Origin of the sequence: Stenotrophomonas ginsengisoli (genome assembly GCF_001431485.1) — a bacterium.
GTDB lineage: Bacteria > Pseudomonadota > Gammaproteobacteria > Xanthomonadales > Xanthomonadaceae > Stenotrophomonas > Stenotrophomonas ginsengisoli.
This window is the reverse complement of the sequence record NZ_LDJM01000022.1, coordinates 1-54692: the sequence shown is the minus strand read 5'-3', so window position 1 is coordinate 54692 and position 54692 is coordinate 1. Positions and strand designations below refer to the sequence as shown.

The 54692-nt window shown below is 66.1% G+C and carries 57 protein-coding genes and 2 pseudogenes (1 of these 59 running past the window's edge); 25 read left to right on the top strand and 34 right to left on the bottom strand.

Annotation, left to right across the window (positions count from 1 at the left end; all coding sequences use genetic code 11):
- Both ABB30_RS09585 and ABB30_RS16260 read right to left on the bottom strand, forming a co-directional pair.
- A protein-coding gene (locus tag ABB30_RS09585; RefSeq protein WP_057638090.1) for an AbgT family transporter crosses the window boundary here: on the bottom strand, positions 1 to 21 show its start. 1551 nt of this gene lie to the left of the window's left edge; only the first 21 of its 1572 coding nucleotides appear in the window; its start codon is at positions 19 to 21; the stop codon falls past the left edge of the window.
- Positions 18 to 248, bottom strand: coding sequence for a hypothetical protein (locus ABB30_RS16260; protein ID WP_152980683.1), 231 nt, complete (start codon positions 246 to 248; stop codon positions 18 to 20). Before ABB30_RS16260 ends, ABB30_RS09585 begins: the two co-directional genes overlap by 4 nt.
- On the opposite strand from ABB30_RS16260, the gene ABB30_RS09580 reads away from it, so the two are divergent.
- The 5 genes from ABB30_RS09580 (at position 247) to ABB30_RS09560 (ending at position 10248) form a co-directional block, all read left to right on the top strand.
- Positions 247 to 3795 (top strand): lamin tail domain-containing protein, encoded by a 3549-nt coding sequence (locus ABB30_RS09580; RefSeq protein WP_057638089.1) that lies wholly within the window; start codon positions 247 to 249, stop codon positions 3793 to 3795. The two genes, ABB30_RS16260 and ABB30_RS09580, sit on opposite strands and share 2 nt — an antisense overlap.
- Before the next feature lie 157 nt (positions 3796 to 3952).
- Positions 3953 to 5041 (top strand): pyruvate dehydrogenase (acetyl-transferring) E1 component subunit alpha, encoded by a 1089-nt coding sequence (gene pdhA / locus ABB30_RS09575; RefSeq protein ID WP_057638088.1) that lies wholly within the window; start codon positions 3953 to 3955, stop codon positions 5039 to 5041.
- The gene (locus ABB30_RS09570) at positions 5034 to 6104 is read left to right on the top strand and encodes an alpha-ketoacid dehydrogenase subunit beta (protein ID WP_057638087.1); all 1071 of its coding nucleotides are present in this window, start codon (positions 5034 to 5036) and stop codon (positions 6102 to 6104) included. The genes pdhA and ABB30_RS09570 overlap by 8 nt, the downstream gene beginning before the upstream one ends.
- Positions 6105 to 6166: 62 nt before the next feature.
- Positions 6167 to 7522 (top strand): dihydrolipoamide acetyltransferase family protein, encoded by a 1356-nt coding sequence (locus tag ABB30_RS09565; protein WP_057638086.1) that lies wholly within the window; start codon positions 6167 to 6169, stop codon positions 7520 to 7522.
- Between the two features lie 98 nt (positions 7523 to 7620).
- Positions 7621 to 10248, top strand: a complete 2628-nt coding sequence (locus ABB30_RS09560; protein ID WP_152980682.1) for a LuxR C-terminal-related transcriptional regulator — start codon at positions 7621 to 7623, stop codon at positions 10246 to 10248.
- A 90-nt stretch (positions 10249 to 10338) separates the two neighbouring features.
- Here the strand turns inward: ABB30_RS09560 and ABB30_RS09555 are convergent, their stop codons facing one another.
- Complete coding sequence (locus tag ABB30_RS09555; RefSeq protein ID WP_057638084.1) at positions 10339 to 11523, bottom strand: TMEM43 family protein; 1185 nt, start codon at positions 11521 to 11523, stop codon at positions 10339 to 10341.
- An 84-nt stretch (positions 11524 to 11607) separates the two neighbouring features.
- Positions 11608 to 12483, bottom strand: a complete 876-nt coding sequence (locus tag ABB30_RS09550) for a hypothetical protein (protein ID WP_057638083.1) — start codon at positions 12481 to 12483, stop codon at positions 11608 to 11610.
- A gap of 202 nt (positions 12484 to 12685) precedes the next feature.
- Between ABB30_RS09550 and ABB30_RS09545 the strand changes: the two genes are divergently transcribed.
- The 3 genes from ABB30_RS09545 to ABB30_RS09535 are packed head-to-tail and all read left to right on the top strand — an operon-like array spanning position 12686 to position 14372.
- Complete coding sequence (locus ABB30_RS09545) at positions 12686 to 12925, top strand: DUF1653 domain-containing protein (protein WP_057638082.1); 240 nt, start codon at positions 12686 to 12688, stop codon at positions 12923 to 12925.
- Between the two features lie 36 nt (positions 12926 to 12961).
- Complete coding sequence (locus ABB30_RS09540) at positions 12962 to 13582, top strand: DUF998 domain-containing protein (protein WP_057638081.1); 621 nt, start codon at positions 12962 to 12964, stop codon at positions 13580 to 13582.
- Between the two features lie 31 nt (positions 13583 to 13613).
- Positions 13614 to 14372 carry an SDR family NAD(P)-dependent oxidoreductase gene (locus ABB30_RS09535; protein WP_057638080.1) on the top strand — a complete coding sequence of 253 codons (759 nt, stop codon included), beginning with the start codon at positions 13614 to 13616 and terminating at the stop codon, positions 14370 to 14372.
- 10 nt (positions 14373 to 14382) lie between these two features.
- Here the strand turns inward: ABB30_RS09535 and ABB30_RS09530 are convergent, their stop codons facing one another.
- Complete coding sequence (locus tag ABB30_RS09530) at positions 14383 to 15030, bottom strand: Rossmann-fold NAD(P)-binding domain-containing protein (protein WP_057638079.1); 648 nt, start codon at positions 15028 to 15030, stop codon at positions 14383 to 14385.
- The gene (locus tag ABB30_RS09525; protein ID WP_057638078.1) at positions 15023 to 15355 is read right to left on the bottom strand and encodes a DUF6172 family protein; all 333 of its coding nucleotides are present in this window, start codon (positions 15353 to 15355) and stop codon (positions 15023 to 15025) included. The genes ABB30_RS09530 and ABB30_RS09525 overlap by 8 nt, the downstream gene beginning before the upstream one ends.
- Before the next feature lie 140 nt (positions 15356 to 15495).
- Between ABB30_RS09525 and ABB30_RS09520 the strand changes: the two genes are divergently transcribed.
- On the top strand, positions 15496 to 17001 hold the full coding sequence (locus ABB30_RS09520; protein WP_057638077.1) for a diguanylate cyclase domain-containing protein: 1506 nt from the start codon (positions 15496 to 15498) through the stop codon (positions 16999 to 17001).
- A 13-nt stretch (positions 17002 to 17014) separates the two neighbouring features.
- Here ABB30_RS09520 and ABB30_RS09515 read toward each other — a convergent pair whose 3' ends face one another.
- Complete coding sequence (locus tag ABB30_RS09515; protein ID WP_057638076.1) at positions 17015 to 17959, bottom strand: DUF808 domain-containing protein; 945 nt, start codon at positions 17957 to 17959, stop codon at positions 17015 to 17017.
- A gap of 170 nt (positions 17960 to 18129) precedes the next feature.
- On the opposite strand from ABB30_RS09515, the gene ABB30_RS09510 reads away from it, so the two are divergent.
- The gene (locus tag ABB30_RS09510; protein WP_083489802.1) at positions 18130 to 19782 is read left to right on the top strand and encodes an ABC1 kinase family protein; all 1653 of its coding nucleotides are present in this window, start codon (positions 18130 to 18132) and stop codon (positions 19780 to 19782) included.
- 47 nt (positions 19783 to 19829) lie between these two features.
- Here ABB30_RS09510 and ABB30_RS09505 read toward each other — a convergent pair whose 3' ends face one another.
- Both ABB30_RS09505 and ABB30_RS09500 read right to left on the bottom strand, forming a co-directional pair.
- On the bottom strand, positions 19830 to 22253 hold the full coding sequence (locus ABB30_RS09505; protein WP_057638074.1) for a DUF3772 domain-containing protein: 2424 nt from the start codon (positions 22251 to 22253) through the stop codon (positions 19830 to 19832).
- 48 nt (positions 22254 to 22301) lie between these two features.
- Positions 22302 to 24182, bottom strand: a complete 1881-nt coding sequence (locus tag ABB30_RS09500) for an FUSC family protein (RefSeq protein ID WP_057638073.1) — start codon at positions 24180 to 24182, stop codon at positions 22302 to 22304.
- Between the two features lie 177 nt (positions 24183 to 24359).
- Here ABB30_RS09500 and ABB30_RS09495 point away from each other — a divergent pair, with 177 nt between their 5' ends.
- Positions 24360 to 24851, top strand: coding sequence for a lipocalin family protein (locus ABB30_RS09495; protein WP_057638072.1), 492 nt, complete (start codon positions 24360 to 24362; stop codon positions 24849 to 24851).
- 27 nt (positions 24852 to 24878) lie between these two features.
- On the opposite strand, the pseudogene ABB30_RS09490 reads toward ABB30_RS09495, so the two are convergent.
- Positions 24879 to 25682, bottom strand: a pseudogene (locus tag ABB30_RS09490) (TIGR03915 family putative DNA repair protein); the annotation flags it as partial.
- Entirely contained in the window at positions 25679 to 26935 is a 1257-nt protein-coding gene (locus tag ABB30_RS09485) for a putative DNA modification/repair radical SAM protein (protein ID WP_057638070.1), read from the bottom strand. The pseudogene ABB30_RS09490 and the gene ABB30_RS09485, both read right to left, overlap by 4 nt.
- Before the next feature lie 161 nt (positions 26936 to 27096).
- Here ABB30_RS09485 and ABB30_RS09480 point away from each other — a divergent pair, with 161 nt between their 5' ends.
- Complete coding sequence (locus tag ABB30_RS09480; RefSeq protein ID WP_057638069.1) at positions 27097 to 28311, top strand: NAD(P)/FAD-dependent oxidoreductase; 1215 nt, start codon at positions 27097 to 27099, stop codon at positions 28309 to 28311.
- Between the two features lie 4 nt (positions 28312 to 28315).
- Here ABB30_RS09480 and ABB30_RS09475 read toward each other — a convergent pair whose 3' ends face one another.
- Positions 28316 to 28630 carry a DUF6122 family protein gene (locus ABB30_RS09475; protein WP_057638068.1) on the bottom strand — a complete coding sequence of 105 codons (315 nt, stop codon included), beginning with the start codon at positions 28628 to 28630 and terminating at the stop codon, positions 28316 to 28318.
- Between the two features lie 130 nt (positions 28631 to 28760).
- Between ABB30_RS09475 and ABB30_RS09470 the strand changes: the two genes are divergently transcribed.
- Entirely contained in the window at positions 28761 to 29228 is a 468-nt protein-coding gene (locus ABB30_RS09470; protein WP_057638067.1) for a YehS family protein, read from the top strand.
- A gap of 109 nt (positions 29229 to 29337) precedes the next feature.
- Here the strand turns inward: ABB30_RS09470 and ABB30_RS09465 are convergent, their stop codons facing one another.
- Positions 29338 to 29913 (bottom strand): porin family protein, encoded by a 576-nt coding sequence (locus ABB30_RS09465; protein ID WP_057638066.1) that lies wholly within the window; start codon positions 29911 to 29913, stop codon positions 29338 to 29340.
- Between the two features lie 245 nt (positions 29914 to 30158).
- Here ABB30_RS09465 and ABB30_RS09460 point away from each other — a divergent pair, with 245 nt between their 5' ends.
- Entirely contained in the window at positions 30159 to 30548 is a 390-nt protein-coding gene (locus ABB30_RS09460; RefSeq protein WP_057638065.1) for a DUF6165 family protein, read from the top strand.
- A gap of 75 nt (positions 30549 to 30623) precedes the next feature.
- Here ABB30_RS09460 and ABB30_RS16510 read toward each other — a convergent pair whose 3' ends face one another.
- From ABB30_RS16510 to ABB30_RS09440, 6 genes are all read right to left on the bottom strand, one after another.
- Positions 30624 to 30779, bottom strand: a complete 156-nt coding sequence (locus ABB30_RS16510; protein ID WP_161808849.1) for a hypothetical protein — start codon at positions 30777 to 30779, stop codon at positions 30624 to 30626.
- Positions 30780 to 30925: 146 nt separating this feature from the next.
- Positions 30926 to 31207, bottom strand: a complete 282-nt coding sequence (locus ABB30_RS09455) for a hypothetical protein (RefSeq protein WP_057638064.1) — start codon at positions 31205 to 31207, stop codon at positions 30926 to 30928.
- 81 nt (positions 31208 to 31288) lie between these two features.
- Positions 31289 to 31561, bottom strand: coding sequence for an MBT domain-containing protein (locus ABB30_RS16255; RefSeq protein WP_152980681.1), 273 nt, complete (start codon positions 31559 to 31561; stop codon positions 31289 to 31291).
- Positions 31562 to 31583: 22 nt separating this feature from the next.
- Complete coding sequence (locus ABB30_RS09450) at positions 31584 to 31889, bottom strand: hypothetical protein (protein WP_152980680.1); 306 nt, start codon at positions 31887 to 31889, stop codon at positions 31584 to 31586.
- A 45-nt stretch (positions 31890 to 31934) separates the two neighbouring features.
- Positions 31935 to 32174 carry a hypothetical protein gene (locus ABB30_RS09445; RefSeq protein WP_057638062.1) on the bottom strand — a complete coding sequence of 80 codons (240 nt, stop codon included), beginning with the start codon at positions 32172 to 32174 and terminating at the stop codon, positions 31935 to 31937.
- 166 nt (positions 32175 to 32340) lie between these two features.
- Positions 32341 to 33009: an HAD hydrolase-like protein gene (locus ABB30_RS09440; protein WP_161808848.1), complete on the bottom strand. Its 669-nt coding sequence runs from the start codon at positions 33007 to 33009 to the stop codon at positions 32341 to 32343.
- A 174-nt stretch (positions 33010 to 33183) separates the two neighbouring features.
- Between ABB30_RS09440 and ABB30_RS09435 the strand changes: the two genes are divergently transcribed.
- The gene (locus ABB30_RS09435; RefSeq protein ID WP_057638060.1) at positions 33184 to 34098 is read left to right on the top strand and encodes an acyltransferase; all 915 of its coding nucleotides are present in this window, start codon (positions 33184 to 33186) and stop codon (positions 34096 to 34098) included.
- Between the two features lie 4 nt (positions 34099 to 34102).
- Here ABB30_RS09435 and ABB30_RS09430 read toward each other — a convergent pair whose 3' ends face one another.
- Together ABB30_RS09430 and ABB30_RS09425 are read right to left on the bottom strand one after the other, a co-directional pair.
- A complete protein-coding gene (locus ABB30_RS09430; protein WP_211263477.1) occupies positions 34103 to 35236 on the bottom strand; it encodes a TFIIB-type zinc ribbon-containing protein in 1134 nt (377 codons plus the stop codon).
- Complete coding sequence (locus tag ABB30_RS09425) at positions 35229 to 36314, bottom strand: SPFH and helix-turn-helix domain-containing protein (RefSeq protein WP_057638059.1); 1086 nt, start codon at positions 36312 to 36314, stop codon at positions 35229 to 35231. The genes ABB30_RS09430 and ABB30_RS09425 overlap by 8 nt, the downstream gene beginning before the upstream one ends.
- 103 nt (positions 36315 to 36417) lie before the next feature.
- On the opposite strand from ABB30_RS09425, the gene ABB30_RS09420 reads away from it, so the two are divergent.
- The 3 genes from ABB30_RS09420 (at position 36418) to ABB30_RS09410 (ending at position 38580) form a co-directional block, all read left to right on the top strand.
- Positions 36418 to 36912, top strand: a complete 495-nt coding sequence (locus ABB30_RS09420) for a DUF421 domain-containing protein (protein ID WP_057638058.1) — start codon at positions 36418 to 36420, stop codon at positions 36910 to 36912.
- A complete protein-coding gene (locus ABB30_RS09415) occupies positions 36909 to 37478 on the top strand; it encodes a cysteine hydrolase family protein (RefSeq protein WP_057638057.1) in 570 nt (189 codons plus the stop codon). The genes ABB30_RS09420 and ABB30_RS09415 overlap by 4 nt, the downstream gene beginning before the upstream one ends.
- 124 nt (positions 37479 to 37602) lie before the next feature.
- Positions 37603 to 38580 (top strand): alpha/beta hydrolase, encoded by a 978-nt coding sequence (locus ABB30_RS09410; protein ID WP_057638056.1) that lies wholly within the window; start codon positions 37603 to 37605, stop codon positions 38578 to 38580.
- A 10-nt stretch (positions 38581 to 38590) separates the two neighbouring features.
- On the opposite strand, the gene ABB30_RS09405 is transcribed toward ABB30_RS09410, so the two are convergent.
- Positions 38591 to 38959: a hypothetical protein gene (locus ABB30_RS09405; protein WP_152980679.1), complete on the bottom strand. Its 369-nt coding sequence runs from the start codon at positions 38957 to 38959 to the stop codon at positions 38591 to 38593.
- A gap of 262 nt (positions 38960 to 39221) precedes the next feature.
- Positions 39222 to 39647: a hypothetical protein gene (locus ABB30_RS09400; protein ID WP_152980678.1), complete on the bottom strand. Its 426-nt coding sequence runs from the start codon at positions 39645 to 39647 to the stop codon at positions 39222 to 39224.
- A 270-nt stretch (positions 39648 to 39917) separates the two neighbouring features.
- On the opposite strand from ABB30_RS09400, the gene ABB30_RS09395 reads away from it, so the two are divergent.
- Positions 39918 to 40295: a DUF1428 domain-containing protein gene (locus ABB30_RS09395; protein ID WP_057638053.1), complete on the top strand. Its 378-nt coding sequence runs from the start codon at positions 39918 to 39920 to the stop codon at positions 40293 to 40295.
- Entirely contained in the window at positions 40292 to 40774 is a 483-nt protein-coding gene (locus ABB30_RS09390) for a VOC family protein (RefSeq protein WP_057638052.1), read from the top strand. Before ABB30_RS09395 ends, ABB30_RS09390 begins: the two co-directional genes overlap by 4 nt.
- A gap of 6 nt (positions 40775 to 40780) precedes the next feature.
- Here ABB30_RS09390 and ABB30_RS09385 read toward each other — a convergent pair whose 3' ends face one another.
- From ABB30_RS09385 to ABB30_RS09365, 5 genes are all read right to left on the bottom strand, one after another.
- Complete coding sequence (locus ABB30_RS09385; protein ID WP_057638051.1) at positions 40781 to 41134, bottom strand: FKBP-type peptidyl-prolyl cis-trans isomerase; 354 nt, start codon at positions 41132 to 41134, stop codon at positions 40781 to 40783.
- Positions 41135 to 41261: 127 nt separating this feature from the next.
- Positions 41262 to 41963 carry a hypothetical protein gene (locus ABB30_RS09380; RefSeq protein ID WP_152980677.1) on the bottom strand — a complete coding sequence of 234 codons (702 nt, stop codon included), beginning with the start codon at positions 41961 to 41963 and terminating at the stop codon, positions 41262 to 41264.
- Positions 41964 to 42278: 315 nt separating this feature from the next.
- The gene (locus tag ABB30_RS09375; protein WP_057638049.1) at positions 42279 to 42758 is read right to left on the bottom strand and encodes a pyridoxamine 5'-phosphate oxidase family protein; all 480 of its coding nucleotides are present in this window, start codon (positions 42756 to 42758) and stop codon (positions 42279 to 42281) included.
- An 87-nt stretch (positions 42759 to 42845) separates the two neighbouring features.
- A complete protein-coding gene (locus ABB30_RS09370) occupies positions 42846 to 43169 on the bottom strand; it encodes an ABC transporter substrate-binding protein (protein ID WP_057638048.1) in 324 nt (107 codons plus the stop codon).
- A 70-nt stretch (positions 43170 to 43239) separates the two neighbouring features.
- Positions 43240 to 44220 (bottom strand): trypsin-like serine peptidase, encoded by a 981-nt coding sequence (locus tag ABB30_RS09365; RefSeq protein ID WP_057638047.1) that lies wholly within the window; start codon positions 44218 to 44220, stop codon positions 43240 to 43242.
- Between the two features lie 503 nt (positions 44221 to 44723).
- Here ABB30_RS09365 and ABB30_RS09360 point away from each other — a divergent pair.
- The gene (locus tag ABB30_RS09360) at positions 44724 to 45824 is read left to right on the top strand and encodes an alkene reductase (RefSeq protein WP_057638046.1); all 1101 of its coding nucleotides are present in this window, start codon (positions 44724 to 44726) and stop codon (positions 45822 to 45824) included.
- A 132-nt stretch (positions 45825 to 45956) separates the two neighbouring features.
- Here the strand turns inward: ABB30_RS09360 and ABB30_RS09355 are convergent, their stop codons facing one another.
- Positions 45957 to 46562, bottom strand: coding sequence for a hypothetical protein (locus ABB30_RS09355; protein ID WP_152980676.1), 606 nt, complete (start codon positions 46560 to 46562; stop codon positions 45957 to 45959).
- A gap of 969 nt (positions 46563 to 47531) precedes the next feature.
- Here ABB30_RS09355 and ABB30_RS15775 point away from each other — a divergent pair.
- Together ABB30_RS15775 and ABB30_RS15770 are read left to right on the top strand one after the other, a co-directional pair.
- Entirely contained in the window at positions 47532 to 47975 is a 444-nt protein-coding gene (locus ABB30_RS15775; RefSeq protein ID WP_245626473.1) for a DUF6393 family protein, read from the top strand.
- Between the two features lie 14 nt (positions 47976 to 47989).
- The gene (locus tag ABB30_RS15770; protein ID WP_083489794.1) at positions 47990 to 48916 is read left to right on the top strand and encodes an XVIPCD domain-containing protein; all 927 of its coding nucleotides are present in this window, start codon (positions 47990 to 47992) and stop codon (positions 48914 to 48916) included.
- Between the two features lie 457 nt (positions 48917 to 49373).
- Here ABB30_RS15770 and ABB30_RS16250 read toward each other — a convergent pair whose 3' ends face one another.
- The 3 genes from ABB30_RS16250 to ABB30_RS09335 all read right to left on the bottom strand — a co-directional run bounded on the left by ABB30_RS16250 (position 49374) and on the right by ABB30_RS09335 (position 51262).
- The gene (locus ABB30_RS16250) at positions 49374 to 49793 is read right to left on the bottom strand and encodes a hypothetical protein (protein WP_245626472.1); all 420 of its coding nucleotides are present in this window, start codon (positions 49791 to 49793) and stop codon (positions 49374 to 49376) included.
- A 151-nt stretch (positions 49794 to 49944) separates the two neighbouring features.
- Positions 49945 to 50508, bottom strand: a complete 564-nt coding sequence (locus ABB30_RS09340; protein ID WP_057638042.1) for a hypothetical protein — start codon at positions 50506 to 50508, stop codon at positions 49945 to 49947.
- 238 nt (positions 50509 to 50746) lie between these two features.
- Positions 50747 to 51262, bottom strand: a complete 516-nt coding sequence (locus tag ABB30_RS09335; protein WP_057638041.1) for a hypothetical protein — start codon at positions 51260 to 51262, stop codon at positions 50747 to 50749.
- A 423-nt stretch (positions 51263 to 51685) separates the two neighbouring features.
- On the opposite strand from ABB30_RS09335, the gene ABB30_RS16245 reads away from it, so the two are divergent.
- Positions 51686 to 52255 carry a hypothetical protein gene (locus tag ABB30_RS16245; RefSeq protein WP_152980675.1) on the top strand — a complete coding sequence of 190 codons (570 nt, stop codon included), beginning with the start codon at positions 51686 to 51688 and terminating at the stop codon, positions 52253 to 52255.
- A 33-nt stretch (positions 52256 to 52288) separates the two neighbouring features.
- Here the strand turns inward: ABB30_RS16245 and ABB30_RS09325 are convergent, their stop codons facing one another.
- Positions 52289 to 52795, bottom strand: a complete 507-nt coding sequence (locus ABB30_RS09325) for a hypothetical protein (RefSeq protein ID WP_152980674.1) — start codon at positions 52793 to 52795, stop codon at positions 52289 to 52291.
- A gap of 523 nt (positions 52796 to 53318) precedes the next feature.
- Positions 53319 to 53942 carry a hypothetical protein gene (locus ABB30_RS16240; protein WP_152980673.1) on the bottom strand — a complete coding sequence of 208 codons (624 nt, stop codon included), beginning with the start codon at positions 53940 to 53942 and terminating at the stop codon, positions 53319 to 53321.
- Positions 53943 to 54425: 483 nt separating this feature from the next.
- Here ABB30_RS16240 and ABB30_RS16785 point away from each other — a divergent pair.
- Positions 54426 to 54620: pseudogene (locus ABB30_RS16785) on the top strand (IS4 family transposase); the annotation flags it as partial.
- Between the last annotated feature and the right edge of the window lie 72 nt (positions 54621 to 54692).

Sequence of the window (54692 nt, the reverse complement as noted above, 5' to 3'; positions counted from 1 at the left end):
CGCGGTGATCGGAGCAGTCATCCGGTCAATTTTCCTTGCAAATCAAAGCGGTGAACTTGCCATTCATCTGCCAGCAGGGCAAGTGCCAGCCGCCCGCCGGCCATGCCAGAGGTTTTGCAGCCAAGCCCGGCTGCTGTCATATTCACGAACCATTTATGCGCCAGAATTTTGACGCAGCGCTGTTGCCGTTGTCGCAGCCCCTCGTATCCGCCCTTTCCCGTAATCCCTCTGCCAAGGAATGACTGCATGCGAATCTCCCCGCTCAGCGCCGCGTTAGCCGGCGTCCTGCTGTCCAGCAGTGCCCACGCCGATGTGGTCATCAGCCAGGTGTACGGCGGTGGCGGCAACACCGGTGCCACCCTGAAGAGCGACTTCATCGAGCTGCACAACAACGGCACCGCCGCGGTGAACCTGGCCGGCTGGAGCGTGCAGTACGCCGCGGCCACCGGCACCAGCTGGCAGACCACCCCGTTGAGCGGCAGCATCGCCGCCGGCGGCTACTACCTGATCAAGCAGGCCGACGGCACTGGCGGCACCGTGGCCCTGCCCACCGCCGATGCCACCGGCACCATTGCCATGGCCGGGGCCAATGCCAAGGTCGCCCTGGTCAACAGCACCAGTGCCCTGAGCGGCACCTGCCCCACGGCAGCGGTCGACTGGGTCGGCATCGGCACCGCCAACTGCGCCGAAGGCACCGTGGCCCCGGCGATGAGCAACACCCTGGCCATCGTGCGCGCCGACAACGGCTGCACCGACAGCAACAACAACGCCGCCGATTTCAGCACCGCCGCCCCGGCCCCGCGCAACAGCGCCAGCCCGGTGCATGTGTGCGGTGCCAATGGACAGATCGCCATCGGCGTGGCCTCGGTCAGCCAGGCCGAGGGCAACAGTGGCACCACCGCCTTTGTCTTCAACGTGACCCTCAACGCCCCGGCCGGTGCCGGCGGCGTGAGCCTGCAATATGCCACCCGTGATGGCAGCGCCAGCGCCGCCAGCGACTACATCGCCAGCTCCGGCACCCTGACCATTGCCGAAGGCCAGACCAGCGCCAGCATCACCGTGCAGGTCAATGGCGATACCGACACGGAGGCCGACGAGACCTTCTTCCTGGACATCAGCAACGTCCAGGGCGCCTTCCCGGGCAGCCTTGCCGCCACCGGCACCATCATCAATGACGATTTTGTCGCCCTGCCGATCAGTGCCATCCAGGGCAGCGGTGCGCGCTCGCCGTTCGAGGGCCAGGTGGTGACCACCCGCGGTGTGGTCACCGGTGTGCGTACCGCCGGCTACTTCATCCAGACCCCGGACAGCGAAGGCCCGCATGCGGCCGATGCCTCGCGCGGCATCTACGTCTACACCGGCGCCGCCCCGGCCGCGAACATCGTCCCGGGCACCCTGGTCGCGGTGCAGGGCACGGTGATCGAATACGTGCCCAGTGCCGACCCGCAGCAGCCGCCGCTGACCGAGCTCACCAACCCGACCACCACCGTGCTGGCCAGCGGCCAGCCGCTGCCGGCACCGATCGTGTTGACCACCGCCCTGCCGTCCGCCGAGGGCCCGATCGACCAGCTCGAGCGCTATGAAGGCATGCGCGTCACCGCTGCCAGCCTGACCGTCAACGCGCCGACCGGCGGCTCGGTCAACGAGACCCAGGCCAACGGTAGCGGCAATGGCGTGTTCCATGCCGTGGTCACCGGCGTGCAGCGCTCCTTCCGCGAGCCGGGCATCCAGCTGCCCGACGCCCTGCCGGCCAGTGCACCGGCCAACGTGCCGCGCTGGGATACCAACCCCGAACTGCTGGCCGTGAGCAGCGGCGCCATCGGTGCCGAGCGCCTGAACCTGGCCTCCAACTGCCGCGTGCTGGAAGTGACCGGCCCGCTGGACTACACCTTCCGTCGTTACACCCTCTATCCGGAGACCACGCCGGCGGTGGAATGCGACGGCTTTGACCAGCCCCGCCCGGCGGCCACCCCGCTGGCCGACGACATCAACGTGGCCACCTACAACCTGCAGCGCTTCTTCGACGATGTGAACGACCCGGCCATCGGCGAGCCGGTGCTCACCTCGGCCGCCTACGACAAGCGCTTGAACAAGGCCTCGCTGGCCGTGCGCAACTACCTGCACTTGCCCGACATCCTCGGTGCGGTGGAAGTGGAGAACCTGACCGTGCTGACCACCCTGGCCAACCGCATCAATGCCGATGCGGTGGCCAACGGCCAGCCCGACCCGCGCTATGTGGCCTACCTGATGGAAGGCAATGACGTTGGCGGCATCGATGTGGGCTTCCTGGTCAAGACCGCCGAGGTGGCCGCTGGCGTGCCGCGGGTGAGCGTGGGCGTGGTGGCCCAGCACGGCAAGGACACCAGCTGGACCGAGCCGGGCGGCACCAGCTCCCTGCTCAACGACCGCCCGCCGCTGTCGCTGGAGGCGGTGGTCAACTTCGCCGATGGCCGCCAGTTCCCGCTGACCGCGATCGTGGTCCACCAGCGCTCACTCAACGGCAACGAGACCGACGATGCCGCCGGCCAGCGCGTGCGCGCCAAGCGCCACCAGCAAGCGGTGTTCCTGGCCGAGCTGCTGCAGGCCCGGCAGAGCGCCAACCCGGCCGAGCGCGTGCTGGTGATGGGCGACTTCAACGCCTTCGAGTTCAACGACGGCTATGTCGATGCGATGGGCACCATCACCGGCCAGCCATCCGCCGATGATGAAACCATCGTCAGCGGCGACGGCGTGGATCTGGTCACCCCGGATTACCAGACCCTGACCTGGTTGCTGCCGGCCCATGACAGCTACAGCTACACATACGACGGCGTGGTGCAGTCGCTGGACCATGTGATTGCCAACAGCGCCATGCTCAACGCCGGGGATGTGGAAGACCTGCGCATCAGCCATGCCCGCATCAATGCCGATTTCCCGGAGACCGCCCGCAGCGACGGCAACACCCCGACCCGTCTGGCCGACCATGACCCGACCCTGGTCCTGATCCAGCTGGCGGTGCAGCAGTTCGCCGACCTCGGTGTGGCCGCCAATGCCGACATCTACACGGTACAAGCCGGGCAGCCGGTGAGCTTCACCGGCAGCGTCAGCAACAACGGCCCGGCCAGCGCCGAACAGGCCGCGGTGGCCCTGGTGTTCAATGCACCGGTCACCCCGGTGATGGGCAACCTGCCGGCCGGCTGGAACTGCGCCGCGCCGGTGGTCACCGCCACCACCACGGTGACCTGCACCATCAACACCCTGGCCGCCGGCGCCAGCGCCAGCTTCACCAGCACGGTGACCACCGGTGCCGACCTGGCCGGCAGCACCCTGAGCCTGGCCGTGGCCGCCAGCGCCCAGACCAGTGACCCGCAGCCGGCCAACAACAGCGCCGATGTGCATGTGCAGGTGACCCCGGCCGTGGTCCCGGCCGCGGACCTGTCGGTAAGCCTGTCCGGCCCGGCCAATGTGCCGTCCACCGGCCTGACCACCACGGTCAACGCCACGGTCAGCAACATCGGCCAGCTGGCCGCGGCCAACCCGGTGCTGCTGCTGGAAGGCAACACCCTGACCGCGACCTCCTCGGTGGTCGCCGCCCCGGGCTGGAGCTGCAGCAAGGTCACCGCCGGCAACCGCCAGGCCAGCTTCCGCTGCAGTGCCGCCAGCCTGGCCGCCGGTGCAAGCGCCAGCTTCAGCATCAAGGCCAACACCCGCCCGGTGCCGGCCAGCGGTGTGCTGCAGGTCAACGGCACGGCATCCACCAGCAGCAACGACAGTGATGCCGGCAACAACAGCGGCAGCTACAACGGCGCTTACTGAGCCGGGTTTTTCCTGTGAAAACAAAGGGTGCGGCCATCAGGCCGCACCCTTTTTGTCATCCGTACGGCGCTCAATTGCTGCACCGCAAGCGGGCTTTTAACGCCAAGTTGCCTAGGATGTCCTTTCAATTGAAACCATCTGTAGGGATGTCGCAGCAATGACGGTTTCCGCTCAATACCAGATCCACCACCTGCAATACCTGGACAACGAGGGTCAGTTGCTGCGCAACGACCTGCCCGAGAACCTGCGCGACCCGGCCGCCCTGGTGCCGTTCTTCAAGCAGATGCTGATGACCCGCCTGTTCGACAGCAAGGCCGTGGCCCTGCAGCGCACCGGCAAGCTGGGCACCTATGCTTCCTGCCTGGGCCACGAGGCTGCCCACGTCGGTATCGGCGCGGTGATGCGCAATGGCGACGTGTTTGCCCCCAGCTACCGCGAATACGGCGCCATGCTGGTGCGCGGCGTGCGCATCCGTGACGTGCTGCTGTACTGGGGCGGCGACGAGCGCGGCAGCGATTACGACCGCAACAGCGATGCGGCCAACGATTTCCCGATCTGCGTGCCGATCTCCACCCAGTGCCTGCATGCGGCCGGGTCGGCCCTGGCCTTCAAGCTGCGCAAGCAGGCGCAGATTGCCGTGGCCGTGTGCGGCGACGGCGGCAGCTCCAAGACCGACTTCTACGCCGCGGTGAACTCGGCCGGTGCCTACAAGCTCCCGCTGATCCTGTGCGTGGTCAACAACGGCTGGGCCATCAGCGTGCCGCGCAGCGCCCAGACCGGCGCCCAGACTCTGGCCCAGAAGGGCCTGGCCGGTGGCCTGTACTGCCTGCAGGTGGACGGCAATGACCTGCTGGCGGTGATGGTGGCCATGCAGCAGGCGCGCGAACGTGCCCTGGCCGGCGACGGTGGCACCGTGCTGGAACTGCTGACCTACCGCCTCTCCGACCACACCACCGCCGATGACGCCCGCCGCTACCGCGACAGCGCTGAAGTCACCGATGCCTGGACCCGCGAGCCGATGCTGCGCCTGCGTGCCTACCTGACCCGCGCCGGGGTCTGGAACGAGCAGCTGGAAGAGGACTGGAACGCCGAATGCACCAAGCGCGTGGACGAGGAGGTCAACGCCTACCTGGCCACCCCGGTGCCGCCGGTGGAGGCGATGTTCGACTACCTGTATGCCGACCCGCCGCCGGAGCTGCTGGCCCAGCGCGCGGCGGCAATGGCGCTGGAGAACCGCCATGGATGACCTGCGCCATGTTTCCACTGACCGCCAGCACGCCAGTGCCGACACCCACAGCGACAGCCAGCGCAGCGAGGCAGCCATGACCGCCCAGCCCATCACCCTGATTGAAGCCATCACCCAGGCCCTGGCCTGGGAAATGCGCAATGACCCGTCGGTGGTCGTGCTTGGCGAGGACGTCGGCGTCAACGGCGGCGTGTTCCGCGCCACCGCCGGCCTGCAGCAGCGCTTCGGCAGCGAACGCGTGCTGGACACCCCGCTGGATGAAACCACCATCGCCGGCCTCACCGTGGGCCTGGCCGTGCAGGGCATGAAGCCGGTGGCCGAGGCCCAGTTCGACGGCTTCGTCTACCCGATGCTGGACCACCTGATCTGCCACGCCGCGCGCCTGCGCAACCGTACCCGTGGCCGCCTGACCTGCCCGATGGTGCTGCGCGTGCCGTGGGGCGGTGGCATCCGCGCCCCGGAACACCACAGCGAGGCCAACGAGGCGATGTTCACCAACGTGCCGGGCATGCGCGTGGTGATGCCGTCCAGCCCGCAGCGCGCCTACGGCATGCTGCTGGCCGCGATCCGCGAGCCGGACCCGGTGATCTACTTCGAGCCCAAGCGCATCTACCGCCAGTACAAGGAACTGGTGGTCGATGACGGCGAAGCACTGCCGCTGGATGTGTGCTTCGTGCTGCGCGACGGCACCGACGTGACCCTGGTGGCCTGGGGCGCCCAGGTCAAGGAAGCGCTGGAAGCGGCCGACGCCCTGGCCGCCGAGGGCATCAGCGCCGAGGTCATCGACGTGGCCACCCTGCGCCCGCTGGACTTTGACACCATCGCCGAGTCGGTGGCCCGTACCGGGCGCTGCGTGGTGATCCAGGAAGCGCCGAAGACTGCCGGTTTCGGTGCCGAAATCGCCGCCCGCCTGGCCGAGCATTCGCTGTATGACCTGCTCGCCCCGGTCGAGCGCGTCACCGGCTATGACACCCATATCCCGCTGTTCCGCCTGGAAATGAAGTACCTGCCCAGCGTCGAGCGCATTGTTGCCGCTGCCAAGCGCACCATCGCCAACGGCTGACCTGCCACCGGCCGTCATGGCGCCTGCGCCAACGGCCACCGCCCACATTTCGAGAAATCTGCATGAGCGCAACAAAGAGCTTCCACCTGCCGGACCTGGGCGAAGGCCTGCCGGACGCGACCATCGTGGAGTGGTTCGTCAAGGTTGGCGATGTCATCAAGCTGGACGAGCCGCTGGTCTCGATGGAAACGGCCAAGGCCGTGGTCGAAGTGCCCTCGCCGGTCTCGGGCAAGGTGCTCAAGCTGGCCGGCAATGCCGGTGACATCGTGATCACCGGCCACGAGCTGGCCCTGTTCGAGATCGACCCGAGCCTGCCGCAGCGTGCCGAAGGCCAGGACACCGGCCATCATCATGGCCATGCCCCGGCCCCGGCACCGGCCCCCGCGCCGGCCACGCCGCCGCCGGTTCCGGCCGCCAGCACCGAGCGCGATGACGAAGGCACCGTGGTCGGCGCGATGGTCAGCTCCAATGCCGTGCACACCGAAGCGGCCATTGCCGTGGGTGGGGTCAAGGCGGTGCCGGCGGTGCGTGCGATGGCGCGCAAGCTCGGCGTGGACCTGGCCCGGGTCGCCGCCAGCGGCGCCGATGGTGCGGTGACCATGCAGGATGTGAAGCAGGCTGCCGCCAACGGCAGCGCGCCGATCGGCCAGGCCGCCCCGCTGGCCCGCGCCGCGGCCGCGCCGGTCGCAGTGGCGACGGCCCCGGTCAGCGCCGAACGCACCGCCCTGTCCGCTGCCGGCAGGCCGATGCGCACCAGCCCTCCGGGCAGCCCTGCCAGCCTGGGCCAGCCCGAGCCGCTGAAGGGCGTGCGCCGCAACATGGCCCGGGTCATGGCCGATGCCCATGCCCAGGTGGTGCCGACCACCCTCAATGACGATGCCGACATCCATGCCTGGCTGCCGGGCAGCGATGTCACCGCCCGCCTGGTGCGCGCGATCGTGGTCGCCTGCCAGGCGGTGCCGGCGATGAATGCCTGGTTTGATGGCGCCAACCTGACCCGCACCCTGCACCGCCAGGTGGACATCGGCATTGCCGTGGACACCGATGACGGCCTGTTCGTGCCGGCCCTGCGCAATGCCGACATGCTCGATGCCCGTGGCGTGCGCGAGGGCATCACCCGCCTGCGCCAGCAGGTGGAAACGCGCACCATTGCCCCGTCCGAACTGAGCGGCCACACCATCAGCCTGTCCAACTTCGGCATGTTCGCCGGCCGCTATGCCACCCCGGTGGTGGTACCGCCGAGCGTGGCCATCGTCGGTGCCGGGCGCGCCCGCTTCCAGCTCACCCCGGTAATGGGTGGGGTGGAAACGCACAAGGTGATTCCGCTGTCGGTGACCTTCGACCACCGCGCCTGCACCGGTGGCGAAGCCGCCCGCTTCCTGCGCGCGATGCTCGACGACCTCGCCCTGGCCCAGTAAGACACCCCGGCCGGCCCCCCCGCCGGCCGGGTTTTTCACCATCAAGGCCACAGCACTGGCAGAATCAGCAGACAACCGCAGCGCATCCCGGGGGAGACTTGGCTGCTGATTCCACTGCACTGCACGACGCACTGCTGCCCACACAAGGCACCGGCATGGATGGCTGGCACCCGCCACATATTGCGCACCTGCTGCCGCGGCAGCGGCTACTGGATGCCATCAGCACGGCGCAGGCGCCGTGCCTGCTGCTGGCCGGGCCGCCGGGCAGCGGCAAGAGCTGCCTGCTGGCGGCGCTGTACCAGCAACAGCGCGCGGCCGGCCTGGCCGTGGCCTGGCTGCAGCTTCACGAGGAGCACAACGCCCCCGATGCCCTGGCCCAGGCCCTGACCCAACTGTGCGTCAGCAACGCCGCACTGCTGCTGGTCGATGACCTGCACCTGCTGCACAGCCCTGCCCGGCAGCAGTTTTCGCGCTGGTGGTTGGGTCAGGCCGGGCGCCGGATCATCGCCGCCGACCGTCGCCTGCACGGCACCGCCCTGTACCAGGCCCAGCTGCATGGCCAGCTGCAGGTCCTCGATGCCAGCCAGCTGCAGCTGGACGATGCCGAGGCCGGGCTACTGCTCGGTACGGCCTTTTCCAGCCCTCAAGCCAGCCTGCTGAACCGGCGTCTGGCCGGCTGGGCAGCCGGCCTGCGCCTGCTTGCCCTGCACCCGGAACAGGCCGGCTACCTGCTGGGCCCTGCCGACCTGAGCTGGCAGCTGCCGCCGGCCATCGCTGCCTGGCTGGCCGAGGTGGTGCTGCCCGGCCTGCACGGCATGGATCCGACCGCGCTGGGCATCCTGGCCGCGATCGGCGAAATGCCCGCCGCCCTGCTCAACCAGCTGCCCGAGCCGCAGCGGCTGCTGCAGACCGTGGAACAACTGGGCCAGGCCGGCCTGCTGCTGTGCCCGCCGCCGGCCCAGGCCGGCTGGGTCCTGCTGCACCCGGTCATTGCCAGCCACCAGCGCGAACAGCTGCGCCTGCAGCAGCCGCAGCTGCATGCCGAGAGCAAGCGCCTGGCCGCGCACTGGTTTGCCCAGCACGACCAGCCGGCCCAGGCCGTGCGCCACGCCCTGGAGTTGCCGCAGAAGGAAGAAGCCGCCGCCCTGATCGAGCGCGCCGGTGCCATCACCCTGGACCTGGGCAATGCGCCGGACCTGCCGCTGGCCCCGCCGCTGCCACCGGAACGGGCCTATGACCGCCCGCTGCTGTTCCTGTCCCAGGTCTACCAGCGCCTGCGCCATGGCCATCCCGGCCAGGCCGGTGAGCTGTTCCAACAGGGCAGCGCGCTGACCAGCCACTACACCCGCCTGGCCGCCGATGCCGACCTGGTGGCAACCCGGACCTGGGTGACCCTGCTGGAAGGCGTCTTCCACACCTGTGCCGACAACCCCATTCCCGACGCGCTGCTGCAGGACATGCAGCAGCACTTTGTCCGCCAGCGCGAACAGCAGCCGACCCTGGCCGCCTGCGTGGCCTCGGTGCTGGCTTACCACCACATGGACATGCAGCAGCATGCCCAGGCCATGGCCATCAGCCAGGCCGGCCTGCAGCTGCTGCAGCACCAGCCGGAAAAGATCAGCGTGTTCCTGCTGCTGCACCTGGGGTATGCGCAGCTGGCCCTGCACGGCCCGCAGCTGGCCACCGCCACGGTCGAGCGGGCACGCGCGATCGCCGACAGCACGGTGGCCGCCGACAGCTACGAGGTGCTGAGCTGCCAGCTGCTGCAGGGCGTGCTGCTGGCCGAAGACAACCAGGCCGAGGCCGCATTGGCCCTGCTGCTGCCGGCACTGGAAAAGATCGACCAGGTCTATGGCTGGGTCTGCCTGTATGCGCAGAGCCATGCCGCTGCCGCCGATGCGCTGTACCGCTGCCAGGGCCTGGAGGCCGCGCTGGCCCTGCTGGCCCGGGGCCATGCCTTTGCCGAGCAGCGCCAGTTGCCGCGCCTGCACCACCACCTGGCCCTGAGCCAGCTGCAACTGCTCAACCGGGCCGGCCAGTGGCGCCAGGCCCAGGCCCTGCTGCAGGGCCCCTTGCTGGCCCCGCTGCTGCAGCCCGATGCCGACCAGCAGCCACATCTGCGCGGGCTGCAGGGGCCGTTGCTGCTGGAAGCGGCCCACCTGCAACTGCTGCTGGGACAGGTGCAACCGGCCCAGGCCCTGCTCGAACAGATCCCGGCGCCGGCCCTGGCAAACCTGGACTGCCGCCACGCCCTGTTCCAGCAGGTGCTGCAGATGCGCATTGCGCAGTCCCTGCGCCGGCTCGGCCAGGCCCGCCAATGCCTGCAGCAGGCCTTGCAGCTCAGTGCCGACAATGCCCTGCGGCGGCGCAGCCGCGATGCCGCCGATTGGCTGCAGCAGGCCGCGCAATGGGCCGTCAACGACCGCTGGCCTTTGCCCGAACGGCTGGTCACCCACCTGCAGCAGCTGGGCGGCATCGCCCAGCCCTGGGTGCTGCCACGCCAGGCCGGCCCGGCCCACATGCCGCACACCAACACGGCCCTGAGCCCGCGCGAATGCCAGACCATGGCCCTGCTCGCCGAAGGCCTGAGCAGCAAGGAAATCGCGCGCCAGCTGGGCATTTCCGCCGGCACGGTGAAGACCCACCGCAAGAAGATCTACGAGAAGCTGGCGGTGAGCAACCGCGCCCAGGCCATCATCCGCGCCCGCAGCCTGCTGATCCTCTAACGCAGCAGCCGTGAAAAAACACACCCGGCCAGGCCGGGTGTGTTGGTTTTATCGGTTGTCGTCAGCGCTGGCCGCTCCTGGCCGCCGTACTCAGCTGGCGCTGACCGGCGGCGGCATCGCCACCAGCTGACGGCGGCGCTTGCCGATCAGCATCACCACCGCCGCCACCAAGGCAATGCCGACGGCGATGATCGCCAGCGCCAGCAACGGGCGGTAGAAGATCCAGGCCAGGGCCATGGTGAACACCGACAGGGCCACGCCCACGCAGGTGGCAATCAGGCCGGTGCCCATGGCCAGTACCCGCGACAGGACCGGCAGCACGCTGGCGGCCACGCTCAACGGCCCCAGCACCATGTTGATGGCGATCACCAGCAGCAGCGTGCCCAGCGCGCGGAAGATCCAGGTCATGCTGCTGTTGCCACTGTGGGCCTGGCTGAACATCTGCTCGGCAGCGACCACGCCCGTCTGCACCATCAACACCTGGCTGCCGCTGTCGGCCTGCCAGGGGCGGATGCCGTGGCCGGTCTGGCGGCCGATGATGCTCAGCGCCTGCACCGGCACGATGCTGTAGCTGATGCGGTAATCGCCCACGGCCGGGACCTGCGGGTTGGCACCGACATGGATCTGCCCATCCACCAGCTGCACCGGCAGCTGCGGGCCGATGGCGTGCTGCAGGGCGACCAGGTCGTACTGGCTGACCGGATAGGCCTGGCCGGCACCGAGCTGGCCCAGCACCGGTGCATCCAGTGCCCAGCTGCCCAGCTGCACACCCTCGGCCAGGAAGGACTCGCCGCGCAGGGCCATGGCCGGGTTGCTGTATTGGGCTGCCTGCTCGAAGCGGCTGGAATCCACCGCCTGTTCGCTCCACTGTGCGTTGTAGCTGTACTGTGTGGTGGTGGTCTGGGTGCCGCCCAGGGCCACCTCCTGCTTGCTCTGGCTGTCCTGCACCCACTGGTACATCTCCACCTTGCGCTGCAGGCGCAGGCCTGGCGCGCTGACCCCGGTGTGCGTATCGTGCAGCGGGACCGGTGCCAGCGGCTCGCCGACCAGATAGACCAGCTTGCCCTCCAGCGCCGGGTCCACCTGCTGCGGCGAGGCCATGACCAGGTCACTGGCGCCCTGGCTCAGACCACGCGCGGTCTTCACCGCACGGCCCTCGTTCCAGAACAGCAGCATCAACATGGCCAGCAGCAGGCCCAGGCCCACCAGCACCCCCATCACCGACTGCTTGAGCCGCGAAAACCACGACTGCGTTTCTACCTTGGTCACGCTCATGCGCGTACGTCCTCATCCTTGTCGATCAACCCATGGAACCCCCGCCCTTCCCCAAGGGCGGGGGCACCTCCCCCAAACCGTGTGTCAGCAGCCCAGCGCGCGCCGGGCCAGCTGGCCGAGCTTGCCGCGCAGCTTCACTTCATCGCATTGCGACTTGTCGGCATCGGCAGCCCCGGCGGTAGCGCTGGTTGCGGTCGAACCGCCCGCCCCTTCCGGCGGCAACATCGCCGCGGTGGCGGCATTGGCGTTGGCCAGCAGGTTGCGCTGCTCGGTACTCAGGCGCTCGCCGCGTACCAGGGCGCCATTGGCGCTGCCGACCGGGCCGTCCAGCTTGCTGTCGCCGAACATGTGCTTGTAAACCTCGCTGGCATCCTCATCGCCCGGCCCCTGGCGCGGATTGCCGCCACGGGTCATGGAATAGATGTAGTTCCAGTCACGGTAATGGGCCGAACGGATGTCCTGCACCGACAGATGCTCAAAATCGCTGGTGCACCAGATGCCCCATTCGGCAATTTCACCGGCGCGGCAAGCGCCGCCCCCCTTGACCCGCGCCTTGGGTGGACGGGCCAATTCGGTGGTGCACTTGTCCAGGTAGGTGTAGAAACCGGCCGGGCAGCGGTCGGCCTGGTGGGCCTTGGCCATCACGTTGGGGTTGTTCAGCAGCGGATGCTCGATGTGGCCCTGGCTGCACCACTCGCCATCCACACCGTAACCGCTGGGGCAATTGCTGCCGGTACGGCGCATGATGCTGGGCGAATTGGCATAGCTGGGGTAGCAGTAGCCCACCCGCTCATCAGAGGCCAGGCGCGAACTCTCCTGCCAGCGTTGCGGGCAACGACTGGCTCCCTCCATCGGCACGCCATCGGTACGGTCCGGGCGCACAAAGCCGGTCTGGGCCTGGACAGGCAGCGCCGCCGAGAACCCGGCGGCCAGCAGGCCACTGGCAATTGCCACCTTCATTACCCTCATCGTGGCCATCGGCCCTCTCCTTGTGCACTGTCGCCGGGTGAAGCCGGAGAGGATAGGCGCGGATAAAATCCGCACTACTCCTCCAAAAAGGGGAGGGGTGTGATTGCCAGCACGCTTCAGGGTTTGCCTACCAGCGTGCAGGCAAGCCACTGACACGTTGCCGGCCCGTTGCCTGCTTTTGCCGAGGATTGCCATGTCTGACCTGCCGCCCCTGCCCGTCCTGCCCACCGGCCGTTACCGCCATTACAAGGGCCAGCCCTACCAGGTGGTGGATCTGTGCCGGCACAGCGAAACCCAGGAAGTGCTGGTGCTCTACCGCCAGCTCTACGGCGATGGCGCACTGTGGGTGCGCCCGTATGCCATGTTCGTGGAGAGCGTGGTCGTGGACGGGCAGACCCAGCCGCGTTTTGCCCACCAGCCCGGACACGACTGATACTGGCCAACATCCCATCAACGCAAGGACGCCCGCATGCGCAGCACCCGTTTCTGGATTGCCCTGACTGCCGCCAGCTGGCTGTTCACCGTGTTCGTGCTGCCCGGGGTGCTGCGCCCCGATTACAACCCGCTGGCGCAGTACATCAGCGAGCTGGGCGCCACCGGCGCGCCTTATGCCGGTTGGGTCAACTGGGCCGGCTACCTGCCCTCGGGCGTGTTGTTTGCCATCGCCCTGGCCAGCTTCTGGCGCCACTGGCGCCCGCGCGGGGTGCAGATCGCCGGCCTGGCGTTGCTGTTCTGCGAGCCCGTGGCCTGGATCGGCTCGGCCATCTTCCCCTGCGACCTGGGCTGCCCGGCCCAGGGCAGCCTGGCCCAGGACCTGCACAACCTGCTGGCCCTGCTCACCTACAGCGGCACCGCGCTGGGGGTGACCCTGCTGGCCTGTGCAGCGGGCCTGCGCCTGTGGCAACGCGCCGGCTGGCTGCTGCTGGTGGCGCTGTGGCTGTTCGCCTTCGCCGCGATGGTGACTCCCGAACTGGCCGATATCCGTGGCCTGATGCAGCGTCTGGGCGAGGCGCTGATGTATGGCACCCAGGCCGTTGTGGCCTGGATCCTGGTCGGGCGGGTGCCTGCACCCCTGCCCGGCCAGCGATAATCCCCGGCTCCTTTCCCGCCCGGATACCGCCATGACCCTGCTCCCCCTCACCGGCCAACGCGCCCTGGTTGCCGGCGGCAGCCGTGGCATTGGCCTGGGCATTGCCACCGGCCTGGCCCGGGCCGGTGCCCAGGTCGCCATCTGCGCCCGTGGGCAGGCTGGCCTGCACGACGCCAGCGCCTTGTTCGCCAGCGAGGGCCTGGCCCTGCACACCCAGGTCTGCGACCTGGCCGATGCCGGCCAGCTGCAGGCCTGGGTGGAAAACGCGGCACAGGCACTGGGCGGGATCGACATCCTGGTCAACAACGCTTCGGGCCTGGGCAACGGTGGCAGCGAGGCCGACTGGGAAGCCAGCGTGCAGGTCGACCTGATGGCCGCGGTGCGTGCCAGCCGCGCTGCCCTGCCGTGGCTGCAGCAAAGCGCGGCCGGCTGCATCCTCAACGTCAGTTCGATCAACGGCCTCAAGCCGACCCCGCGCACCGTGGCCTATTCCACCGCCAAGGCGGCGCTGAACTACTACACCACTGCCCTGGCCAGCGAGCTGGCCACGCAGAAGATCCGGGTCAATGCCATTGCCCCGGGCTCGATCGAATTTCCCGGTGGGCTGTGGGAGCGCCGGCGCGAACAGGCGCCCGAGCTGTACGCGCGCATCCGCGACAGCATTCCCTTCGGTGGCTTCGGTGAAGTGGACGCGGTGGCCGATGCAGCGGTGTTCCTGTGCAGCCCGGCGGCGCGCTGGATCACCGCTCAGGTGCTGGCGGTGGACGGCGGGCAGTCACTGCCGGCCTGAAGCAGCGCACTCAGGCCAGCTCGGCCGCGCCGATCACCTGTTCCCCGGCCGGGGCCGTCAGGGCCGCCTGGACCAGGGCAGCGGCAATATTGGCGGCCGGGTTGATCCGCCAGGCACGCGGCAAGACCGGCCCGAGGGCCTGCAGCAGCAGGCCGGCAGCATGCTCGGCCGGCCGCCGTTGCGCCCGCTCGCCACCGATCAGGCCCGGGCGTACCAGGACCAGTGACGGCCAGCTCTGGGCACGCAGCCCGGCCTCGACCTGGCCCTTGGTGCGGTTGTAGGCCAACCGCGAAGACGGATCGGCTCCGCTGGCCGAATTGAGAACAAAACACGGCGTCCCGGCGGCACGCGCCAGGACCGCGGCAGCCAGCACATAGTCGCGGTCCACGCGCACGAAGGCGGCCAGTGAGCCGGCCTGCTTGCGGGTGGTGCCCAGGCAGCAGATCACCGCATCGGCTGCCCACCACTGCGCCGCCGGCAAGGCAGCAAAGTCGAGCAGCGGGTTGTGCAGGCGGGTGTCAGTGCACCCCAGTGCGCGCCGGGTCGGGGCGGTGACCCGCGCCACCCGGCGATCGGCCAGCAGCATGCCCAGCACCCGGGAGCCGACCAGACCGGTGGCTCCCAGCAACAGCACATGCTGGCCGCTGGATTCAGTCATCCAGGCCGTCGAAATCGGTTTCTGCGGCCGGCTGGCCGGCAGCGCGCGGCGGACGGGTGCCCGGCTTGCGCTCGATCTGCACGAAGAACTGGTTGCCGCCCTCGGCCACCACCGCATCGACGCGACGGATCAGATCAGCCGGGAAGATCACCTCGGCGCTGGCTTCTTCCAGGCCGAAACGGACGTCGAAATCCCAGAAATCGGCACCGGCCGGCAGCTCCTTGCGGCGCTCGCGGCGGATGTACTTGCGGATGTCGTGCTTGCTGGCCTCGATCAGGCGGTCACGGTTCTTGCCCTCGAGATCGAGGCGGTAGGTACGGCGCATGGGAAATCTCTATCCAGATCAGGTGTGCATTGTGACTGTTCCGGCCCGCCGATGGTGTGCGCGGGCAAGACACTCAAGCCGGGAGCCGGCCCGCCGTTAACTTTCTTGTACCTCTCTCCTGCCCCCGGACCCACCGGCCCATGCCCGAACAGCGCACCTCCACTCCCCCTCTGCGGGCAGGCCTGCATGGCCTGTTCCGGCCACGTGCGGGCAGCACCGATGCCGCCCCGGTGGCCGTGAACGGGCACGAGCGCGTGGTCCAGGCCAGCCGCGAGATGCTCGAGCGCCGCTTTGCCGGGCTCAACCACCCCGAGGCCCTGCTGCTGGCCTTCGCCGATGGCCTGGCCGGGCTGGGCGGCGAGCTGGCCGACATGGGCCTGCGCCTGCAGGCGGCCTGCAACGAATCGGACTGGAGCCGCAGTGGCCGCCTGTTGCGCCAGTTGCTGGACAAGTACATCCGCACCATCGAGACCGGCAACGGCTGCGGCCACACCAGCGGCGAGCGCCTGCGCGATCTCAGCGTCAACCTGCTCGACAACATGGCCCTGAGCCTGCAGCCGGCCAGCCTGGCCGAGCAGGCCGAACTGCTGGCCGATGGCCTGCGTCAATGGCAGCCGGGCCTGCCGCTGGAAACCCTGGAACAGGAGCTGCGCCTGTTTGACCAGCAGCTGCAGCACAACGGCCATGCCGCGCAGGAGCAGCGCACCCTGCTGCTGTCACTGTTTGCCCTGCTGCTGGACAACATCAGCCAGCTGCTCAGCCCGGACAGCTGGCTGTATGCCGAACTGCAGACGGTGATGCCCCTGCTCGATGCCCCGCATGACCCGGCCCAGCTGCAGCAGGCGCTGCAATCGCTGCGCCAGGCCAGCTACCGTCAGGGCATGCTGCAGCAGGGCCTGGAACAGGCCAGCAGTGCGCTGGAGCACTTCACCCCGCAGCTGGCCGGCTGCTGGAGCGAATTCGGGCTCGGTGCCGGTGGCGAGCAGTACCTGGACCGGGTCCGCGCCCTGCCCCAGGCCCTGGGCCAGGCCCGCAACGGCAATGACCTGGTCGGCCTGCTCAACACCCTGGTCAAGGACACGGTGCAGCTGCAACAGCAGTTCAGCCAATTGCAGAGCCAGTACCAACAGACCGAACAGGCCCTGGAGCAGGCCCGGGCCCGTCTGCAGGAACTGGATGCACAGGCCCGGCAGCGGCCGTCCGGCACCGATGCCCTGACCGGGCTGGCGGCCGAAGGCCAGCTCGACGCCCTGGTCGCCACGCAGCTGGCGCAGATGCCGGTGCTCAACCTGGGGCTGATCGCCATCCAGGGCCTGCAGCAGTGTCACCGGCTGCTCGGACGCAAGGCCGGCCAGCAACTGCAGCAGCAACTGGCCAGCGCCCTGCAGCCGCTGCTGCACGCCGACGAGCAGTTGTTGCGGCTGTCCGAGGGGCTGTTTGTGATGCTGCTGCCCGGCGCCTCGCTGCTGGCCGCGCAGGACCGCCTGATGAGCCTGCGCCGCGAACTGGCCAGCCATGTGCAGGTCCCACGCTGGCGGGCCAGCGTGATGCGCTGGCACACCGCCTTGTCGGTGGACCAGCACCTGGACCGGCTTGAGGCTGTGCTGCCCAGCGATGGCAGCGAGGCCGGGGTGGAGCTGGTGTAGCTCCAGGGCGTGCTCAGTGCGCGCTCTTGCCGCCGAACAGGCGCTTGACCAGGCTGACCACACCCAGCACCAGCGCACCGACGATCACGCCCACCACCAGGCTGGCAAGGGCATTGCCGATGCTGTTGCCCCAGCCGCTTTGCGGCAGCAACGCAGCAACGGCGTGGTGCACGGCCGGCACGTTGTGGACCACGATGCCGCCACCGACCAGGAACATGGCCAGGGTGCCGACCACCGACAGCACCTTCATCAGGATCGGGGCCGAGGCCACCAGGCCGCGGCCGATCACCGCGGACACACCGCCCTTGCGGCTCAGCCACAGGCCGAGATCGTCGATCTTGACGATGCCGCCGACCAGGCCATAGACAAACACGGTCATGGCCACCGCAATGGCGATCAGGGTGATCACCTGCTGGCCGAAACTGGCGGCAGCCACAATGCCCAGGGTCAGCACGATCACTTCGGCCGAAAGGATGAAGTCGGTGCGGATCGCGCCGCTGACTTTTTCCTTCTCCAGTGCCACCACGTCCACCGAGGTGTCGATCATCGCCTCCAGACGGGCCTGGCGCTGCATCTCCCGGTCCTCGTCATGCTTGTGGAAGAAGTGGTGGACCAGCTTCTCCACCCCTTCAAAGCACAGGAAACTGCCGCCGATCAGCATCAGGGTGACGATGATCGGAATATCGATGCCGCGCCCGCGCAGCCACACTTCCAGCGCACTGATGGCCAGTGCCGCCGGCACCAGGATGGCCTTGTTGACCAGCGAGCCCTTGGCCACCGCCCAGATCACCGGCAGCTCCCGCGCCGCGCTGACCCCGGTCACCTGCTGGGCGTTCAAGGCCAGGTCGTCGCCCAGCACACCGGCGGTCTTCTTGGTCGCCAGCTTGGTCAACACCGCCACGTCATCGAGCAGGGTGGCGATATCGTCAATCAGCATGAACAGGCTGGCACCGGCCATAAACATTCCACATCCGCGGGGAGGAGGCCCATTGTGCCGATTGCGTGGTGAATTGACAGACGTGTTCACCTGGCCACAACCGGGCACTGGCAACACTGCCTTTCACCTTTCCTCTACCGGAGCCGGCCTTGTCCCAGCCGACCGCCCCCGCCACGCCAACCATCGATGGCATGCTGCGCCGCCGCCAGATCCTGCAACTGCTGCTGCGCCACCGTAATTCCGGGGTGTTTTCCTCCATCCAGCTCGACCCCAACCTGCCGCCGGCAGCGCGCGGGCAGAGCCAGGGCAGCCCGACCCAGTTCGTGACCGATCTGGAAGCACTGGGCACCACCTTCGTCAAACTCGGCCAGCTGCTCTCCACCCGCCCGGACATGCTGCCGCCGGAGTATCTGGCCGCGCTGGAGCGGATGCAGGAAAAGGTGGCCCCGGTACCGGTGGAGCAATTGATCGCGGTGGTGGAGAGCGAGCTGGGCGCACCGGTCAACAAACTGTTCCTGGTCTTTGATCCGGTGCCGCTGGGCTGCGCCTCGATTGCCCAGGTCCACCGCGCGGTGCTGCGCGACGGCCGCGAGGTGGCGGTCAAGGTGCAAAAGCCGGATGTGGCCGCCCAGCTGCGCTCGGACCTGGGCGTGCTGCGCAGCTTTGCCAGTGCTGCGGATCGTTTCACCCGGGTTGGCCGCCGCGTGCGCCTGAGCGACTGGCTGGCCGAGTTCTCGCGCACCCTGCGCATGGAGCTGGACTACGAGGCCGAGGCCGGCAACCTGCAGCGTTTCGGCCAGCATCTGGCACCGTACCCGGAGCTGTGGGTACCGCAGCCGATCCTGGACCTGTGCAGCAAACGTGTGCTGACCCTGGAACTGGTCGGCGGCGTGCGCGTGGATGCGATCCCACAGGTGCGGCGTACCGAACAGAGCATGGACCCGCTGGCCGCCGCCCTGGTGCGCGGCTATCTGGACCAGATCTTCGTGCATGGCGAGATCCATGCCGACCCGCACCCGGGCAACCTGCGCGTCACCGCCGACAACCGGCTGGCGATCTTCGACCTGGGCATGGTCGCCCACGTGCCGCCGCGCCTGCGCGAGCGCCTGCTCAAGGTGCTGTTTGCCGCCATCGATGGCCGGGGCGAGGAAGTGGCTGACGAGATCATCGCCATCTCCACCCGGCTGGAGGATTTCGAGGAGGAGCGCTACCTGCGCGAGACCGGGCAGATGATCGCCCGTTATGCGGCCATCAGCAGCATGAGCGAGGGCCAGGTGGTGCTGGAGGTGGTCCGCATCGCCACCTTCTGCGGCCTGCGCACCCCGCCGGAGCTGAGCGTGCTGGGCAAGGCCCTGCTCAACCTGGAAAACGTCTGCCACCACCTGTCCCCGGAGCTGGACCTGCGCCGGATCGTGGAGCGCCAGCTGCAGTCGGTGCTGCGCGCGCGGCTGAAAAAGACCTTCTCACAGGCCAACGTGGCCAGCGAGATGATCGAGCTGCAACTACTGGCCCGTCAGGGGCCACGCCGGGTCAGCGAGATCCTCGGCCTGCTGGCCGAGAACCGCCTGCAGATGAAGGTCACCGGGCTGGAAGAGTCACGCCTGATGGAGAACATCCAGAAGGTGGCCAACCGCGTCGCCGCCGGCCTGATCACCTCGGCCCTGCTGTTGTCCTCGGCGATGCTGATGCGCATTGAAAGCCGCTGGAGCCTGTTCGGCTACCCGGTGGTGGCAATGGTGCTGCTGATGATCGCGGTGGTCATCGCCCTGGGCCTGATCATCAGCTCGCTGCTGTTTGACCGGCGCAGCAGTGCCGACGAGCGCGAGGAGCGCGGCCTGCGCTGACTGCGCCGTCGCGCCGGGGCAGCGCCCCGGCGCCGGCCTGCAAGCGCTTATTGGCTGTCCTTGAGCAGGTGCACATCGGTGGGCGTGGACAGCGCGATGCCCGCCGCCTGCAAGGCCACCAGCAACTCGAACAGCAGGTCGGACTTGATCGAATAGACGTTGCGCGGGCTGCCGACGTGGCCAAAGCTGTTTATGGTGATCATGCCGCCATCAATGCCATCGACATAGAACGACGGCGCCGGCTCCTCCTGCACGCCGGGATGGGCGGCATACACGCCCAGCAACACCTCGCGCAGCTGGGCCACATCGGTGGACAGCGGCACCTGGAACTTGATCTGCACCCGCCCGGTCGGATTGGACAGGGTCATGTTGCGCACGGTCTTGGTGATCAGCTCGGAGTTGGGCACGATCAGGGTGGACTTGTCGCCGGCCTGGATCTCGGTGGCACGCACGCTGATCCGGCGCACATCGCCTTCCAGGTCGCCGATGCGCACCAGGTCACCGATCTTGACCGGCCGCTCGGCCAGCAGGATCAGGCCGGAGAAGAAGTTCTGGGTGATTGCCTGCAGGCCGAAACCGATACCCACCGACAGCGCACTGACCACCAGGGCCAGTTTCTGGAAGCCCAGGCCGAGTGCGGCCAGGGTCCACAGGGCAACGATCGCCAGGCCCAGGTAGCGGGCCACGGTGCTGACCGAATTGCGCCCGCCGGCATCCATGCTGGTCCTGGGCAGGTAAGTGTCCACCAGCCAGCGCTGCAGCAGCTGCAGCACGCCCAGGCCAATGCCCAGCACCAGCAGCGCGCGCACCAGGGTCCACGGCCGCAACACGGTGTCACCGATGGTGATGCCGTTGCGCAGGGTGTCAAACCAGCCCAGCACCACCGCACTGTTGCCCTGCGGCAGGGCAATGGCGATCAGGGCCAGGAAGATCAGGCCCAGGCGCAGCAGGGCCGAGGCCAGCACCCCGACCTGCTCCAGGCGGTTGCCGCTCAGGCCGGTGGCCAGCATCACCGCCTTGCCGCTGGGGCTGTCGGCGGCAAACACGCGCATGGCCAGGTCGTCGGCAAACTTCAGCAGCAACAGCAGGGCCAGGCCGACCACGCCCAGCCAGATCATCTGCTGGGCGGCAAACATGGCCAGGTTGATCCAGCCCAGCAGGGTGGCCAGCAACGCGGCGGCCACGGTGAGATGGCCGAACACCCGTACCAGCACTGCCCAGCCGCCCTGGCGTCGGGCGGCCGGCGATACGTTGCCGCCGTTGGCGGCGGCCTGCTCGGCCTGCTCGCGCTGCTGGCGGCGGTGCAGGCGGGTCAGCGACATCAGCATGGCCATGATCAGGGCGATGTAGCCCAGCGCCAGCAGGCCATCCAGGGCGACACCGGTGATTTCACTGGTGCGTGCGGCGCGGTTGACCGAACGCCCGACCCAGGTCACCCACATCAGCCCGGCCGCCATCCAGGCGTACTTGCGCAGGCGCGCGGCGGCCTGGTCATCCAGTGGCAACAAACGCCAGGACGGGCGCTTGGGCACCAGCAGGCAGGCGCTCAAAGCAGTAATGAAGGCGGCCAGGAAGCTGGCACTGACCACGCTGTCGGCCACCTGCACAAAGCGCGGGGCAATGCCGTCAATGGCCTTCAACGCCGCCACCACCACCAGGGCCGATACCCCCGGCAGCACCGTGCCGACCAGCATCAGCCACACGGCCAGGCCGGTACGGCGCAGGCGTCCCTTGGGCGCGCGCTCGGACGCGGCCACCCGCCGGCCCAGCCGCCGCAGCCACAGCCGCAGCGGGAAGAACAGGACCAGGGCCACGCCCACTGCACTCAGCGGCAGGGCCCAGCCGTGCTTGCCGATGCCACGCTCCAGCGCCTGGCGTTGCTGGCGCAACAGCACATCAAAGCGCTCCAGGTCGGCTGGCACCTGGGCAATCACCTTCTGCCACAGCAGGGGCGACAACGGCGAGGCCACGCGCAGGCCCAGCTGCTGGCCCAGACGCTGCACCCGCTCCTTCTCGATCGCCTCGGACAGCTGGCGCGCCTCCACCGACAGCAGGTTGCCCTGCTTGATCAGGTCATCGACCTGGTTGCGCTGGCTGCCCAGCGACTTGCGCTGGTTGGCCACCGTGCTGCCTTCGCTGCTGCCTTCGGCCAGCTCGCCAAGCTGGGCGATGCGTGCATCCAGGCGTTCCAGTTCCGGGCCGAGCTCACGTACGGCCTGGTCGGCCACCCGCTGCACTTCCAGTGCCTGCTCGGACAGCGAACGCAGGGTTTCCGATGACTCGATGTCGGCCATCGACTTGCGGATCTGCTGCACCTGGCGGGTGGACTGCTGCAGCTGGCTGCGTGCCTGCTCGGTCAGGGTCTGGCCGCCTTGCTGCACCTGTGCCTGGGCAAACGGCGCGGCGACAGACAATCCGCTGACCAGGGCAAACAACAACAGGCAATGACGCAACAAGGCAGTAAATGGCATGGGAACCTGCAGGCATACGGCAATCAGCACGAGGCCTGCCACTATAAATCAAGGCCTGGGCCGACCCGGTGCAGGGCCGGCTGGCTGCTGCATAGCTTCCCAGGCGCGCTGCAGCGGGCCTTGCACGAACTCGGGCAGGTCGGCCGGCAACGGCTGCTCAAGCGCAGCGGGCTGGCCCGGTTGCAACTGCAGCAAGGCGGCCTGGACCCGTGCAACACCGTCGGCACCATAGGCCGCACGCGCACTGTGGCGGGCGGCTTGCTGCGGTTGCTGCTCCAGGTGCCAGGCCATGGCCAGCATGCGGTAGGTCAGCTCCTGCACCGCGGCCAGGCTGGCCCAGCGCTGGTCGGCAGCGGCCTGCAGCAGCGGCCCGGCCTGCTGTGCCTGCTCCCAGGCCTGGGCCAGGGCAAAACGCCGGTGGCTGACATCGGCACGCAGCTGGCGCGCGGCCGGGCTGTCCAGTTCGGCCCAGGCCAGGTGGCTGTTCAGCGCCACCAGTGCCTGCAGCAGGCGTGACAGTTCCTGGTCGACCTGACGCCCGGCATGACGGCCGGGCAGCAATGCATGCACGCCCAGGGCGACCACACAGCCGAGCAGGGTATCCACGCCACGGGCAAGCAGGAAACCGGCCGGATCATTCTGCACATGGCCGCCGGCAGCCAGGGTCATGCCGGTGGCGGTGATGAACAATGCGGCCAGGGTGTAGTTGCGCATCACCAGCATTTCCACGGTGAACTGCAGGCAGAAGATCACCGCCACCAGCCACAGGCCTTGCGGCTGCCACCACAGCAGGGCGCCGGTGAGCAGCAGGCCGCCCCAGGTACCGAGCAGGCGCTCGACACTGCGTTGCAGGGTGCGCATCCAGTCCATCCCGGTATGCAGCATCAACACCGCGGCCGCCACCGCCCAGTAGGCGCGCTCCAGCTCGAACCAGGCGGCGACGCTGCCGGCCACCAGCGCGGCCAGCCCGACCCGGACAATCACCAGGCGCGAGGACGAACCGGCACGCAGGGCCTCGACCAGGGCCACGCGGATGCCCGGCCCGCCCAGTGGCCAGTGGCCATGGCCGTTGTCCGGCACGCTCCAGTGGCGATCGTGCAGGCGGGCCTGCAGCTGCGTGGCTGCGGCGCGCGCCTGGTCCAGGCCAACACGCCCGGACAGCGCATCGGCAAACAACTGGTGCCATTGCCGGTTGAGGTGGCGCAGGCGGGCCAGCGTGCCGTGCGCGGCGGTGTGCCTGGGCTGGAAACTGACCAGGGCCTGCCAGGCATCGTGCAGGGCCATGGCCGCCCGCTGTCGCGCCGCCGGGCCATCAGCCTGCCCTGCCACCTCCAGCCAATCCTGCACGGCCTGGCCGGCCGCACCGACGGCGGCGCGTTCCGGGCCGCGCAGGTCCAACAACGCGCCGAGCATGTGCAGCAGCCAGGCCACTGCACCACCGGCGGCCACCAGCAGGCCCACCTGCAGCGGGCTGATATCCGATACCGGCATCGCACTGCCCGAGGCACAGGCCAGCATGAACAGATAGGCTCCCGGCGGCCCGACCCGCAGGCCATTGCACAACCAGGTGGCCAGCATCGCGATCAGCGCCACCACCGGCACCACCCACTGCGGCCAGGCATGCCCGATCCAGTCACCAAAGCCCACCGCCAGCGCGAACGCGGCGGCCACCAGGGCCAGCACCACGGCACGGCTGGCATAGGGCCGGCCACTGCCATACAGGCCGGTCAAACCGCCCAGGGCGGCCATCATGCCGGCCTTGGGCTCACCCAGCAGCCAGCCGATCAACACCGGTGCGGCCACACACAGGCCGGCGCGCAGCGAAAAACCCAGGCGTCCTGCCGGCAAGGGGCGCAAGGTCAACAGGTTGCGCAGCAACTGGCGCTGCCAGGGCAACGCACGCGGCGCGGAGGAAGATTCAGCGGTCATGCCGGTTGCTCGCTCGATGCCGCATGCAAGGGCATGACGCCAGCCATTGCATCGGTCATCATCGAAATCGATGGGGACGTGTCAGTCTACGCCTGCCACCTGCACCGGAAAAAAACACACCCTGCACACTGCGCATTGGCCATAAAGGCCCCCCCTGCCCAAACGCATGGAGTCACCATGACCCAGCACAGCGTCACCACCGTGCAACAGGTTGATCTGGCCCGCTATCTGGGCCGTTGGTATGAAATTGCCCGCTTGCCGATGCGCCACGAGCCGGCCGACGCCACCGACATCACGGCCACTTACAGCCTCAACGAAGATGGCTCGGTACGGGTGCACAACCGTATGCTGCACAACGGCGAGGTCGATGAATCGATCGGCCGTGCCACCACCGTGGACACCACCAACAGCAAGCTGGAAGTGAGCTTTCTGCCCGAAGGCCTGCGCTGGATCCCCTTCACCAAGGGCGATTACTGGATCCTCAAGCTCGACCCCGCCTACAGCGTGGCCCTGGTCGGCAGCCCGGACCACAAATACCTGTGGTTGCTGGCCCGCCACCCGCACCTGGATGAGGCCACCCGCAACCAGTACCTGGCCCATGCCCAGGCCCAGGGCTTTGACATCAGCACGCTGATCCACACCCCGCACACCGGCCGCTCCACCGCCTGATCAATCGGCCGTGTTGCTGGTCCGGCGCGCCGGGATGCGGCGCCGGGCCGGTTCGTGCGCACGCTCGGCCATGGCCTGGACACGGCTGCCGGCGGTGCGCACCAGCTCGGGCAACAAGTGGGTTTCGGGCAGCAGGTGCCAGTATTTCTGCGGCATTTCCTGGCGCATCATGCGCGTGTTCAAACGCGCCGGGTTGAAGGTGTTGGCGTAATAGGCCTGCCACAGTTTTTCCCCGGCATCCTCGGCTGGCACCGCCTCGCGGTCACCGCCCTCGCCCCACCACAGTGCCTGGCCGTCCCAGACCACGCTGCGGTACGGGGTATGGATGGACCAGCGCATGCCGGCAAAGCGGCGCAGGAAGAACGGCGCGATGCGGTCCAGGATGTAGTGCTCCGGCTCGAACCAGGCCGCGTAGGTGTTGTCCTGCCCGGGCAGCGGGCGGAAGCGCACGAAGGCCTTCATCTTGTGCAGGTCGCGGCCGACGGATTTCTCCAGCCCGCGCAGGCGGTGCACATCGGCATCCAGGGCCCGTTGCAGCAGGCCACGCTCGCCCTGGCCGATGCGCCAGAGCAGGCGGTACAGCAGGGCATGCCGGCCCGGGTCACGGTGGCAGACCACCCGCCCGGCCATGTCCATGAACGCCGCCGGCACATTCAAGCCACTGCGTACCGCGCTGGCCTGGGCCACCGAGGTGCCCGGCAGCAGGCTGCCCTGCTGCGGCTGTTCCCAGTTCACCTGCTCCGGGGCCAGCTGCGCCTCCCAGGCCTGACGGGCCAGGTTGCGCCAGCATTCCAGGCTCCAGCCCGGGTCCACCTGTGCCTGCCAGCTCATCCGAACAGATCCCCCTGACGCGGCGCCGGGGCCAGCTCGGCGCGCAGCCGGGCCGGATCATCCAGGCGCTGGCGCGGGTGGTGGTCGAGCACACTGATGAAAGGCAGCATCTTGCTCAAGGGCGCCCGCAGGCGGCTGAGCTCGTCCAGGCGCAGGCGGCCATGCCGGCGCGAGGCAATGATCTTCTCCACATTGCGCACGCCCAGGCCCGGCACCCGCAGCAGCATTGCGCGGTCGGCGGTGTTCAGGTCGACCGGGAAGAAATCCGGGTTGCGCAGCGCCCAGGCCAGCTTGGGGTCGATGTCCAGCTCGAGCATACCGTTGGCATCGCCGGTGGAGGCGATTTCCTCGACATCGAACTCGTAAAACCGCAGCAGCCAGTCGGCCTGGTAGAGGCGGTTCTCGCGCTGCAACGGCGGCGAGCGTGCCGGCAGCTGGGCCGAGGCATCGGGAATGGGCGAGAACGCGGAGTAATAGACCCGGCGCATGCGGTAGGTGTCATACAGCGTGCTGGAGGTGCGCAGGATGTCGCCATCGTTGGCGCTGTCGGCGCCGACAATCATCTGCGTGCTCTGCCCGGCCGGGGCGAAACGTGGCGGCTTGGCCCGGCGCAAGGGCTGCCCGATCTGTTCACGGCGCTCGGCACGGTTGCGCACGATGCCGGCATGCACACTGTCCATCGCCCCGCGGATGTCGGCCACCTGCTTGTCCGGTGCCAGCGCCTTGAGCCCTTCCTCGGTGGGCAGCTCGACATTGATGCTGAGGCGGTCGGCATAACGGCCAGCCTTCTCGATCAGCTCCGGGCTGGCCTCGGGAATGGTCTTGAGGTGGATGTAGCCGGCGAAGTGGTGGTCCTCGCGCAAGGACCGCGCCACTTCCACCAGCTGTTCCATGGTGTAGTCACCGCTGACGATGATGCCGCTGGAAAGAAACAACCCTTCGATGTAGTTGCGCTTGTAGAAATCCAGGGTCAACTGCACCACTTCTTCGGTGCTGAAGCGCGCCCGTCGCACATTCGAGCTGACCCGGTTGACGCAGTAGGCGCAATCGAAAATGCAGAAGTTGGTCAGCAGGATCTTCAGCAGTGACACGCAGCGGCCATCGGGCGTGTAGGAATGGCAGATGCCCATGCCTTCGGTGCTGCCCACGCCCTTGCCGGCACGCGAATCGCGCCGTGCCCCGCCGCTGGAGGAACAGGAGGCATCGTATTTGGCGGCATCGGCCAGAACGGCCAGTTTCTGCATCAATTCCATGGTGGCGCACTGTCACGAAAAACGGTCTCAGGCCTTGCGACCCGGTCGGCATTTTTTCATTGCGGCGCGTATTCAGTCTCCTCCGGCCACGTACACCATTCAGACAATCCCCACACACCGTGCTGCGCACACTGCCAGCCTCCCTGTGACAGGCATCGGCAATGGACCTGAAAAGCGGTTACCCGTTCTGGGCAGTCAAAAATGGCCTGATGCAGGCTTTCCCCCCTCTGCAGCAGGACCTGCGCTGCCAGGTGCTGGTGATCGGCGGCGGCATCAGCGGCGCCTTGATTGCCGACGAGCTGGCCCGCAACGGTGGCCACGAGGTGGTGGTGATCGAACAGCGTGACATCGGCTGGGGCTCCACCGCGGCCAGCACCGCGATGCTGCAGTTCGAGATCGACACCCCGATGGTCGAGCTGGCGCGTCGTTACGGTGAGGACAACGCGGCGGCCGCCTATCTGGGTTGCGCCGCTGCCATCGATGAACTGCGGCAGCTGTGCCGGCCGTTGCGCGATGTCGATTTCAAGCCCTTGGCCAGCCTGTACTACGCCAGCCGCCGCCGTGATGTGGCCGACCTGGCCGACGAATTCGCCATGCGCCAGCGCCACGGCATCGCCCAGCGCTGGCTGCGCGCCGAACAGGTGCAGCAGCGCTACGGCGTGGATGCACCGGCGGCGATCCTCAGCGCCAAGGCCGCGCGGGTGGATCCTTACCGCCTGACCTACCGCCTGTTTGCGCGTCTGGCCAGGGCCGGGGTGGCGGTGCATGACCGCACCACGGCCAGCAGCTTGCGCCCGCTGCGCCGCGGGGTTGAAGTGATCACCGACACTGGCCAGCGCATCGTCTGCCAGCATCTGGTGGTGGCCACGGGCTATCAGGCCCAGCAGTGGCTGCAGCGCAAAGTGGCCCGCAACCACAGCAGCTACGCCCTGGTCACCGACCCGATCGACCCTGAGCTGCTCGGCCCCTTGCGCCGGACCATGCTGTGGGAGACCGCCCGTCCCTACCTGTACCTGCGCAGTACCGGCGATGACCGTCTGTTGATCGGCGGCGAGGACGATGAGCTGGACATTCCTGCCCGCCGCGATGCGCGCGTGCAACGCAAGGCCAGCACCCTGCTGCGCAAGGTGCAACGGCTGTTTCCACACCTGCCGCTACAAAGCGCCTTCAGCTGGGCCGGCACCTTTGCCGAGACCGCCGATGGCCTGCCCTTCTTCGGCGCCCACCCGCAATACGGCAGCCGGGTGCTGTTTGCCATGGCCTATGGCGGCAATGGCATCACCTACTCGATGACCGGCGCGGCCCTGCTGCGCGCAGCGATCGAGCGCCGGGCCCACCCGCTGGCCGCGCTGTACGGCTTTGCCCGCCTGGATTGAGGCTTCAGCGCATCAGCACGCAGTCCAGCCCGTCCAGCACCACATGCACGATCAGGCCGACCCCGAACCAGCGCGTGCGCGGCCACGCGGCCAGGCCCACATAGGCCACCATCGCCGGTGCGGTATGCAGCGGGTGGAAGCCGATGGAGCAACGGTCCGGGGCGTAGATCGGGTCGGCCAGCAGGTGGTCCAGGTCGATCACGAAGGCGGCCATCATCCACATCCAGGCCCGGGTGGCCTGCGGCCGCCAGAACAGCAGCGCCAGCAGGGCGGGAATGGCCGCATGCAGCAGCAGGTGGACAGTGGCGCGCAGACTCATGGGCAACTCCGGCAAAAACAGGCAGATCGGTACTGAAAGCAGGCCAACCTGCCGCGCCGCATTCTACCCAGTGGCGGCCCGCCGCCGCGTACAATGCCCGCCGATTGCCACACGGCAGAAGGACCCAGCAATGATCAACAACGACGTACTGCGCAGCCTCCGTTACATGTTCGACCTCAGCAACGGCAAGGTTGTGGAAATCATGCAGGCGGTTGATCCGGCCTTTGCCGTGGACGAATCCCAGGTCAACGACTGGCTGCGCGCCGAAGACAACCCGCTGTTCGTGGCCTGCCCGGATGCGGCCCTGGTGCGCTTTCTGGATGGCATCATCCTGCTGCGCCGCGGCCCCAGCCCGGACGGCAGCCGTCGCCCGTTCGAGCCGCGTTCCTCCAACAACCTGGTACTGAAGAAGCTGCGTGTGGCCTTCAACCTGAAGGACGAGGACATGCACGGCATCTTCGAGGATGTCGGCCTGCCGCTGTCCAAGCCGGAGCTGTCGGCCATGTTCCGCGACCCGTCGCACAAGAACTTCCGCGAGGCCGGCGACCAGGTCCTGCGCAACTTCCTCAAGGGCCTGACCGAGCGCCTGCGCGACTGATTGCCTGCCGGCCGCCCTGGTTGGCCGACCAACAAAAAAGCCCGGCAATGCCGGGCTTTTTTGCAGCTGCACTGCCACCGGCCTCGGGCCAGCGGCAGGCATCAGGCCATTACCAGCTGAAACGCGGGCCGGCCTGCACTTCGATGTTGCCGTCAACGTCGTACTTCAGCGAGGCGTTGACCGACCAGTTCTGGTTGAGCTTGGCCAGCATGCCCAGACGGCCGAAGAACTCACCCTTCGGGTTCACACCCTTGGTGCGGGTGTAGTCTTCCCAGCCCAGTGCGCCGTAGACCTGCATGTGCTCACCGTAAGCGGTGTTCAGGCCGACTTCGGCGCTCAGGCCCGGCAGGTGGTGACCCAGTTCCGGGTCCTGCTGCTGGTAGGCCAGGCGGGCAACCACGTCGGTGGCTTCGTTGATGGCGCGGTTGTAGCCCACGCCGACACGCCAGGTGTCGATGTCCAGCTTGCTGTCATCCAGGGTCTGGCGGTTGAAGTCACCAAACACGTGCATGTTCGGCAGCACGGCGACCGAAGCCTTCAGGCCCCAACCATCGGCATCGTCCGGGACATCATTGTGCGAAGTGACGTAGTCCACTTCGGCATAGTTGTAGGAAATGTTGTCAGCAGCCTGCGCGCCCATCGGCAGGGCAGCAGCGACGGCCAGTGCAATCACGAACTTCTTCATGGATGAATCCTTCAAGGGAAAAACCTGCCGCCACTGGCAATGCACCGTTGGTCAGCGGCGCGATTGTGCTGGCTGCCACGCAACGGCCCCTGAAAGCCTTGTTTTGCACAACGGAATTTTTACAAGCCCGTTCATAAGCCACCGATTGCGCAAAGCCGGTTGCCGCGCACCGCGGGCCGCAACGCCAATCCCGGCAGCCCTGGCGCGCTATCATCTGCGCTGATCAACGCATTACGACCATCAGCATGGATACGATCCTTACCCCGGTTTCCATTGGCGAGCTCATCGACAAGATCACCATCCTGGAGATCAAGGCCGAACGCATCGACGATGCCGGCAAGCTGGCCAATGTGCGTACCGAGCTGGACGGCCTGCTGCCGCTGCTGGCCGACCAGGTACGGCGCGCGCCGGAACTGGCTGGCCTGAAGGACCAGCTCAAGGCGATCAACCTGCGCATGTGGGATATCCAGGACGCCCTGCGCGAGCATGAGGCCGCGCAGACCTTCGCCGATGCCTTCATCCAGCTGGCCCGTGGCGTCTACCAGACCAATGGCCAGCGCATCACGGTCAAAAACCACATCAACCAGGTTGCCGGCTCGGCCCTGGTGGAAGAAAAGCAGTACCAGGGCGAATAAGTGCCCGGGCGCAACCGCGCCAAAAGCAAAGGCCAGGCAGATGCCTGGCCTTTTCATTTTCTGTGTGCGCCAGCCTCAGGCAGTGGCCTGGGCGGTGCTCTCGTGGCTTTCCACCGGCACCGTCTTGATCGACAGGCATTGTGGGCAAACCCGTTCCAGAACCTTGATCACCGGCTCGTAGACTGTCTGGCACTTGGTGCACTGGACCTTTCCAGTGGTGTTGGCTTCCATAAGCCCTCTCTATTTTTATTCCAAGGCACAGACTATCGGGGCAATGTCGTGGTTTTCAAGTGAATGGGGGATATTCAGGAGGCAGCAGGTGCCCCGCGCCTGCCGCGGAAAGTGGCGGGACGGCCAGCCGCCCCGCCGTGCCGGCCTTACCAGGGCAGTTCCGGCTGGTTGCCGTAGGCAGAGCCACAGACCGCGGTGATATGGGCGTGGAAGGACGTTCCCGCACTGGAAACGTAGGTTTGCAGCACCCGACCACCAACGCCCTGCATCGCACACTGGATCAGGGCGTTGTACTGGGCCTGGTAAATGGCGTCCTGGGCGGTGGCGCCGTAGCCATCGCCCTGTACGGCGAATTCCGGAGTGAAATTGGCCATCGCCCCGGTACTGGCCAGCAGCAGGCCAGCCATCAACAGCATCTTGTTGCGCATCGCATTTCCCCTTCAATGAACTGCGTGGAATGACAGTCGGGCCGTCCTGCACAGACCACCCGGCCGCTGAAAACCCTCCGCTTACGGACGTAGCGCCAACCTGCCGCCACAATTGCCGGCCACGGTGACTTGCCACTGCAGACCCAGCGGGCGGCTGTCAGTGATCTGCAGGTTGCCGGCCGCGCCCAGCCCGGCAGCCGCACAACGGGCCTGTGCCTGTTGCTGGGCATTGAACAGTGCATCGCCCAATGAGTTACCGGTGGCGGTGGCCGTAATGGCATACGGCAAGGCCGCGCTGGCCGTTGCGCCAAGTACGAGCGCACCGGCCAGAAACAGGGTGGTTGCAGCTCTCATGCGCTTTCCCCAATGTCGTTGATCAATAAGGTGCGGGCATTTCACCGCTGCCCGGCGGGCCACCGCAGATGGCCATCGCCGATGCCCACCAACCACCGCCGCCATCACTGCCCGAACCGAGCAGGATGATCTCGCGCACCCCGGCACCGCCGGCCGCGCACTGCATGCCGGCGTTGTACATCGCCGTACTTTGCGCACCGTCCTGGCTGCTGGAATAACCATCGGCCTGGACCACGAAATCGGCCACCGGTGGATTGGCCTGCGCCGGTGCGGCCAGCAACACACCGCCTGCCAGCACCAGTGCCAGCCCGTGTAGTGCAATTCTCATGTTTTTCCCCTTGAAAGCAGTGACCCAACAACTCGCATGGGTGGATCAGTGATAGATGTCCGGCGGGCCATCGGTCTTGCCGCATTCGGCACTGACCTGCGCCTGCCAGCCGCCCGCAAGCGCAGTGAAGCTGGAGAAGTGGATCTGGATCGTGCCCAGACCGAGCTGATGGCACTGCAGCTGGGCATTGAATTCGGCTGCGATGCGCGCCTGGACCTGGCTGCCCCCCTGCCCCGTGGCGGTGATCCACACCGTGCTGGCCCAGGCAGCGGTGCTCAGCAACAAGCAAGAAACAACGACAGCACTGCGTCTGATCATGGTTGCCCCCTTGATGGCCAACATTGGCCACTGCCGACGCTAGCGCGTAAATGCCGGCCGGTTGGCACCTTGCCCGGATCGATTGCGCAAACTGTGGCCGGTACGCCATCGCCGGCGTGACCCAGCACGCAGATCAGGCCGGGGCATTGCCCTGCGCCACGCAGTGCAACAGGTCATCGGGCCGGGCCAGCAATGCCCCTGCGCTGTAGGGCTGCAATGCCGCAGCGGTGGCCATGCCCCAACTGACCCCGGCAAAGGCAATGCCGCAGGCCTGGCTGGCCTGGGCATCGCGGCACTCATCGCCAATGGACAGCGCGCGGGCAGCCGGCACCCGGGCCTGACGCAGGGCCCGGGCCATGATCCGGCGCTTGCCCAGCAGTGATGCACCGCAATGCAGTGCACTGAACAAGGGCAGGGCCGGGCCGAGGATCTGCTCCACCGTGGGCCGGGTATTGGAGCTGACCACCACCATCTGCACACCCTGGCCATGCAATTGCTGCAGCACCGGCAGCATGCCCGGATACAGCTGCACCTGGTCCAGATGCGCGGCCATGGTCGCGCGCATCTGCCGCGTCACCCCGGGCAGCTGCCACCAGCGGATGCGCAGCGCGCGCAGCATGGCCCGGCTGTCCAGACCACGCAGGCTGTGCCAGCCGCCTGCCGGCTCGGGCACGCCCCGCTGCCGGCCCAGGGCGGGGACGAAGCGGTCAAACAGCACGCTGGAATCGGCCAGGGTGCCGTCGAAATCGAACAACAGCAGGTCGTAGCGGCGGGCTGCAGCGGGCATGGCAGGCGGGGTCATCGTCATCCTTGGCGGCTGCCCGGCGGGCCGGGGCGATCTGCCAAAGGGTCGCACATCGGCGCATCAGGCACAGGAGCGGCGCACATGGTTTTGTATGATGGCTGCAGATACCCCGCCGTTGCGTGCCGATCGCCTCCTGCACGATATCCACGCCCGGCCCGAACAAGGTCTCCCATGCTGCATATCCTGCCCCCGACGTTGCGCGGAATCCTCGCCAGCACCCTGCTCGGCGCCAACATCGCCTTCTGGGCGGCCCTGCTGTTTCTGTTGACCCTGATCAAGCTGCTGCTGCCGGTACAGCGCATCCGCCTGGCCCTGGGCCGTGCCCTGGCCTGGATCGGCGAAGGCTGGATCAGCTGCAACAAGGCCTGGATGGACATGGTCCAGCGCACCCGCTGGCATGTCAGCGGCGGTGAGCGCCTGCGCAAGGACGCCTCCTACCTGATCACCTCCAACCACCAGAGCTGGGTGGACATCCTGGTGCTGCAGTACCAGCTCAACCGCCGCATCCCGCTGATGCGCTTCTTCCTGAAGAAGGAGCTGCTTTTCGTGCCGGTGATGGGCCTGGCCTGGTGGGCGCTGGATTTCCCCTTCATGAAGCGCTATTCCAAGGCCTACCTGGCCAAACACCCGGAAAAACGCGGCAAGGACCTGGAAACCACGCGCAAGGCCTGCGCCAAGTTCCGCCAGATTCCGGTGGCGATCACCAACTTCCTGGAAGGCACCCGCTTCACCCAGGCCGGCCATGATGCCCAGCAGTCCCCCTTCCGGCACCTGCTCAAGCCGCGTGCCGGCGGCATCGCCTTTGTCATCGATGCCATGGGCGAACAGCTCAAGACCCTGGTCAATGTCACCATCCACTACCCCGATGGCCGCCCCAGCTTCTGGGACCTGTTGTGCGGACGGATGAAGCAGGTGGTGGTGCGGCTGGAGGAGATCCAGATCCCGCGCCAGTTCCTGGGCCGCAACTACGAGCAGGACGCCCAGTACCGGGCCGAATTCCAGCGCTGGGTCAACCAGCTGTGGGAAGGCAAGGACGCCCTGCTGGCCCAGCTGCACCAGCAGTTCCCGGCCAGCCGCAAGGCCTGAGCGCTCAGCGCAGCAGCAGGGCCAGCAAGCCGATCAGGGCCAGCACGGCCAGTACCGCGCCGATGATCTTCCAGGCGCTGTACGGGCGCTCGCCGGCGACCACGCCGGTGTAGCCGTTGACGGCCACCTGGTAGTTCTTGCGGCCGTAGCGGTAGGTCACCAGCCACACCGGCACCAGCACATGCTTGAAGGTGCGGCCGCTGTAGCTGGCCTGCACCTGCAGGCCACGATGGGTATCGCCGGGCACCTGGGCCGCACACAGCTGGCGGGTCTGCTGGTCCATGCGCGCGCCCACGCTGCGCGCGGCACTGGGCAGGTCCAGCTGGTAACGCTCCACGGTCCAGCCACGCACGTACTCGGCGCTGTAAGGGCGCAGCTGCTTGAACGGATAGGGTTCGATCTGCTGCAGCAGGCCGGCATGCACGCCGGACGAAGCGCACTGGGCCAGATCATCGAAGAAATGCTGCAGCTGGCCACTGGCCGGCACCCAGCGCACGCGCCGCTCCATCCGCGTCTGGCTGTTGCCGTTGGCATCGCGGTAGCTAACCGGCACGTAGTAGTAATGCCCGGCCTCGGCCCGCCAGCTGGCCGCCACATGGGCATCGAAGGTCCAGTACGGCAGGTAGATGCCGTGCAGGGTATCGGTCAGCGCTGCCCGCTTCAGGCTGCCCGGGGCAAAGCGGCGGGTGGCATACCAGCGCCGCAGCAGGTCGCGCACCCGGGCCTGGTCGTACTGGAACGGCAGCAGGCTACCGGGAGTGATCGCATCCTCGCCGGCCTGGTGGTCGATGATCGAGGGCGAGCCGCAGAATTCGCAGCGCTGCGCCACCCGGTTGCCTTCAAACACCGAGATCGCCTGGCAGCTCTGGCAGCGCACCTCACGCCGGGCCTCGCCCCAGCCACGGGCGCTGCCGGCACTGGCCAGGGCCGCTTCCAGGTCCAGCTCGGCAATGCCGTCCTGCCCGGGCAGTGGCGCAGCCGCTGGCGCCCATGCGGCCTCCTGCCCGCAGTACGGGCAGCGCAGCATCTGCCGGCGCGCATCCCAGACCATGTCACCGCCGCAAGCGCTGCACGGATGCTTGCCGACGGTGATGTCACCGGCCTGCGGCAACGGCGGTGGCGTGCCCTTCTCACTCACCGCGCAGGAACGCCTCCAGCGCGCTGCGGGCGATACGGGTGGCATTGCCGATCTTGCGTGCCTTCAGTTCGCCGGCATCGATGGCCGCGATCACATCCTCGACCGAGACGCTGAGCATCTGCGCGGCCTGCTCGGGGGTGAGCACCTCCAGGCCGGTGCCCGCCCCGGCCTCGACAGTGGCAGTGGCGGCCTGCGGCAACGGCGGCGGTGCAGCGCCGGTGCTGCCCTGCATGGACTTCATCATTTCCTGAGCCATGCCGAAGCCCATCGCCATCTGTGCCGGCATCGCGGCAGCCGCGGCACCCTCGCCGCCCTGGCCCATGCCCTGGCCCATCTGGTATTTGACGAAGTCGTTGAGGTTGCCGATCGCGCCCATGCTGGCGCGCTTGTCGATGGCCTGCTCCACTTCCGGCGGCACCGACACGTTCTCCACCACGAAGGCGGTGATCTGGATGCCGTACTTGTCCACCATCACCGGGTTGATCACCGGCAACAGGGCCTCGCCCAGTTCCGAATAACGCGCGGCCACATCCAGCGCCGGCACTCCCGAACGGGCCAGGGCCTCGGAGAACACGCTGACGATGCGCGAACGCATGGTGTCGGCGAACTCATCCAGGCGGAAGTTGTGGTCGGTACCGGCCACTTCCTTGAGGAACTTCGGCGGGTCGACGATGCGGAAATCGTAGGTGCCGAACGCACGCAGGCGGACCATGCCGAAGTCGGCATCGCGCAGCATCACCGGGTTGGCGGTGCCCCACTTGTTGCCGGTGAACAGGCGCGTGTTGAGGAAGTAGACATCGCACTTGAACGGCGATTCAAACCCGTACTTCCAGCCCAGGATGGTGGACAGCACCGGGATGTTCTGGGTGGACAGGGTGTGCTTGCCGGGGCCGAACAGGTCGGCGTACTGGCCGGTGGCAACAAACTGCACCTGCTGCGACTCGCGCACGATCAGCTGCGCGCCATTCTTGATCTGGCGATCCTCATCCGGCCAGCGGTAGGCCAGGGTGTCACGCGAATCATCGGTCCATTCGATGATCTCGATCAGTTCCTTGCGGATGAAGTTCAAGATGCTCATATCGCCTCCGGGCTGCAGATGCCCCCATTCTAGGGCCAGCCGCACGCTGCCGGTCACGCATGATTGATCGGCCATGCGGCCCAATGGCGGCGAGGTGATAACGATGGAACAGACCTTGTCCCGGCTGCTTGTTCTGGACATGCCCTGGTGGGAGCTGGTGCTGCGTGCGGTGGCGGTTTATGTCTGCCTGCTGGTGCTGCTGCGCGTCACCGCCAAGCGCACCCTGGAGCAAACCACGCCATTCGATTTGATCGTGTTGGTGCTTTTGGGCACCGCAGTACAGAACTCCTTGATCGGCGAGGATGTTTCACTGCTGGGTGGCCTGTTGCTTGCTGCCACCCTGATGCTGATCAATGCCGTCACCGGCCGCCTGGCCACACGCTTTACGGCTGTGGACCAGAAGCTGGAGGGCAAGCCCCGGATACTGGCCTGCAATGGCGTGATTTTCCGCCAGCGTCTGCGGCAGGCTGCAATCAGCGACAACGAATTTTCCAGCGCAAGGCGTCAGGCCGGCATCATCAGCGTCAGCCAGATCCGCCTGGCCGTACTGGAGACATCTGGCAAGATCAGCTTCTTCAAACGGCAGGAAAAGCAGTGAACGCAGGCCCGCGTTGCGCCCTGCTGGTGATTGATCTGTTCAGCACGTTTGCCTTCTCCGGCGGCCCGGGACTGGCCCGGCGTGCGCTGCAGATCGCGCCAAACATCGCAGCCTTGCGTGCACGCTTTGACCAGGCCCATGCAGACGTGATCCACGCCAATGACAATTTCGGCCATTGGCAGGACGACCTTGATACCTTGGTGGGTCACTGTCGCAAGCAGGGCGGAGCGGCAGCGGAACTGGCCAGGCAACTGTCCCCAGCCGATCACCATCTACGCCGGCTCAAACCTCGGCACTCAGCTCTGCATGCCACGCCGTTGCCGGTACTGCTCGAACAACGCCAGATCCGTCATGTGGTACTGGCAGGCCTGGCCACCGACGCCTGCATCCTGGCCACAGCCATGGAAGCCAACATGCGCGGACTCCATGTCTGGGTTCCCAGCGATGCGGTGGCTGCGCGTACCGATGCGTTGCATCAGGCTGGGCTGCACATCCTGCGTCACGGCCTGCAGATACCCACAATCGCCAGCCACAGCGTGCAAGGGCTGTTCCCGATACAAACCTGACCCCCATCCCGTGACCCCCATCCCGGCTGAAGCTTTCCTGCAGGGAGATTGGCAGCCATGTTGATCCGGCCCCCACCGGCGGCCACCTACACTGCGCCCGGGCGCACGGCCGCGAGGGGGGAGCATGAAGCGACGCACTGTCTATGGACTGGGGCTGGGCCTGGGCGCCCTGCTGGGGATTCCGGCGGCGCTGCGGCTGAGCCCGTGGCCCGGGGCCCTGCTGATCAAACAGCTGTTCAACCATGGCGATGCCCAGACCCTGGCGCGTCTGGCCCCGCACGTTCCGGATGATGTGCGCCACCTGGCAGACCTGGCTTATGGCAGCCATGCCGACGAGCACCTGGACATCTATCTGCCGGCGGCCGCGCCACAGCCCCTGCCCACTGTGGTCTGGGTCCACGGTGGCGGCTGGGTGGCCGGCAGCCGCAAGGCGGTCAGCCACTGGTTGCGCATCCTGGCCAGTGCCGGCTACGCCACGGTGGCGGTGGGCTATTCCACCTCACGCCGCGATGCCCGCTACCCGACCCCGTTGCGGCAGGTGAACCAGGCCCTGGGCTGGCTGCACGAACAGGCCGACAGCCTCGGCCTGGATACCCACCGCCTGGTGTTGGGCGGCTCCTCGGCCGGGGCACAGATCAGCGCCCAGCTGGCCCTGATGGGCAGCAGCGCCGGTTATGCGCGCCGGCTCGGCATGGCCCCGCACCCCTTGTTGCAACAGCTGCGTGGGCTGGTGCTGCTGTCCGGCGCGTTTGATCTGGCCGGGGTGGGTCGCAACTGGTTTGTGGACAGCCTGCTGTGGGCCTATACCGGCAAGCGCGACTTCCGCAACGATGCCCGCCTGCAGCTGATGGCCATCACCCCCAACGTCAACGCGAAACTGCCACCGTGCTTTGTCACCAGTGGCAATGCCGACCCGCTGGAGCCGCAGGCCCGTGCCCTGGACCAGCGCCTGCGCTCACTCGGGGTGGATGTGGACAGCCTGTTCTTTGCCCCCGGCCACCAGCCGCGGCTGTTGCACGAATACCAGTTCAACCTGGACAGCGCCGAGGGCCAGCTCAGCCAGCAGCGCCTGCTCGCTTTCCTGGCCCGGGTCTGCGCCTGAGCCGCGCCCCTCAGGCGTACAGGCGCCCACCGCACAGGCGGCCGAAAACCCGGGCACTGGCCTGCGCATCGTCCACCAGCGCCTGCTGCAGTTGCGCCTGGTCCAGCACCTGCAACTGCCAGCGCACCTGCCAACCACGCCAGCTGCGGCGGCAACTGGCCAGCGCGCGATAGCCCTGGGCACCGGGGCCCAGGCAATACCAGACCACGCAGCCCGTGCCGGCCGCCACCGCCTCCGACGCCAGTGCCGGGGCCAGCAGCACACGCAGCCTGCGCCCGCTCAGGGCACGCCCGGCCACCGTCACCCGCAGCCGCTGCAACTGCTCATGCAGGGCCGGTGCCTGCACGGCCGGCGTCTGCCCACCAGTCACTGCCCACAACCAGGGCAGCCATCCTGACCTTGATCCCATTGCCTTTCCTCATCGCTACCTTGCGCAAGTGCTGCAGGACTTCAAGCAGCCCTCCGATACTCACACCGTTTGGACACTGACGGCAATGCCCCCGCCCTGCCAGCTCCGACAGGCAAGTTCCGGCAGGCAAAGAAAAGGCCATGCCGGTCACCCGGCACGGCCAACAACAGCACTCCGTCGCTGCATACCCACATGGCGGGACCTGCCGGCCCTGCCTGGCCAGAGCGCCCGCTTACAACTGCAGGCCGCGCTCGCCCACCTCACCAAAAGCCAACCACAACGCTTCATCATCGCCGTCCAGAGCCTGGCGCATGTGCTGCTCGTCCAAGGGACGGATCACCCAGCGCACCTGCCAGCGCAACCACTGCCGCTCGCACAGGGCCACCGCCATGTAGCCGGTGCGGCGCGGGCCCATGCAGTACCACCAGGAGGCTTCCTGCACCCCCTCGGCGGCCGGCAGTACCGGGGCCGGCGGCGGGCAGCGGTCGCGCCGGATCACCGTGACCTCGGCACCGGTCAGGCGCTGACCGTAGGTCGGGAAGCGCAGCTGCGAAAAGCTCTGCTCCTGCGCCTGGCGCAGCTGCTTGTCCACCTGCCGGTTGTTGTGCAGCCAGAAGCCGCCAGCCAGGACCACCACCATCAGCAACACGACGAGCATGATCACCACTCCCTGAGCGAAGTAACTCAACACGGCAGATAGTGACGCAGTACGTCACCCATTGCCAGAACTGATGTCACGCTTCACGCACGCAATGATCAAACCCTGACCACCGCCACAGTTTCCGCCCGCAAGCAGCGGTCATTTCCCCTCCCTGCGTTGCTCTGACCTAGGCCGTGGCCTGCGTGCACGGCGGCCAAACAATGGCCGGCGCAGGCTGGCATCTCCGCCCGCCATGCCGGGCCAGCCGATACGCAATGGAGGTGTCCTGTGTCCTATGTCGATGGTTTCCTGGCGGCGGTGCCGCTGGCCAACAAGAGCGCCTTTGTCGAGCACGCCCGGCAGATGGACAGCCTGTTCCTGGAATTCGGCGCGCTGCGCGTGGTGGAGTGCTGGGGCGATGACGTGCCGCATGGCAAATGGACCGACTTCTACCGTGCGGTGCAGGCCGGCGAGGACGAGGCGGTGGTCTTTTCCTGGGTGGAATGGCCGGACCGGGAAACCCGCGACGCCGGCATGCAGGCGATGATGGACGACCCCCGCATGAACACCGACCAGCCCATGCCCTTTGATGGCAAGCGCCTGATCTACGGCGGCTTCAGCCCCTTGCTGGAGATCAGCCAGGGCAACAGCGGGCAGCCACGATGATCGCGCCCAACACCATCTGCCTGTGGTTCAACGACCAGGCCCTGGAGGCGGCCACCTTCTACGCCGCCACCTTTGCCGACAGCCGCGTGCTGGCCGTGCAGCACGCCCCGGACGACTACCCCGGTGGCCACGCCGGCCAGGTGCTGACGGTGCGCTTTGATGTGCTGGGCATCCCCTGCCTGGGCCTCAACGGCGGCCCGGCCTTCAGCCACAGCGAAGCATTTTCCTTCCAGGTGGCCACCGACGACCAGGCCCAGACCGACCGCCTGTGGCACGCCCTGGTGGACAACGGCGGCCAGCCCAGCGCCTGCGGCTGGTGCAAGGACCGCTGGGGCATCAGCTGGCAGATCACCCCACGCCTGCTGATCCAGGCCCTGTCCGACCCGGACCCGGGCGTGGCCCGGCGCGCCTTCCACGCCATGATGGACATGGGCAAGATCGACATCGCCACCATCGCCGCGGCCATCAAGGCCGGTTGAGCCGGCTCAGGTGCCCAGCAGCTCGACCTCGAACAACAAGGTGGCATTGGGCGGGATCTCGCGCCCGGCACCACGTTTGCCGTAGCCCAGCGCCGGGGGAATGATCAGGGTGCGGCGGCCGCCCACATGCATGCCGGCCACGCCCTCGTCCCAGCCCTTGATCACAGCACCCTTGCCCAGCGGGAAGATCAGCGGCTCGCCATGGTCATGGCTGGAATCAAACTTGGCACCGCGCTGGCCATCCACGTACAGCCAGCCGGTGTAGTGCACCACCACATTGCGCCCGACCCGGGCCAGGCTGCCGACCCCCAAGGTGGTGTCTTCGTACTGCAGGCCCGATGCGGTGGTGATCATGACCATCAGCTGTTGCTTCCCAAGAGTTGGCAGAGCGGCAAGTCTACGCTGCCGCACGGCCACCGGCCCGGACAGGCATCACCTTGTGGGCAGCTGCCGCACGGCCAACTGCCGCAGCCCGATCCGTGCCGGCTCAGTGCCCGCCCATCAGGCTGCAGGTTGCGCCGCTGCAGCCGCCGGTATCGCGATCCAGCAGCATCGAATGGCCCAGGCTGCCCAGTGGATGCGGGGTGCGCGAATCAATCAGGAAGATCACCGAATTGGCCCCGTACAGGCCATCGGGGATGCGCATGGCCCCGGTGATCACATACACCGGGCGGTGCGCCAGCCGCTCCTGTGCATCGCGACCCAGGCTGCCGTACTGGCGTGCACGATCGATCCACACCCCCAGATCACCCGGCCCGGCACGGCGCAGCACGCCCTGGCGGATCAACAGGGCCAGGCCATCGGCACCTTCCAGTGCAGGTGCCGCATCAACAGCCGGCGCGGCCTGCATGGCCTGCGACGAAGGCATCGCCATCAAGGCGCCGCGCGGGCGCTCGGCAGGCACCGCATCGGCCTTCAAGGGATGACTGCCCTGCTCACCGGCCTGCAACGTCTGCTGCCGTTGTTGCTGCTTGGCCTGCGCCAGTGCCTCACCCTGCTGTGTGTGTTGCTCACGCGCCCGCTCGCTGGCGGCCGCCACCGCAGCCTGCAGGTCCTGGGCCGAATACACCAGGGCCTGCTGCCCGCCCGGCGTTGGCGTGGCCGATGAGCGCTGCCACAGCATCACCGCCATCACCAGGCAGGCCAGCAACAGCGCTGCCATCACCACCCAGACCAACTTGGACCCCATCGACTGCGTCTGCATCCCTTCCCCCTGGAATTGAACCGCCACCCTTGCGGCAATCGCACGGGGGATCGCGCACTGTGCGTGATCGTGGCCGTTGGACCCAAGCGGCGCCACCCCGGCAGCCGGCATGCCCTGCGCCAAAGGCTCCCAACCGCGTCCCGCAGGCTGGGCCCCTGCTGTGGCTGCCCTAAGCCACGCCTGCCCGTTCCGGCCGCTGCTGGACTGAAGGGTCCAATGCCGCAGGCAGGCACGGGCCAGCCTGCATTGAAAATGGCCGGGACGTGCTGCCCGGCCATCGCTTGCCACCTGCGTGAGGGATCAGCGCAGGTCGATATGGGCCTGGTTGTCGGCGTAATCCTTTTTCGGGTCCACGCCGATCAGCATCTTGATCCCGGCCAGCAGGTTGTTCTCGTTCTTCCACACCTCGGCATCGCTGGGGTCAAAGCGCAGCAGGGCCAGCTTGGGGTCATCCTTGCCCTCGAACCAGGCGGCAATGAACGGGTTCCACAGCCGCTCGATGGTGGCCGCATCGTTGTGCAGCTGCAGACTGCCGTTGACCGTGGCAAACAGGTCATGGCCCTTGGACACCACCACCATCTGCGCCGGGCGGCCATCGGCCAGGTCAGCCAGGCTGTTGGGGCGGCCGGCAAAGAACCAGACCGGGCCACTATCGCCTTCCACCTGCGCGGTCATCGGGCGCGGCGTACCGGCCTTGTCACCGGGGATGCCCAGCATCACCGTGCGCTCGTCATCCAGAACCTTCCACAATTTTTTCTGCAGCTCTTCAGGCGTGCTCATGCGGTGTCTCCTGTGTGTAGGGAGCACCATCCTCACCGATGGGCAATTGGCTCGCGGTGACGGGCAACGCAAGCAAACGTTAGCGACTCAGGGGCCAGGCGGTGGCACCGACGGATCGACAACGCCCTTGCGCGGCATGGCCTGCAGCTCGGCCAGGGTCTGTGCACCGGCACGCAGGCGGATCTGTACCGGGAACGATTCGAGCACCACCACATCGCGTACCGCACCGGCACGTTCCAGCTCACGCACGCGGGCCAGTACCGGGTCCGGGTGCTCGGCACTGCCCGGCACCAGGGCCGATTGCCACGTGGCATCGGCCTGTGGCGGTGGCGGCACGGCGGAATCGCTGCCGCAGGCAACAAGCCCGGCGCTGCAACACAACAACACACTCCAGATCAGGTAATGGCGCATGTACAGGCTCCTGCAATGATGCGCTTGCACACGACGCAGCAGATGCTGCGCCGTGATGGCAAGCCGCTGCTTACGGGTACTGCGAGATCCAGGTCTGGATCTGGTTGTAGACCGCGGTGGTGATGCGGGTGCCACAGTTCTGGCTGGACGAACCGGTGGTGTGGATACCGCGCACGGTGGCGCCACTGTTGTTGGTGATGCCGCTGCCACTCTGCCCACCGGCGGTATCGATGGTGTAGCACAGGCGGTAGGAGCCACTGGTGGACACCGTGCCGGAGTGCTCCCACATCGTGCCGGATGCCTTGTCACCCGGATAGCCGGCAATGCGGTGGGTACCGCTGCCGAAGGTGCCCCAGCCGGCATTGCCGCCGTGCGGGGCCGAGGCCAGGGTGATCAGCGCATAGTCGTGGTTGAAGTCACCGCTGTTGTGCCAGCCACTGGTGGTGATCACATTGGTCCAGGCGGTGGTGCCATACGGGTAACTGCTGCCGTTGCGGCCGGCACTGAAGCCCAGGCTGGAATACCAGGTGCCGGCGCCATTGGACACACAATGCCCGGCGGTAAGCACGTGCTTGGGCGTGATCAGGGTGCCGGTGCAGCCACTGGCAATGTGGCCGATGTAACGGTTGGGAATGGCGGTGGTGTTGGTGACCTGGGTGCGGTTGTCGGTGCCGATCACCGTCTGCGGGCTGAGCATGCCGCCAGCGGCAGCCACCGGCTCGGATGCCGGCATGTCGGCCATGCCACCGAGCCGCTCCAGCTCGCGCAACGCCTTTTCAAACACCGCCAGCGCCTCGGGATCCATGCGCGATTCGTACACCGTGCCATCCGGGGTCACCATCACCGCGCTCAGGCCTTCGGCACGCTCGCGCGGCGTTGCCAGCTTGCGCTCCAGCCCCGCCGGCGCCTGCAACTGTGCCGGCACCACGTTGTCACCGTGGATGAAGCGCGCGCCGCTTCCCACTTGCTTGAACATCCCGTCGCTGGCAACCGCCACATCCATTGCTGCGGCGATGGACAACATCAGCACTACCTTGCCTGTCGTGTTCATTGCATGCTCCGTTCTGGTTGGCTCCCGGCCCGGCTGGACCGGGGGTGATCCCCGCATTGCCCGCTCGCTGTGTCCTGGCAATGGCCCGCTACTGCCGCGGGTAAACACCACGGCAGCCACGCGCAAACTTCGGGACGGCCTGAGCATGCCAGCAATGTTCGCTCGCAATGCCGATGCGCGGCGGTGGTTTGCGGTATTGCGATGGCAGTCACGCCCCTTCACCGACACCGGTTCCAACTGGCGCGGCGCATGCACAGCCGCACGCTGTGGCAAAACCGCGCAATGGCCTTGCAGCGACTGCACCATGTGTTGGCGGCACGCCCATGCACCGCAGCCCCTGTCATCGCGGCCATGCCGGCGTCAATCAAACCCGGGCCCTCATCGCCGGCTCGGGCATGCCAGCGCTGCAACACTGCGTCCGGGCTGGCGGCCATTGAAGCGGCCCGCATGGGCATCCATATCCACTGTCGCCACGTCATTCCCGCCCCGGCCCGGAGCTTCCCATGCTGTTTACCCCCCATACCCTCGGCCCGCTGACCCTGCCCAACCGCCTGGTGATGCCGCCGCTGACCCGCTCGCGCGCAGCGGCCGGCAATGTGCCCACCGCGCTGATGGCGCAGTACTACGCCCAGCGCGCCAGCGCCGGCCTGATCGTCAGCGAAGGCACCCAGATCAGCGCGCAGGGTCAGGGCTATGCGTGGACCCCGGGCATCCATTCGCCCGAGCAGATTGCCGGCTGGAAGCAGGTCACCGATGCCGTGCATGCCGCCGGTGGGCGCATCTTTGCCCAGCTCTGGCATGTGGGCCGCGTCTCCCATACCAGCCTGCAGCCGGGCGGCGCCGCACCGGTGTCGGCCTCGGCGATCACCGCTGAAGGGGTGAAAGTGTTCATCGACCCGGACGGCAGCGGCCCGCAGGCCGGCGTGGGCGGCATGGTCCAGACCAGCACCCCGCGTGCACTGGAAACCGACGAAATCGCCGCCATCGTGGCCGAATACGCCCGCGCCACCGCCAACGCCCTGCAGGCCGGCTTTGACGGGGTGGAGATCCACGCCGCCAACGGCTACCTGATCAACCAGTTCATCGATTCGCAATCCAATGCCCGCACCGATGGCTACGGCGGCACCCTGCAAGGCCGCCTGCGCTTCCTGCGCGAGGTCACCGCGGCGGTGATCGGCGTGGCCGGTGCAGAGCGCGTGGGCGTGCGCCTGGCCCCGCTGACCAGCCTCAACGGCACCGTGGATGACACCCCGCAGGCCACCTACCTGGCCGCGGCCAAGGTGCTGGCCGAGCTGGATGTGGCCTACCTGCACATCGCCGAAGTGGACTGGGCCGATGCACCGCAAATGCCGCTGGCATTCAAGCAAGCCATCCGCCTGATCTTCCCCAACACCCTGATCTACGCCGGCCTGTACGACGCCGCCAAGGCGCAGGCCGCACTGGACGCCGGCTGGGCCGACCTGATCGGCATGGGCCGCGCCTTCATCGCCAACCCCGACCTGCCGCACCGCCTGCAGCACGGCCTGCCGCTCAACGCACTGGATTCGGCCACCCTGTTCGGCGGCGGTGCACAAGGCTATACCGATTACCCCAGCGCCGGCTGACACCAACGCCGGTGCAGCATCGACTGCTGCACCGGTATCAGGCGGCCTGCACCTGGACACAGGCAGGCGCATTTCTTCCCCGCACCCAAAGTGCAGGCCTTGCCCGTGCAGCCCGGCCGTCAGGCGCGCCGATCACAGCGGCTCGAACACCTGCAGCAGCATCTGCGTCTGTTCACCCAGCCCTTTGCGCTGCCAGTAGCTGGCCGCCAGGTGATTGAGGTCGTCAACCATGGCCTGCCCCTGCACATCGGGATAAAGGAACAGCCCCAGGTTGGGGTCCATGATCGTCCATCGCCCGTTGAAACGGCCCACCCCCACCGCATGCCCGCGCAGGCTGACATAGGCGCCCCAGTGCTGACTGTCCGGCAGGTCATCCAGCTGCAGCTGCCGGCACTGGACCTGCTCCAGTTCCTCGAAGTCAAAGCCCAGATGACCGCGCAAGGCCGCCAGGTGGACATCGGCCTTGCCATGCAGCTCACGCAGATAAGCCCCCTGGAAACGGATCAGGTTGTCGAAGGCATCGGAAAAACCCGCCACCTCGGTAGCGGAAGGATCCTTGCCTGCACTCAGCAACGCCGCCAGCCAGGCACTGGTGATGCCCGAGCAGATCCCCCTTCCCACATTCTCGGTATCGGCGTCCACCCCGGGATTGTTGTTCTTGCCCCGCACTACGCACTGGCTCGCGGCAGCGGCAAACAAATCGGCGTGACTGGGGGAATAGATGTTCGTGTGTGACATGGCAGCGCTCCTGTCAGTTGGGAATGTGCGGCCTGCGCAGAACAGGCCGGACACCAGCCTGCAATGGCTGCTGCCGACAGGTTTTCCCACGCATCTCATCTACGACACCCGGTGTCACAAGCTTGCGCAGTCACCACGGATATTGCCCTCAGGTAGCGGCCAGGGTTACCCCGCTTTCCTGCCAAAGTCCCCACGCATGGCATTACCGACTGCCGTTGCCGTTGCCGTTGCCGTTGCCGTTGCCGTTGCCGTTGCTGTGAACTTCCGCTCTACCTGCCCGAGCCGTAAAGCGTGCCGAGCATCGCAGCGGATCAACGAAACAGGCGTGGGGTGTTTGAGCGCAGCGAGTTCCCACGCCGCGTTGAGCCGCGAGAAGCGCAGGGAACCGCTGGGGCCGTAGGCCGCAGCGGCACGCGTCCCGGCGAGAAGCACCTTGACTCGCACCGTTGGCGCTCGCCCTTCGGACCGGCCTCGCCGTTAGTCGCTACGCTCCTTGGGTGACTTTTGCGGCATCAAATGCTCTTCAGCAGACGAATGTCTGCTCAAAGTCACCCGCACGCACAGCGGGCGGAAGCCCTTACCTGCTTCAAACAAGTAAGCCAACCCGATCCATTAGCCCCCTTTCCGAAGCACTGGCCAGAGGCTGGCCACTGGGGCCAGCATCGCGCTGCCTTGAACATCTCAGATCACCGCCACAGGTAGTCTTGGAGCAGATGTGCCTACACCCGTGAAAACGTGGGAAAACCCAAGAACCCGACTCCATTAGCCATTAGCCAATTGTTGCAAAGCTGTGACCCACCTCTAAAAAACAAGGCGCCAATCATGCAAAAGTGCACTCAGGACACCGCCTGCACGGCGAAATTCATTAAAACCATGTTATTCATCCCTACATACTAGACTACGCCTTCGTTGGCCTGAATACTCTTCACCACCGCCCTCTGACGATTAGATGAAGACAGCATACAGATCATGACTATCTCAACATTCAGCCCCATTCATCAGTTAGGGCTTACCGGCATCCTTTCCCTCGTTCTTTCGTTGACAGCGTGCGCGGGACACGACGCAGCGGCAAAAGACCAGAACATAGTCGAAACAAACCTCATCCAAGGAGTGCAAAACATGTTTGATGAAATATACGAATCCGGCACACCTGTTCGATTCGAGCAAATAGATGTAAGCAACTTTGTCTTGAGCCACCTCCCTCTTGGCACACCAAGGGAAAATATCGAACAAATATTCAACAGCATCAAATCCTCAAAGACAGTTGCCAGTACAAAAGACACACTGGTCGTGCGAGACAATCGCGGCCAAGCGATGCTTGACCCCGATGCCAGGTCGGTAGTCATTACATTTTCATTTGATCAAAACAAAAATCTCCAATCAATTGAAGCCGTGCATATGAAAAATCAATAAGAGAGGCCATCTTCATGGAAGAGAAAATCGAGGTAGGATATCGCAACATAGGTTCAATAACCGGAAAGAATTATCATCACAAATTTCTTGTATACACAGACAAAGAAGGTCGCGAGCAAACAATTAGCGGTTGGACAGGCGATATATCCGAAGCGCTACCCTATGGTCGCTTGAGCATTCTGGCCGATATTCCTTACGACGATGCGAACCCCGACCATCCCAAGAACCCGAACACAGCGGGGCAGTCCATTCACCGCGAACTGATAACTATAGGAGAAGATTTATCCCAGACTTGGGAAAATATGACCCAAGATGCTTTGAAGAAAGATGATCGATTTCCTTACGACCCGTTGCGCCAGAACTCCAACACCCTTGCCGATAGCGTCCTCAGAAGCGCGGATCTCCCAGAGCCCAAGAAGGACGGCCTATTCGGGTACTGGGCACCCGGGTCAGGCAATTCATTGGATGAAAGCATCACCCCGGCCGTGCCCGGACTGGGCAATGCGAGCCAAGGCATCAGCAGCGACGCCAACGCCGCTATCGCCCCCCAGCATGAGGCTGCGCTTCGTGCGAACCCTCGTTTCCACCAAGCGCTGGCTGCTCTCGACAAGGCAAATCACTTGGCAATTTTTGACAACCAGCAAGACAAGGAGCGAATCGCGGCCGCGCTGGCTCTGGAGTCCACGCGGGGTAGTACTCCTTTGCCAGGAATCAATGAAATCAAGTTCGCCGAGGAGAACAACAGGGTGTTTGCTGTCTGGAACAACCCAGGAAATGACCTTGACGTTGCCAGAGTACACATAGATAGGAATCAGGCGGTGCAGCAACCGCTGAACGCCACGCTGGAACAACTGGACCAAGAAACCAGGCAACAAGAACAGGCACTGCAGAACGAGCGCCAGCACGAACAAATGCGCGCTGCCACCCCCCAATTGAAATGATCACAGACTAGCCACTTAGCTTGCCTCGGCTGACTTCAGTAGTCCCGACATATGCCGATCCAAGCTCTCCCGTTGCCGTTGCCGTGAGCGCTTCAGCTAGCCGTAGAGCGTGCCGAGCATCGCAGCGGGCCGGGGATGAAGGTGCGGGGTGTCTGAGCGCAGCGAGTTCCCGCACCGCCCCGGCACGCGAGAAGCACAGGGAGCCGATGCGGCCCCACCGCATCGGCACGCGTCCCGGCGAGAAGCCGTTTGATTCGCACCGTTGGTGCTCACCCTTCGGGCGGGCTCCGCCGTTAGTCGCTACGCTCCTGTGGTGACTTTTGCGGCATCAAATGCTCTTCAGCAGACGAATGTCTGCTCAAAGTCACCCGCACGCACAGCGGGCGGAAGCCCTTACCTGCTCCTCAAGGAACAAAGGGTCAGTTGCGTGAATGTGCACTCTGACCCTTACTTGTACTCATCTACCGCTGCCTGCCTGAGCGGACTGGAACTCCACAGGCCTAGAGGAGCCGGGGTACTTGCGCCGTACCACAATCAATTCCGATGGGCGGATGCAGGCATTTTCCAGTGAGTTGGGCACGTGTCCCTCATCAACGAAAAACGCCTCATAGGGCAATGCTACGCGGCGCGAGGCACCGTCAATATCGAACTCAAGATTCAATTCATCGCCACGGTGGAAGCACAGCTTCTGCCAGGGAAAATCGGTCAACCTGCCTGCTTGCACGGTTACGGAATCCTGGCCACCGAGCAGCTCATCGACCCGCGTGGAAAGTGATTCCCTGGTCAGCAGGGGGTTTTTCATAGTGCATCCGGTCGTCAAGACCGTACTACCCAGTGCCAATAACAACAAAGGCAAGGATGCGTTGCGCAACTTCATTTGATACCTCACATCAACCTGCACGGCGCCCCCAGCTTAGCCCTTTGCCTCGCCAGGAACAGCACATGCGATATGAAGTCGCGCACCAGGTTGAGTGATCCTCAACGAGCAACGGCGATTTTTTACGCCGTCGTTCTGGATTACACAACCGTCACCACCCCCACGGTGCGGGCGGGGCATCCACTGGCTGGCTGAGGTCAAAGTCCATCTGGAAACCACGCGGGGTGCCGACGCGGTTGCCGGCGTAGATCAGGCGCTGGCCGGGTTCCAGGGTGATCTGCCAGACACTGCTGATGCCACTGCCGGGGATGACATCGGCGGTGAGCTGGTCACCGGGGAACACCTGCACCTGGTCGCTGCCACGGTTGACCGTGGTGCCGCCGTACTGGGTGAGGGTGTCCTCACTGCCATCGGCATGGCGATGGTCGTGGCGCAGGGTGATGCCGGCCTCGCTGCGGGTGAACACCCAGGTACGCGAGCGGTCATCACCCACCACCAGCGGCACCCGGATACGCTGCGGCGTGCACTCGCGCACATGGATGCGGATGTCCTGCCCGGCAAAGGCCGAGCCTTGCGCGCCCCACACTTCCTTGCCCGCAAACGCTTTGCCACACAGCGCCTGCAACTGCTCCCACCAGGCGTCCTGCGGCGATTGCGCCTGCGCGCTGCCCGCCACCAGCAGCCCCAGAATCGCCCCCAATACCACTCGCTTCATTGCCTTGCCCCGAAATAGGTGATTCCGCAGCTTAGCCACTTGCGCGCGTGTGGCGAACCCCGCGATAGACGGCCAAATGAAAAGCCAGATCGCAACGCGACCTGGCCGGGAGGATCGGCTCGCAACCGCATCCATCAGCGTGGGCAGCAGCTCAAAGCGGCACCAGCCTGCGTTGATGGGCAAGCGCACGCTTGGGCTTGCATCCAAGCGGCGCGATCAGCGTGCAAGCAACGCTGGGTCAGAGCCACTCAAGCTTGGTGTCGCCAATGGCGTAATCACGCGTCTCCACCGACTTCTCGCCATCGGCGCCATGCATGAGCGTATCCACCTTCAACGTCTTGCCTTCCACCCGGTAGGCCGCGATCTCGCCAGTGGATACCTCGCTGGCATCCAGCTCCTGCAGCTTGCCGTCCACCGCGCGCCAGGCCAGCACCTTCTGCTCGGAATAATCGCCACTGCCGTTCTGCAGGAACACCACGCCGACAACGGTATCGCTGACACCGTCGCCATCCACGTCATGCCGGCTCAACTGGCGCTTGTCCTGCACTTCGGTCATGCGGTTGAGGTTCTCGCCACCGTCCAGGGTAGCCGCCTCCTCACGCGCCACCGCCACGGCAAACGCCTCGCTGGCCATGGCCTCGGTAACCCCAGCCTCCTGCGGTGCCTCCACTGCCACCGGCTCGGCCGGCTTGCCGCCGCACCCCACCAGGCCCACTGCCAACGCCCCCAGCAACACCACCGTCGACTGCTTCATCCCCACATCCTTTGGCTTTGAACAAACCGCTATCCCAGCAGCTGCGCCATGCCCGCACCACTCCCCAATACAGGGGAGGGCTGCAAGCCGAGCCGTAAGCAACAACGCCCAGCATCACAGCCAAAGCCGGTCGTTACCTTGAGCCTTTTCTCTACCTGCCCGAGCCATAAGACGTGTCGAGCATCGCAGCGGCACGCTGCCGCAAACGAAAGAACCGCCCTGCTCACCTTGGAAAGCGGACCGATCCACGCTTATCCGGGCTTATGGACCGGCTTATTCAATCGCCGAAAGCAAGGCCACCCTGTTACTAAAGACCATCGGCGTGGCAGGCAAAAAATGTGCTGGAAGTCACGCTTTGTTGCCGCTATCTTTGGCTTGTTTTTATAGGCGGTTAGAAAACAGAAAATCAAACAGGGGGAATCCATGCGTAATGCCATTTCCATGCCGCTCAAGGCGGCTGCTTTGTTGCTGTTTTTCAGTTTGACCGGTTGTGCATCCATCACTACCGGCACGACCCAGCCAATGGCCGTGGAAACACGATTGTCATCAGGTCAGGACGTTACCGGCGCGTACTGCCGCCTCACCAACTCCAAGGGCACGTGGTTTGTCACCACGCCAGGCACGGTGACCATCCACCGCGCCACTGCCGCACCGTTGGCCATTGAGTGCAACAAGGATGGTCATGAGCAGCTGGGGGTAAGCAGCACCAAGCCGAAGTCCAAGGGGATGACCTGGGGCAACCTGTTGTTTGGAGGCGTCATCGGGGTCATCACAGACAGCGTCACCGGTGCGGCAGGGTATTACCCCAGCCCGGTCACCGTGATCATGCAGACCCTGGCCAGCGTCAACGCGCATGCCGAAACCACATCGACAACCATTCCCACACCCGCAACATCCGCACCGGCAGCTGCCTCACCGCCAGCGCCGAGCACGCCTGCTGCAAGCAGCACACCAACCAGCAACTGGCGTAACTGGGGCAACCAGAACAATTGATGATCCCCTGGCCTGGCGGCGCCCCCGCCAGGTCTAACGTGTGCAACCCACGCTGTGCGGGGTGACACGGAAACAATCCTGCTGTCGGCCGGTTTCCGGGCAATACCAATGATTGTGCCGCTCGGTGATGTTCATCCAGCCACCGTTTTGCCGTGTCAGCAAGGTGCCACCACTGCATCGATAGCCCGGCGGCAGGGGATGCACGCGCGGCCGCGCAATCACTGATGGCGCAGGTGCCTGACGCATCACCGCTGTGGCTTGCCCCTGCAGGTCCTTTTCCACCTGCTTGAGCCCCTGCTCCAGATAGCGCACGGCTGCCTCGGCATCACGCCGCGCCTGCATCCGCTCATACGCGTTGAAGATCAACAACGCCGCCAACACCCCCAGGCCAACTGCCACTCCCAGCTTCCACACCAGGCCATCAACCGAGGAAGCAGCAGGCCCAGGCCGCCGCCCACCTTGATGCTGGTGCTGATGCCGCGGACGGAACTCCAGATCCTCCGGCACCACCTTCCCCAACTTTGGCTCTTCACGTTCCATCGCAAGCCCCCTGCACTTTCAGCAAAGCCTAGCAGCCAACTGCCGTTGCCGTTGCCGTTGCCGTTGCCGTTGCCGTTGCCGTTGCCGTTGCCGTTGCCGTTGCCGTTGCCGTTGCCGTGAGCTTCCGCTCTACCTGCCCGAGCCGTAGAGCGTGCCGAGCATCGCAGCGGATCAACGAAACAGGCGTGGGGTGTTTGAGCGCAGCGAGTTCCCACGCCGCGTTGAGCCGCGAGAAGCGCAGGGAACCGATGCGGCCCCACCGCATCGGCACGCGTCCCGGCGAGAAGCCGTTTGATTCGCACCGTTGGTACTCACCCTTCGGGCCGGCTCCGCCGTTAGGCACCACGCTCCTTGGGTGACTTTTGCGGCATCAAATGCTCTTCAGCAGACGAATGTCTGCTCAAAGTCACCCACACGCACAGCGGGCGGAAGCCCTTACCTGCTTCAAACAAGTAAGCCAAACCGACCCCGTTAGCCCTTCACTCTGATCCCCTTGTTTTTCGGCGTGTTTTCTTATTTTAAATCAAGACTTCTTGCGCGCCTCACCATGATCCTTGGGCGGCGCCGAGCGCTGCAGGGACCCAAGAATCTTGTTGCCAACGGGTTTGGACAAGCGCAAAACCAAAGATTCAACATGCCGCGGATAATCCAAATGATCTACGGATGGAATCTCGTATGCTGAAACATACCTAACTACCTGCCATCTTGATTTAGGGGCATCCCATACAGCCTTTGGAAATGTAATCCCTAAAGAACCCTTGAGCTGCTGGTACATCTCTGCCAGAAACCCCTTGCTTGCCTTACCAATGTATACCACTGAGCACATTGAGTCGTAGAAAGCATATACACCAGACTTGTCTTGATGACTTCCAAGCACCCGCCGCAACTCGGACATAATTTCATTCTGCGCATCAAAATCGACGTGCTGAAACTCCGCAGCCACACGAAACTCGGGAGCGATCGTTGCCGACATCAACCAACGGAGAGTTGCCTTCTGTGGCTTTGTACGACCAGAAATCCACGCATCAACCTGGCCCTTGTAGTAGCCAACCTGCTCAGCAAACGCCAACCGATCACCGTCAAAATGACTGTCTACAAGATATTCAACCAACTGACTTTCGAACGTCCTTCCTGCATCACGCTTCATAGCTCCCCCCGAAGAAAGTGCAGTGTGCCGCCCTGATTATTAACATCAATCCGTCCGAATCGACCTGACCCATATTCCGCTCTCCATACTTCATGGCAAGCCTTCATCGGGTCGCGCCAAGCGTACCAGTCCGTTGCCGTTGCCGTTGCCGTTGCCGTTGCCGTTGCCGTTGCCGTTGCCGTGAGCTTGCGCACCACCTGCCCGAGCCGTAAAGCGTGCCGAGCATCGCAGCGGGCCGGGGATGGAGGTGCGGGGTGTCTGAGCGCAGCGAGTTCCCGCACCGCCCCGGCACGCGAGAAGCACAGGGAACCGCTGGGGCCGTAGGCCGCAGCGGCACGCGTCCCGGCGAGAAGCCGTTTTGGTGACTTTTGCGGCATCAAAAGTCACCCGCACGCACAGCGGGCGGAAGCCCTTACCTGCTTCAAACAAGTAAGCCAACCCGACCCCGTTAGCCCTGACCACTTCACTCTGACCCCTGCTTTCGGCATGGCCTGCGAAGCAGCGGATATCGCCCACTGGTTGTGGCCGGTCAAAAGCACCCGAAAGCTGTATTCCACCCTGCGTATCGGCCGCGAAGCACTGGCCAGAGGCTGGCCACTGGGGCCAGCATCGCGCTGCCTTGAACATCTCAGATCACCGCCACAGGCCGTCCTGGAGCAGATGTGTCTACGCCCGTGAAAAGGTGGGGAAACCTAAGAACCTGACCCCGTTAGTCAGCTGGAACAAGCAACTCTCAGCCATACACACGAA

Excerpts from the sequence above, each read along its gene's own strand:
- ABB30_RS09580 (WP_057638089.1), top strand. The coding sequence starts at position 247 with ATGCGAATCTCCCCGCTCAGCGCCGCGTTAGCCGGCGTCCTGCTGTCC.
- ABB30_RS16260 (WP_152980683.1), bottom strand. The coding sequence starts at position 248 with ATGCAGTCATTCCTTGGCAGAGGGATTACGGGAAAGGGCGGATACGAG.
- pdhA (WP_057638088.1), top strand. The coding sequence starts at position 3,953 with ATGACGGTTTCCGCTCAATACCAGATCCACCACCTGCAATACCTGGAC.
- ABB30_RS09570 (WP_057638087.1), top strand. The coding sequence starts at position 5,034 with ATGGATGACCTGCGCCATGTTTCCACTGACCGCCAGCACGCCAGTGCC.
- ABB30_RS09565 (WP_057638086.1), top strand. The coding sequence starts at position 6,167 with ATGAGCGCAACAAAGAGCTTCCACCTGCCGGACCTGGGCGAAGGCCTG.
- ABB30_RS09555 (WP_057638084.1), bottom strand. The coding sequence starts at position 11,523 with ATGAGCGTGACCAAGGTAGAAACGCAGTCGTGGTTTTCGCGGCTCAAG.
- ABB30_RS09550 (WP_057638083.1), bottom strand. The coding sequence starts at position 12,483 with ATGAAGGTGGCAATTGCCAGTGGCCTGCTGGCCGCCGGGTTCTCGGCG.
- ABB30_RS09545 (WP_057638082.1), top strand. The coding sequence starts at position 12,686 with ATGTCTGACCTGCCGCCCCTGCCCGTCCTGCCCACCGGCCGTTACCGC.
- ABB30_RS09540 (WP_057638081.1), top strand. The coding sequence starts at position 12,962 with ATGCGCAGCACCCGTTTCTGGATTGCCCTGACTGCCGCCAGCTGGCTG.
- ABB30_RS09535 (WP_057638080.1), top strand. The coding sequence starts at position 13,614 with ATGACCCTGCTCCCCCTCACCGGCCAACGCGCCCTGGTTGCCGGCGGC.
- ABB30_RS09530 (WP_057638079.1), bottom strand. The coding sequence starts at position 15,030 with ATGACTGAATCCAGCGGCCAGCATGTGCTGTTGCTGGGAGCCACCGGT.
- ABB30_RS09525 (WP_057638078.1), bottom strand. The coding sequence starts at position 15,355 with ATGCGCCGTACCTACCGCCTCGATCTCGAGGGCAAGAACCGTGACCGC.
- ABB30_RS09520 (WP_057638077.1), top strand. The coding sequence starts at position 15,496 with ATGCCCGAACAGCGCACCTCCACTCCCCCTCTGCGGGCAGGCCTGCAT.
- ABB30_RS09515 (WP_057638076.1), bottom strand. The coding sequence starts at position 17,959 with ATGGCCGGTGCCAGCCTGTTCATGCTGATTGACGATATCGCCACCCTG.
- ABB30_RS09510 (WP_083489802.1), top strand. The coding sequence starts at position 18,130 with ATGCTGCGCCGCCGCCAGATCCTGCAACTGCTGCTGCGCCACCGTAAT.
- ABB30_RS09505 (WP_057638074.1), bottom strand. The coding sequence starts at position 22,253 with ATGCCATTTACTGCCTTGTTGCGTCATTGCCTGTTGTTGTTTGCCCTG.
- ABB30_RS09500 (WP_057638073.1), bottom strand. The coding sequence starts at position 24,182 with ATGACCGCTGAATCTTCCTCCGCGCCGCGTGCGTTGCCCTGGCAGCGC.
- ABB30_RS09495 (WP_057638072.1), top strand. The coding sequence starts at position 24,360 with ATGACCCAGCACAGCGTCACCACCGTGCAACAGGTTGATCTGGCCCGC.
- ABB30_RS09485 (WP_057638070.1), bottom strand. The coding sequence starts at position 26,935 with ATGGAATTGATGCAGAAACTGGCCGTTCTGGCCGATGCCGCCAAATAC.
- ABB30_RS09480 (WP_057638069.1), top strand. The coding sequence starts at position 27,097 with ATGGACCTGAAAAGCGGTTACCCGTTCTGGGCAGTCAAAAATGGCCTG.
- ABB30_RS09475 (WP_057638068.1), bottom strand. The coding sequence starts at position 28,630 with ATGAGTCTGCGCGCCACTGTCCACCTGCTGCTGCATGCGGCCATTCCC.
- ABB30_RS09470 (WP_057638067.1), top strand. The coding sequence starts at position 28,761 with ATGATCAACAACGACGTACTGCGCAGCCTCCGTTACATGTTCGACCTC.
- ABB30_RS09465 (WP_057638066.1), bottom strand. The coding sequence starts at position 29,913 with ATGAAGAAGTTCGTGATTGCACTGGCCGTCGCTGCTGCCCTGCCGATG.
- ABB30_RS09460 (WP_057638065.1), top strand. The coding sequence starts at position 30,159 with ATGGATACGATCCTTACCCCGGTTTCCATTGGCGAGCTCATCGACAAG.
- ABB30_RS16510 (WP_161808849.1), bottom strand. The coding sequence starts at position 30,779 with ATGGAAGCCAACACCACTGGAAAGGTCCAGTGCACCAAGTGCCAGACA.
- ABB30_RS09455 (WP_057638064.1), bottom strand. The coding sequence starts at position 31,207 with ATGCGCAACAAGATGCTGTTGATGGCTGGCCTGCTGCTGGCCAGTACC.
- ABB30_RS16255 (WP_152980681.1), bottom strand. The coding sequence starts at position 31,561 with ATGAGAGCTGCAACCACCCTGTTTCTGGCCGGTGCGCTCGTACTTGGC.
- ABB30_RS09450 (WP_152980680.1), bottom strand. The coding sequence starts at position 31,889 with ATGAGAATTGCACTACACGGGCTGGCACTGGTGCTGGCAGGCGGTGTG.
- ABB30_RS09440 (WP_161808848.1), bottom strand. The coding sequence starts at position 33,009 with ATGACCCCGCCTGCCATGCCCGCTGCAGCCCGCCGCTACGACCTGCTG.
- ABB30_RS09435 (WP_057638060.1), top strand. The coding sequence starts at position 33,184 with ATGCTGCATATCCTGCCCCCGACGTTGCGCGGAATCCTCGCCAGCACC.
- ABB30_RS09425 (WP_057638059.1), bottom strand. The coding sequence starts at position 36,314 with ATGAGCATCTTGAACTTCATCCGCAAGGAACTGATCGAGATCATCGAA.
- ABB30_RS09420 (WP_057638058.1), top strand. The coding sequence starts at position 36,418 with ATGGAACAGACCTTGTCCCGGCTGCTTGTTCTGGACATGCCCTGGTGG.
- ABB30_RS09410 (WP_057638056.1), top strand. The coding sequence starts at position 37,603 with ATGAAGCGACGCACTGTCTATGGACTGGGGCTGGGCCTGGGCGCCCTG.
- ABB30_RS09400 (WP_152980678.1), bottom strand. The coding sequence starts at position 39,647 with ATGCTCGTCGTGTTGCTGATGGTGGTGGTCCTGGCTGGCGGCTTCTGG.
- ABB30_RS09390 (WP_057638052.1), top strand. The coding sequence starts at position 40,292 with ATGATCGCGCCCAACACCATCTGCCTGTGGTTCAACGACCAGGCCCTG.
- ABB30_RS09385 (WP_057638051.1), bottom strand. The coding sequence starts at position 41,134 with ATGGTCATGATCACCACCGCATCGGGCCTGCAGTACGAAGACACCACC.
- ABB30_RS09380 (WP_152980677.1), bottom strand. The coding sequence starts at position 41,963 with ATGGGGTCCAAGTTGGTCTGGGTGGTGATGGCAGCGCTGTTGCTGGCC.
- ABB30_RS09375 (WP_057638049.1), bottom strand. The coding sequence starts at position 42,758 with ATGAGCACGCCTGAAGAGCTGCAGAAAAAATTGTGGAAGGTTCTGGAT.
- ABB30_RS09370 (WP_057638048.1), bottom strand. The coding sequence starts at position 43,169 with ATGCGCCATTACCTGATCTGGAGTGTGTTGTTGTGTTGCAGCGCCGGG.
- ABB30_RS09365 (WP_057638047.1), bottom strand. The coding sequence starts at position 44,220 with ATGAACACGACAGGCAAGGTAGTGCTGATGTTGTCCATCGCCGCAGCA.
- ABB30_RS09360 (WP_057638046.1), top strand. The coding sequence starts at position 44,724 with ATGCTGTTTACCCCCCATACCCTCGGCCCGCTGACCCTGCCCAACCGC.
- ABB30_RS09355 (WP_152980676.1), bottom strand. The coding sequence starts at position 46,562 with ATGTCACACACGAACATCTATTCCCCCAGTCACGCCGATTTGTTTGCC.
- ABB30_RS15775 (WP_245626473.1), top strand. The coding sequence starts at position 47,532 with ATGACTATCTCAACATTCAGCCCCATTCATCAGTTAGGGCTTACCGGC.
- ABB30_RS15770 (WP_083489794.1), top strand. The coding sequence starts at position 47,990 with ATGGAAGAGAAAATCGAGGTAGGATATCGCAACATAGGTTCAATAACC.
- ABB30_RS16250 (WP_245626472.1), bottom strand. The coding sequence starts at position 49,793 with ATGAAGTTGCGCAACGCATCCTTGCCTTTGTTGTTATTGGCACTGGGT.
- ABB30_RS09340 (WP_057638042.1), bottom strand. The coding sequence starts at position 50,508 with ATGAAGCGAGTGGTATTGGGGGCGATTCTGGGGCTGCTGGTGGCGGGC.
- ABB30_RS09335 (WP_057638041.1), bottom strand. The coding sequence starts at position 51,262 with ATGAAGCAGTCGACGGTGGTGTTGCTGGGGGCGTTGGCAGTGGGCCTG.
- ABB30_RS16245 (WP_152980675.1), top strand. The coding sequence starts at position 51,686 with ATGCGTAATGCCATTTCCATGCCGCTCAAGGCGGCTGCTTTGTTGCTG.
- ABB30_RS09325 (WP_152980674.1), bottom strand. The coding sequence starts at position 52,795 with ATGGAACGTGAAGAGCCAAAGTTGGGGAAGGTGGTGCCGGAGGATCTG.
- ABB30_RS16240 (WP_152980673.1), bottom strand. The coding sequence starts at position 53,942 with ATGAAGCGTGATGCAGGAAGGACGTTCGAAAGTCAGTTGGTTGAATAT.